Origin of the sequence: Thermocoleostomius sinensis A174 (assembly GCF_026802175.1) — a bacterium.
Taxonomy (GTDB): Bacteria; Cyanobacteriota; Cyanobacteriia; order Elainellales; family Elainellaceae; genus Thermocoleostomius; species Thermocoleostomius sinensis.
In genome coordinates, this window is record NZ_CP113797.1 from 1,671,376 (window position 1) to 1,726,874 (window position 55,499).

General features: G+C 47.9%; 62 protein-coding genes, 2 tRNA genes and 3 rRNA genes (2 of these 67 only partly in view). 45 read left to right on the forward strand and 22 right to left on the reverse strand.

Translation table 11 applies throughout. The features are described 5' to 3' along the window. From OXH18_RS07205 to OXH18_RS07235, 7 genes are all read left to right on the forward strand, one after another. Positions 1-464, forward strand: a 16S ribosomal RNA gene (locus tag OXH18_RS07205) (it extends 1,030 nt beyond the left edge of the window). Positions 465-582: 118 nt separating this feature from the next. Beyond that, positions 583-656 (forward strand) — tRNA-Ile (locus tag OXH18_RS07210). Positions 657-744: 88 nt separating this feature from the next. Beyond that, positions 745-817 (forward strand) — tRNA-Ala (locus OXH18_RS07215). Between the two features lie 178 nt (positions 818-995). Beyond that, a 23S ribosomal RNA gene (locus OXH18_RS07220) occupies positions 996-3,876 on the forward strand. Between the two features lie 79 nt (positions 3,877-3,955). Then, a 5S ribosomal RNA gene (gene rrf, locus OXH18_RS07225) occupies positions 3,956-4,072 on the forward strand. Together the 16S, 23S and 5S rRNA genes with 2 tRNA genes alongside form the textbook arrangement of a ribosomal RNA operon. Before the next feature lie 191 nt (positions 4,073-4,263). Beyond that, a complete protein-coding gene (locus OXH18_RS07230; protein ID WP_268611807.1) occupies positions 4,264-4,662 on the forward strand; it encodes a single-stranded DNA-binding protein in 399 nt (132 codons plus the stop codon). Positions 4,663-4,876: 214 nt separating this feature from the next. Then, entirely contained in the window at positions 4,877-5,395 is a 519-nt protein-coding gene (locus OXH18_RS07235; protein ID WP_268611808.1) for a L,D-transpeptidase, read from the forward strand. On the opposite strand, the gene OXH18_RS07240 is transcribed toward OXH18_RS07235, so the two are convergent. Together OXH18_RS07240 and OXH18_RS07245 are read right to left on the reverse strand one after the other, a co-directional pair. Next, positions 5,382-5,936, reverse strand: coding sequence for a late competence development ComFB family protein (locus OXH18_RS07240; RefSeq protein WP_268611809.1), 555 nt, complete (start codon positions 5,934-5,936; stop codon positions 5,382-5,384). The genes OXH18_RS07235 and OXH18_RS07240 overlap by 14 nt on opposite strands. A gap of 150 nt (positions 5,937-6,086) precedes the next feature. Then, on the reverse strand, positions 6,087-7,010 hold the full coding sequence (locus OXH18_RS07245) for a M23 family metallopeptidase (RefSeq protein WP_268611810.1): 924 nt from the start codon (positions 7,008-7,010) through the stop codon (positions 6,087-6,089). 221 nt (positions 7,011-7,231) lie between these two features. Here OXH18_RS07245 and OXH18_RS07250 point away from each other — a divergent pair, with 221 nt between their 5' ends. Next, positions 7,232-9,574, forward strand: a complete 2,343-nt coding sequence (locus OXH18_RS07250; protein ID WP_268611811.1) for a cation:proton antiporter — start codon at positions 7,232-7,234, stop codon at positions 9,572-9,574. A gap of 13 nt (positions 9,575-9,587) precedes the next feature. On the opposite strand, the gene OXH18_RS07255 is transcribed toward OXH18_RS07250, so the two are convergent. After that, on the reverse strand, positions 9,588-9,803 hold the full coding sequence (locus OXH18_RS07255) for an Hfq-related RNA-binding protein (RefSeq protein ID WP_268611813.1): 216 nt from the start codon (positions 9,801-9,803) through the stop codon (positions 9,588-9,590). Between the two features lie 164 nt (positions 9,804-9,967). Between OXH18_RS07255 and dapF the strand changes: the two genes are divergently transcribed. Next, a complete protein-coding gene (gene dapF / locus OXH18_RS07260) occupies positions 9,968-10,807 on the forward strand; it encodes a diaminopimelate epimerase (protein WP_268611815.1) in 840 nt (279 codons plus the stop codon). 76 nt (positions 10,808-10,883) lie between these two features. Here the strand turns inward: dapF and gap are convergent, their stop codons facing one another. The 5 genes from gap to OXH18_RS25465 all read right to left on the reverse strand — a co-directional run bounded on the left by gap (position 10,884) and on the right by OXH18_RS25465 (position 14,648). Continuing rightward, on the reverse strand, positions 10,884-11,909 hold the full coding sequence (gene gap / locus OXH18_RS07265; protein WP_268613140.1) for a type I glyceraldehyde-3-phosphate dehydrogenase: 1,026 nt from the start codon (positions 11,907-11,909) through the stop codon (positions 10,884-10,886). A gap of 149 nt (positions 11,910-12,058) precedes the next feature. After that, positions 12,059-13,483: a phospholipase D-like domain-containing protein gene (locus tag OXH18_RS07270; protein WP_268611816.1), complete on the reverse strand. Its 1,425-nt coding sequence runs from the start codon at positions 13,481-13,483 to the stop codon at positions 12,059-12,061. Between the two features lie 88 nt (positions 13,484-13,571). Next, complete coding sequence (locus OXH18_RS07275; RefSeq protein ID WP_268609225.1) at positions 13,572-13,772, reverse strand: hypothetical protein; 201 nt, start codon at positions 13,770-13,772, stop codon at positions 13,572-13,574. Between the two features lie 340 nt (positions 13,773-14,112). Next, the gene (locus OXH18_RS07280) at positions 14,113-14,436 is read right to left on the reverse strand and encodes a tyrosine-type recombinase/integrase (protein ID WP_268611817.1); all 324 of its coding nucleotides are present in this window, start codon (positions 14,434-14,436) and stop codon (positions 14,113-14,115) included. Continuing rightward, positions 14,319-14,648 (reverse strand): phage integrase N-terminal SAM-like domain-containing protein, encoded by a 330-nt coding sequence (locus OXH18_RS25465; RefSeq protein ID WP_390904353.1) that lies wholly within the window; start codon positions 14,646-14,648, stop codon positions 14,319-14,321. Before OXH18_RS25465 ends, OXH18_RS07280 begins: the two co-directional genes overlap by 118 nt. 439 nt (positions 14,649-15,087) lie before the next feature. On the opposite strand from OXH18_RS25465, the gene OXH18_RS07285 reads away from it, so the two are divergent. Both OXH18_RS07285 and OXH18_RS07290 read left to right on the forward strand, forming a co-directional pair. Further along, entirely contained in the window at positions 15,088-16,182 is a 1,095-nt protein-coding gene (locus OXH18_RS07285) for a Rossmann-fold NAD(P)-binding domain-containing protein (RefSeq protein ID WP_268611819.1), read from the forward strand. A 318-nt stretch (positions 16,183-16,500) separates the two neighbouring features. Next, entirely contained in the window at positions 16,501-16,887 is a 387-nt protein-coding gene (locus tag OXH18_RS07290; protein WP_268611820.1) for a ribonuclease III domain-containing protein, read from the forward strand. Positions 16,888-16,928: 41 nt separating this feature from the next. Here the strand turns inward: OXH18_RS07290 and OXH18_RS07295 are convergent, their stop codons facing one another. Then, positions 16,929-17,720: an IS5 family transposase gene (locus tag OXH18_RS07295; protein WP_268607476.1), complete on the reverse strand. Its 792-nt coding sequence runs from the start codon at positions 17,718-17,720 to the stop codon at positions 16,929-16,931. Positions 17,721-17,768: 48 nt separating this feature from the next. On the opposite strand from OXH18_RS07295, the gene OXH18_RS07300 reads away from it, so the two are divergent. From OXH18_RS07300 to OXH18_RS07350, 12 genes are all read left to right on the forward strand, one after another. Continuing rightward, positions 17,769-18,023, forward strand: coding sequence for a hypothetical protein (locus OXH18_RS07300; protein ID WP_268611822.1), 255 nt, complete (start codon positions 17,769-17,771; stop codon positions 18,021-18,023). Positions 18,024-18,094: 71 nt separating this feature from the next. Beyond that, complete coding sequence (locus OXH18_RS07305; RefSeq protein WP_268611823.1) at positions 18,095-18,265, forward strand: type II toxin-antitoxin system HicA family toxin; 171 nt, start codon at positions 18,095-18,097, stop codon at positions 18,263-18,265. A 53-nt stretch (positions 18,266-18,318) separates the two neighbouring features. Beyond that, positions 18,319-18,537: a type II toxin-antitoxin system HicB family antitoxin gene (locus tag OXH18_RS07310; protein WP_315874634.1), complete on the forward strand. Its 219-nt coding sequence runs from the start codon at positions 18,319-18,321 to the stop codon at positions 18,535-18,537. A gap of 63 nt (positions 18,538-18,600) precedes the next feature. Next, positions 18,601-18,759 (forward strand): hypothetical protein, encoded by a 159-nt coding sequence (locus OXH18_RS07315; protein WP_268611825.1) that lies wholly within the window; start codon positions 18,601-18,603, stop codon positions 18,757-18,759. 7 nt (positions 18,760-18,766) lie between these two features. Beyond that, positions 18,767-19,450: a helix-turn-helix domain-containing protein gene (locus tag OXH18_RS07320; RefSeq protein ID WP_268611826.1), complete on the forward strand. Its 684-nt coding sequence runs from the start codon at positions 18,767-18,769 to the stop codon at positions 19,448-19,450. A 16-nt stretch (positions 19,451-19,466) separates the two neighbouring features. Continuing rightward, a complete protein-coding gene (locus OXH18_RS25300; protein ID WP_315874635.1) occupies positions 19,467-19,598 on the forward strand; it encodes a helix-turn-helix domain-containing protein in 132 nt (43 codons plus the stop codon). 109 nt (positions 19,599-19,707) lie between these two features. Then, positions 19,708-20,739, forward strand: coding sequence for an alpha/beta hydrolase (locus OXH18_RS07325; RefSeq protein ID WP_268611828.1), 1,032 nt, complete (start codon positions 19,708-19,710; stop codon positions 20,737-20,739). 38 nt (positions 20,740-20,777) lie between these two features. Further along, positions 20,778-21,314, forward strand: a complete 537-nt coding sequence (locus OXH18_RS07330; protein ID WP_268611829.1) for a nuclear transport factor 2 family protein — start codon at positions 20,778-20,780, stop codon at positions 21,312-21,314. A gap of 247 nt (positions 21,315-21,561) precedes the next feature. After that, positions 21,562-21,762 carry a hypothetical protein gene (locus OXH18_RS07335; RefSeq protein ID WP_268611830.1) on the forward strand — a complete coding sequence of 67 codons (201 nt, stop codon included), beginning with the start codon at positions 21,562-21,564 and terminating at the stop codon, positions 21,760-21,762. Next, complete coding sequence (locus tag OXH18_RS07340) at positions 21,762-22,022, forward strand: ParE family toxin-like protein (protein ID WP_268611831.1); 261 nt, start codon at positions 21,762-21,764, stop codon at positions 22,020-22,022. The genes OXH18_RS07335 and OXH18_RS07340 overlap by 1 nt, the downstream gene beginning before the upstream one ends. Before the next feature lie 113 nt (positions 22,023-22,135). Next, positions 22,136-23,269 (forward strand): DUF3800 domain-containing protein, encoded by a 1,134-nt coding sequence (locus OXH18_RS07345; RefSeq protein WP_268611832.1) that lies wholly within the window; start codon positions 22,136-22,138, stop codon positions 23,267-23,269. Between the two features lie 297 nt (positions 23,270-23,566). After that, the gene (locus OXH18_RS07350; RefSeq protein ID WP_268611833.1) at positions 23,567-24,412 is read left to right on the forward strand and encodes a helix-turn-helix domain-containing protein; all 846 of its coding nucleotides are present in this window, start codon (positions 23,567-23,569) and stop codon (positions 24,410-24,412) included. Positions 24,413-24,418: 6 nt separating this feature from the next. Here OXH18_RS07350 and OXH18_RS07355 read toward each other — a convergent pair whose 3' ends face one another. Next, positions 24,419-25,405 carry a DNA-methyltransferase gene (locus tag OXH18_RS07355; RefSeq protein WP_268611834.1) on the reverse strand — a complete coding sequence of 329 codons (987 nt, stop codon included), beginning with the start codon at positions 25,403-25,405 and terminating at the stop codon, positions 24,419-24,421. Positions 25,406-25,449: 44 nt separating this feature from the next. Between OXH18_RS07355 and OXH18_RS07360 the strand changes: the two genes are divergently transcribed. Continuing rightward, positions 25,450-25,611 (forward strand): hypothetical protein, encoded by a 162-nt coding sequence (locus OXH18_RS07360; RefSeq protein ID WP_268611835.1) that lies wholly within the window; start codon positions 25,450-25,452, stop codon positions 25,609-25,611. Positions 25,612-25,661: 50 nt separating this feature from the next. Here OXH18_RS07360 and OXH18_RS07365 read toward each other — a convergent pair whose 3' ends face one another. After that, a complete protein-coding gene (locus tag OXH18_RS07365) occupies positions 25,662-26,297 on the reverse strand; it encodes a TetR/AcrR family transcriptional regulator (protein WP_268611837.1) in 636 nt (211 codons plus the stop codon). Positions 26,298-26,369: 72 nt separating this feature from the next. Here OXH18_RS07365 and OXH18_RS07370 point away from each other — a divergent pair, with 72 nt between their 5' ends. The 3 genes from OXH18_RS07370 to OXH18_RS07380 all read left to right on the forward strand — a co-directional run bounded on the left by OXH18_RS07370 (position 26,370) and on the right by OXH18_RS07380 (position 29,040). Further along, positions 26,370-27,848, forward strand: a complete 1,479-nt coding sequence (locus OXH18_RS07370; RefSeq protein ID WP_268611838.1) for an amidase — start codon at positions 26,370-26,372, stop codon at positions 27,846-27,848. 542 nt (positions 27,849-28,390) lie between these two features. Then, positions 28,391-28,846: a PIN domain-containing protein gene (locus OXH18_RS07375; protein ID WP_268611839.1), complete on the forward strand. Its 456-nt coding sequence runs from the start codon at positions 28,391-28,393 to the stop codon at positions 28,844-28,846. Next, on the forward strand, positions 28,843-29,040 hold the full coding sequence (locus OXH18_RS07380) for a hypothetical protein (protein WP_002750230.1): 198 nt from the start codon (positions 28,843-28,845) through the stop codon (positions 29,038-29,040). The genes OXH18_RS07375 and OXH18_RS07380 overlap by 4 nt, the downstream gene beginning before the upstream one ends. A gap of 212 nt (positions 29,041-29,252) precedes the next feature. Here the strand turns inward: OXH18_RS07380 and OXH18_RS07385 are convergent, their stop codons facing one another. Together OXH18_RS07385 and OXH18_RS07390 are read right to left on the reverse strand one after the other, a co-directional pair. After that, positions 29,253-30,509 carry an IS110 family RNA-guided transposase gene (locus tag OXH18_RS07385; protein ID WP_268608000.1) on the reverse strand — a complete coding sequence of 419 codons (1,257 nt, stop codon included), beginning with the start codon at positions 30,507-30,509 and terminating at the stop codon, positions 29,253-29,255. 280 nt (positions 30,510-30,789) lie between these two features. Continuing rightward, positions 30,790-30,957: a hypothetical protein gene (locus tag OXH18_RS07390; protein WP_268611842.1), complete on the reverse strand. Its 168-nt coding sequence runs from the start codon at positions 30,955-30,957 to the stop codon at positions 30,790-30,792. A gap of 190 nt (positions 30,958-31,147) precedes the next feature. Here OXH18_RS07390 and OXH18_RS07395 point away from each other — a divergent pair, with 190 nt between their 5' ends. Together OXH18_RS07395 and OXH18_RS07400 are read left to right on the forward strand one after the other, a co-directional pair. Continuing rightward, on the forward strand, positions 31,148-31,450 hold the full coding sequence (locus OXH18_RS07395; protein ID WP_268611843.1) for a hypothetical protein: 303 nt from the start codon (positions 31,148-31,150) through the stop codon (positions 31,448-31,450). Next, positions 31,438-31,674 (forward strand): hypothetical protein, encoded by a 237-nt coding sequence (locus OXH18_RS07400; RefSeq protein ID WP_268611845.1) that lies wholly within the window; start codon positions 31,438-31,440, stop codon positions 31,672-31,674. The genes OXH18_RS07395 and OXH18_RS07400 overlap by 13 nt, the downstream gene beginning before the upstream one ends. Before the next feature lie 132 nt (positions 31,675-31,806). Here OXH18_RS07400 and OXH18_RS07405 read toward each other — a convergent pair whose 3' ends face one another. Next, on the reverse strand, positions 31,807-32,304 hold the full coding sequence (locus OXH18_RS07405) for a DUF3368 domain-containing protein (RefSeq protein ID WP_268611846.1): 498 nt from the start codon (positions 32,302-32,304) through the stop codon (positions 31,807-31,809). Continuing rightward, a complete protein-coding gene (locus OXH18_RS07410) occupies positions 32,301-32,546 on the reverse strand; it encodes a UPF0175 family protein (protein ID WP_268611848.1) in 246 nt (81 codons plus the stop codon). Before OXH18_RS07410 ends, OXH18_RS07405 begins: the two co-directional genes overlap by 4 nt. A gap of 273 nt (positions 32,547-32,819) precedes the next feature. Here OXH18_RS07410 and OXH18_RS07415 point away from each other — a divergent pair, with 273 nt between their 5' ends. The 5 genes from OXH18_RS07415 to OXH18_RS07435 all read left to right on the forward strand — a co-directional run bounded on the left by OXH18_RS07415 (position 32,820) and on the right by OXH18_RS07435 (position 36,182). Further along, complete coding sequence (locus OXH18_RS07415) at positions 32,820-33,467, forward strand: HNH endonuclease (protein WP_268611850.1); 648 nt, start codon at positions 32,820-32,822, stop codon at positions 33,465-33,467. A 165-nt stretch (positions 33,468-33,632) separates the two neighbouring features. After that, positions 33,633-34,442, forward strand: coding sequence for an SDR family oxidoreductase (locus OXH18_RS07420; RefSeq protein WP_268611851.1), 810 nt, complete (start codon positions 33,633-33,635; stop codon positions 34,440-34,442). A gap of 154 nt (positions 34,443-34,596) precedes the next feature. Continuing rightward, complete coding sequence (locus OXH18_RS07425; protein WP_268611852.1) at positions 34,597-35,349, forward strand: nitroreductase family protein; 753 nt, start codon at positions 34,597-34,599, stop codon at positions 35,347-35,349. 258 nt (positions 35,350-35,607) lie between these two features. Continuing rightward, positions 35,608-35,844 carry a hypothetical protein gene (locus OXH18_RS07430; protein ID WP_268611853.1) on the forward strand — a complete coding sequence of 79 codons (237 nt, stop codon included), beginning with the start codon at positions 35,608-35,610 and terminating at the stop codon, positions 35,842-35,844. Beyond that, on the forward strand, positions 35,844-36,182 hold the full coding sequence (locus OXH18_RS07435) for a type II toxin-antitoxin system PemK/MazF family toxin (RefSeq protein ID WP_268611854.1): 339 nt from the start codon (positions 35,844-35,846) through the stop codon (positions 36,180-36,182). Before OXH18_RS07430 ends, OXH18_RS07435 begins: the two co-directional genes overlap by 1 nt. A 192-nt stretch (positions 36,183-36,374) precedes the next feature. Here OXH18_RS07435 and OXH18_RS07440 read toward each other — a convergent pair whose 3' ends face one another. Then, entirely contained in the window at positions 36,375-36,566 is a 192-nt protein-coding gene (locus OXH18_RS07440; RefSeq protein ID WP_268611855.1) for a hypothetical protein, read from the reverse strand. Positions 36,567-36,735: 169 nt separating this feature from the next. Between OXH18_RS07440 and petJ the strand changes: the two genes are divergently transcribed. Beyond that, positions 36,736-37,041 (forward strand): cytochrome c6 PetJ, encoded by a 306-nt coding sequence (gene petJ / locus OXH18_RS07445; protein ID WP_268613141.1) that lies wholly within the window; start codon positions 36,736-36,738, stop codon positions 37,039-37,041. Positions 37,042-37,179: 138 nt separating this feature from the next. Here the strand turns inward: petJ and OXH18_RS07450 are convergent, their stop codons facing one another. Both OXH18_RS07450 and OXH18_RS07455 read right to left on the reverse strand, forming a co-directional pair. Next, entirely contained in the window at positions 37,180-37,527 is a 348-nt protein-coding gene (locus tag OXH18_RS07450; RefSeq protein WP_268611857.1) for a hypothetical protein, read from the reverse strand. A gap of 163 nt (positions 37,528-37,690) precedes the next feature. Further along, a complete protein-coding gene (locus OXH18_RS07455) occupies positions 37,691-39,352 on the reverse strand; it encodes a glycosyltransferase family 39 protein (RefSeq protein WP_268611858.1) in 1,662 nt (553 codons plus the stop codon). A 394-nt stretch (positions 39,353-39,746) separates the two neighbouring features. Between OXH18_RS07455 and OXH18_RS07460 the strand changes: the two genes are divergently transcribed. Continuing rightward, positions 39,747-41,402, forward strand: coding sequence for a DUF6798 domain-containing protein (locus OXH18_RS07460; RefSeq protein WP_268611859.1), 1,656 nt, complete (start codon positions 39,747-39,749; stop codon positions 41,400-41,402). Positions 41,403-41,730: 328 nt separating this feature from the next. Next, positions 41,731-42,030, forward strand: a complete 300-nt coding sequence (locus tag OXH18_RS07465; RefSeq protein WP_268611860.1) for an Hsp20/alpha crystallin family protein — start codon at positions 41,731-41,733, stop codon at positions 42,028-42,030. Between the two features lie 42 nt (positions 42,031-42,072). Here OXH18_RS07465 and uvrB read toward each other — a convergent pair whose 3' ends face one another. Next, complete coding sequence (gene uvrB, locus OXH18_RS07470; protein ID WP_268611861.1) at positions 42,073-44,133, reverse strand: excinuclease ABC subunit UvrB; 2,061 nt, start codon at positions 44,131-44,133, stop codon at positions 42,073-42,075. Between the two features lie 168 nt (positions 44,134-44,301). On the opposite strand from uvrB, the gene OXH18_RS07475 reads away from it, so the two are divergent. The 5 genes from OXH18_RS07475 (at position 44,302) to OXH18_RS07495 (ending at position 51,595) form a co-directional block, all read left to right on the forward strand. Further along, positions 44,302-44,454 carry a hypothetical protein gene (locus OXH18_RS07475; protein ID WP_268611862.1) on the forward strand — a complete coding sequence of 51 codons (153 nt, stop codon included), beginning with the start codon at positions 44,302-44,304 and terminating at the stop codon, positions 44,452-44,454. 102 nt (positions 44,455-44,556) lie between these two features. Beyond that, positions 44,557-46,380 carry an ABC transporter substrate-binding protein gene (locus OXH18_RS07480; protein WP_268611863.1) on the forward strand — a complete coding sequence of 608 codons (1,824 nt, stop codon included), beginning with the start codon at positions 44,557-44,559 and terminating at the stop codon, positions 46,378-46,380. Between the two features lie 235 nt (positions 46,381-46,615). Further along, complete coding sequence (locus tag OXH18_RS07485; RefSeq protein WP_268611865.1) at positions 46,616-47,797, forward strand: transaldolase; 1,182 nt, start codon at positions 46,616-46,618, stop codon at positions 47,795-47,797. Between the two features lie 106 nt (positions 47,798-47,903). Further along, positions 47,904-48,284, forward strand: coding sequence for a hypothetical protein (locus tag OXH18_RS07490; RefSeq protein ID WP_268611866.1), 381 nt, complete (start codon positions 47,904-47,906; stop codon positions 48,282-48,284). A gap of 521 nt (positions 48,285-48,805) precedes the next feature. Further along, positions 48,806-51,595 carry a DUF3536 domain-containing protein gene (locus OXH18_RS07495; RefSeq protein WP_268611867.1) on the forward strand — a complete coding sequence of 930 codons (2,790 nt, stop codon included), beginning with the start codon at positions 48,806-48,808 and terminating at the stop codon, positions 51,593-51,595. A 52-nt stretch (positions 51,596-51,647) separates the two neighbouring features. Here the strand turns inward: OXH18_RS07495 and argF are convergent, their stop codons facing one another. Then, on the reverse strand, positions 51,648-52,580 hold the full coding sequence (gene argF / locus OXH18_RS07500; RefSeq protein ID WP_268611868.1) for an ornithine carbamoyltransferase: 933 nt from the start codon (positions 52,578-52,580) through the stop codon (positions 51,648-51,650). A gap of 449 nt (positions 52,581-53,029) precedes the next feature. Here argF and OXH18_RS07505 point away from each other — a divergent pair, with 449 nt between their 5' ends. After that, a complete protein-coding gene (locus OXH18_RS07505) occupies positions 53,030-53,230 on the forward strand; it encodes a hypothetical protein (protein ID WP_268611869.1) in 201 nt (66 codons plus the stop codon). Between the two features lie 181 nt (positions 53,231-53,411). On the opposite strand, the gene pdxA is transcribed toward OXH18_RS07505, so the two are convergent. Then, entirely contained in the window at positions 53,412-54,464 is a 1,053-nt protein-coding gene (gene pdxA, locus OXH18_RS07510) for a 4-hydroxythreonine-4-phosphate dehydrogenase PdxA (protein WP_268613142.1), read from the reverse strand. 114 nt (positions 54,465-54,578) lie between these two features. Between pdxA and petM the strand changes: the two genes are divergently transcribed. Continuing rightward, a complete protein-coding gene (petM, locus tag OXH18_RS07515; protein WP_315874636.1) occupies positions 54,579-54,683 on the forward strand; it encodes a cytochrome b6-f complex subunit PetM in 105 nt (34 codons plus the stop codon). Between the two features lie 66 nt (positions 54,684-54,749). Here the strand turns inward: petM and OXH18_RS07520 are convergent, their stop codons facing one another. Beyond that, the gene (locus OXH18_RS07520) at positions 54,750-55,178 is read right to left on the reverse strand and encodes an ArsR/SmtB family transcription factor (protein ID WP_268611870.1); all 429 of its coding nucleotides are present in this window, start codon (positions 55,176-55,178) and stop codon (positions 54,750-54,752) included. 210 nt (positions 55,179-55,388) lie between these two features. Here OXH18_RS07520 and OXH18_RS07525 point away from each other — a divergent pair, with 210 nt between their 5' ends. Then, positions 55,389-55,499 carry the 5' portion of an SDR family oxidoreductase gene (locus tag OXH18_RS07525; RefSeq protein WP_268611871.1) on the forward strand. The gene runs 864 nt beyond the window's last position, so 111 of the gene's 975 nt are visible here — the first part of the coding sequence; it begins with the start codon at positions 55,389-55,391; the stop codon falls past the right edge of the window.

Below are 55,499 nucleotides of genomic sequence, written 5' to 3' on the forward strand. Positions count from 1 at the left end.
TGTTGGGTTAAGTCCCGCAACGAGCGCAACCCTCGTTCTTAGTTGCCAGCATTCAGTTGGGCACTCTGAGGAGACTGCCGGTGACAAACCGGAGGAAGGTGGGGATGACGTCAAGTCAGCATGCCCCTTACGCCCTGGGCTACACACGTACTACAATGCTTCGGACAAAGGGTTGCCAACTGGCGACAGTGAGCTAATCCCGTAAACCGAGGCTCAGTTCAGATTGCAGGCTGCAACTCGCCTGCATGAAGGCGGAATCGCTAGTAATCGCCGGTCAGCATACGGCGGTGAATACGTTCCCGGGCCTTGTACACACCGCCCGTCACACCATGGGAGTTGGCCACGCCCGAAGTCGTTACTCCAACCGATTCTGTCGGAGGAGGACGCCGAAGGCAGGGCTGATGACTGGGGTGAAGTCGTAACAAGGTAGCCGTACCGGAAGGTGTGGCTGGATCACCTCCTTTATAGGGAGACCTCCCGACTCTACGCCTGAAAGCGACGTGCGATTAAGGTAAGAGTTGGTCATCCCAAGGTCGGTCAGGCAGTGGTGCAGAGGCTTTCAAACTAGCTGGTTCGGTTCATGGGCTATTAGCTCAGGTGGTTAGAGCGCACCCCTGATAAGGGTGAGGTCCCTGGTTCGAGTCCAGGATGGCCCACCTTGGCAAGAGGGAAGAGGGAAGAAGGGAAACAGAAGAGAGCCTGATTTTCTTTGGTTTTGAATCTTCCGGATTCAATCTTCGACATGGGGGTTTAGCTCAGTTGGTAGAGCGCCTGCTTTGCAAGCAGGATGTCAGCGGTTCGAGTCCGCTAACCTCCACTGGGATTACCGCCCAAGGTGAGTAGTTATTGAGTAGTTATTAGGAGACATTCAGCACCTGGTCTTGAGGCTTGAGGGAAGCGCGCAAGAGAGACTGCTGGATGCTATCCAGCCAGGACCTAGAAAACTGCATAGCAAGAAATAGTCAGGTAGCAACAACAGATACCAATGTTGACATGGTCAAGCTAGAAAGGGCTGATGGTGGATACCTAGGCACACAGAGGCGAAGAAGGACGTGGTTACCGACGATATGCGCCGGGGAGTTGGAAGCAAGCAGTGATCCGGCGGTTTCCGAATGGGGCAACCCTAGTAAACGGTCATCTGAATACATAGGATGACACGAGCGAACCGGGCGAATTGAAACATCTTAGTAGCCCGAGGAAGAGAAAGCAAACGCGATTCCCTTAGTAGCGGCGAGCGAAGCGGGAACAGCCTAAACCGATGGTTTTAACTGTCGGGGTTGTGGGACAGCAACAAGAGCGCGAGCGGTTAGACGAAGCACTTGAAAGGTGCACCAGAGGAGGTAAAAGTCCTGTAGTCGAAAACTTAACGCATCTAGCTGCATCCCGAGTAGCCCGGAGCACGTGGAATTCCGGGTGAATCTGCGAGGACCACCTCGTAAGGCTAAATACTCCTGTGTGACCGATAGTGAACCAGTACCGCGAGGGAACGGTGAAAAGAACCCCGGGAGGGGAGTGAAATAGAACATGAAACCATCAGCTTACAAGCAATCGAAGCCCGATTAAACGGGTGACGGTGTGCCTGTTGAAGAATGAGCCGGCGACTTATAGGCAGTGGCAGATTAAGACGAATATGTCGAAGTCAAAGCGAAAGCGAGTCTGAAGAGGGCGAGCGTCACTGTTTATAGACCCGAACCCGGGTGATCTAACCATGGGCAGGATGAAGCTTGGGTAAAGCCAAGTGGAGGTCCGAACCGACCGATGTTGAAAAATCGGCGGATGACCTGTGGTTAGGGGTGAAATGCCAATCGAACCCGGAGCTAGCTGGTTCTCCCCGAAATGTGTTGAGGCGCAGCGGTTGTGACTATAGCTGGGGGGTAAAGCACTGATTCGGTGCGGGCTGCGAGAGCGGTACCAAATCGAGTCAAACTCTGAATACCCAGTGGACACACAACCAGTGAGACGGTGGGGGATAAGCTTCATCGTCAAGAGGGAAACAGCCCAGACCACCAGCTAAGGTCCCCAAATCGTCATTCAGTGGCAAAGGAGGTGGGAGTGCCCAGACAACCAGGAGGTTTGCCTAGAAGCAGCCACCCTTAAAAGAGTGCGTAATAGCTCACTGGTCAAGCGCTCCTGCGCCGAAAATGAATGGGACTAAATGACGTACCGAAGCTGTGGGATTAGCGTAAGTTAATCGGTAGGGGAGCGTTCTGTAGTAGTGCGAAGCATCAGCGGAAGCAGGTGTGGACGAAGCAGAAGTGAGAATGTCGGCTTGAGTAGCGAAAACATTGGTGAGAATCCAATGCCCCGAAATCCTAAGGGTTCCTCCGGAAGGCTCGTCCGCGGAGGGTTAGTCGGGACCTAAGGCGAGGGCGAAAGCCGTAGTCGATGGACAATCGGTCAACATTCCGATACCGATTTGACGTTGTGCCGAGGGACGGAGAAGGCTAGCACAGCCAGAAGATGGTTACTGGTGCAAGCGTGCGAGGCGATGAGGAGCGGCGAAAACGCTCCGAGCTGAGGCGTGAGACCGAGGGGATACGTCCCCGAAGTGTGTGATGTCAGGCTTCCAAGAAAAGCTCGAACCACGTTAACGTCAAATTGCCCGTACCCGAAACCGACACAGGTAGGATGGTTGAGAATACTCAGGGGCGCGAGATAACTCTCTCTAAGGAACTCGGCAAAATGGCCCCGTAACTTCGGGAGAAGGGGTGCCACCGCGAGGTGGTCGCAGTGAAGAGGCCCAGGCGACTGTTTACCAAAAACACAGGTCTCCGCGAAGTCGCAAGACGAAGTATGGGGGCTGACGCCTGCCCAGTGCCGGAAGGTTAAGGAAGTCGGTCAGGCGCAAGCTGAAGCTGGCGACTGAAGCCCCGGTGAACGGCGGCCGTAACTATAACGGTCCTAAGGTAGCGAAATTCCTTGTCGGGTAAGTTCCGACCCGCACGAAAGGCGTAACGATCTGGGCGCTGTCTCGGAGAGAGGCTCGGCGAAATAGGAGTGTCTGTGAAGATACGGACTACCTGCACCTGGACAGAAAGACCCTATGAAGCTTTACTGTAGCCTGGTATTGGGTTCGGGCTTTGCTTGCGCAGGATAGGTGGGAGGCGCAGAAGCATCTCTTGTGGGAGGTGTGGAGCCAACGGTGAGATACCACTCTGGCAGAGCTAGAATTCTAACCCTTACCCGTGATCCGGGAAGGGAACAGTATCAGGTGGGCAGTTTGACTGGGGCGGTCGCCTCCTAAATGGTAACGGAGGCGCGCAAAGGTTCCCTCCGGCTGGTTGGAAATCAGCCTGAGAGTGCAAAGGCATAAGGGAGCTTGACTGTGAGAGTGACAACTCGAACAGGGACGAAAGTCGGCCTTAGTGATCCGACGGCACTGAGTGGAAGGGCCGTCGCTCAACGGATAAAAGTTACTCTAGGGATAACAGGCTGATCTCCGCCAAGAGTTCACATCGACGCGGAGGTTTGGCACCTCGATGTCGGCTCATCGCAACCTGGGGCGGTAGTACGTCCCAAGGGTTGGGCTGTTCGCCCATTAAAGCGGTACGTGAGCTGGGTTCAGAACGTCGTGAGACAGTTCGGTCCATATCCGGTGCAGGCGCAAGAGCATTGAGAGGAGTCCTCCTTAGTACGAGAGGACCGGGAGGAACGCACCGCTGGTGTACCTGTTATCGTGCCAACGGTAGACGCAGGGTAGCCAAGTGCGGAGTGGATAACCGCTGAAAGCATCTAAGTGGGAAGCCCACCTCAAGATGAGTGCTCTCATGGCACAAGCCAGTAAGGTCACGGGGAGAACACCCGTTGATAGGTTCTAGATGGAAGTGCAGTAATGTATGAAGTCGAGGAATACTAACAGACCGAGGGCTTGACCTTAACGTCGATAGGTTACTGTGGTCATGCTATCTGCCTTGCTATGCAGCCTTCTGGGTTGTGATTGAGCACAACGCCCATTCCTGGTGTCTATGGCGGTGTGGACCCACCCTCATCCATCCCGAACTGAGGAGTGAAACGCACCTGCGGCGAAGATAGTTGGACGGCTGCGTCCTGCCAAAATAGCTCGATGCCAGGTTCTTATTCACAGCCGAGGTCTGCTACACAGCAAACCTTGGCTGTTATCCATTGTTGGCTATGCTTGAATTTAGTAAATTCAGCAAAAACTTTTTGGCTGTTTTCTTTGTTTCTAATCACATACTTTTTGTTTTGGAGATCCTTGGCTTGAATTGGGAACTCTAGTATAGGAGAAGTTGAATTGGAGTTTTCATGTCAAGCGTAGGATTAAATAAGTGGATTGTCAGTGGGCATCTGGGCGCTGATGCTCAAGTTAAAACGATCGAGCTTCGTAATGGTGAACAAACGCAATTGGCAGAGGCGACCTTGTACGTTCGTAGAAGTCGAAATCGAAAAGAGTCGTTTACTGTTCGATTGAGTATTTGGGAGAAATCTATAGCTTGGCGCAAGCTTCCCTACTTAAAAAAGGGATCGCTGATTATTTGCACTGGAGGTATTGAGCCTAATCCATACATTTCAAACAACGGTCACATCCCAAAAGCTGGGTTAGATATGACCGTCCTTGACATCGATCTTGATATGGTTAAAGCTGAGACTGGGGAAGAAGAAGTGTTGAAAAGTAGCGGTGATAGTGCCAATTTAGAGACTTAAATTGATTAGAACGGGCACTACAACATAGTTTTCCTACGCTTTATTGATGGATTTTTTGAGGCTTGTTGTTAAAGCCTTGGGAGTTTGCTAGATTTGAGGTCTCTTGGTTAAATCCTAACAGACCTTTATTGCGATGAATAGAGGGGCAGGAACAGAAGAAGCTCTTTCTCGCAGCTTTGCATGTCTGGGTTTTGTTGCCGCTGCTCTGATTGTTATGGTTCAGTGGTTAGAAGCACCTGGTAATTCAGGGGTGGCGATGTCAAGTTCGTCAACGCTCGGTAATGAATTTAAAAACCGTTGGTCTCGTGATCAGGACAACTCGATTGAATCAGCACTAGCAACTCCTGAAGCTAAGTTGATAGTTGATTTGAGCGATCGCCGGGTGTACTTTTACGAGCGGGATGCCTTGATTGTTAGTTATGAAATTGCTGTGGGGCGCTCTGGTTGGGAAACGCCTACTGGGGAATTTAAAGTAGTTAACATGAAGACAGACCCTGTGTGGCAGCATCCGTTTACGAAGGAGATTGTTCCGGTGGGTTCTGGAAACCCTCTAGGCTCTCGCTGGATTGGTTTCTGGTCTGATGGAGAACAACAAATTGGCTTTCATGGAACTAATGAGGAAGATTTAATTGGACAAGCTGTTTCACATGGCTGCATTCGGTTACGGGAAGCAGACATTCAAGCGTTATTTGAGTTAGTTAGCCTTGATATGCCAGTGCTCATCCGTCCTTAAGCGGTACGGTAGTTTCAAATTTGGGTGCATACGTTTGTAGCAGGGCACTCACTTGTCCTAACAGTTCATCTCCCGTATTCTTGCTAATTAATTGGCGCTCAGGAAAGAATTCAGGACGATCTAAATACCGAGCAATGGCTTCATCAACCTTTTGGGTAATGATGCCTTGCAGCATGTCCTTCGCCTTGACACGTTGATAATCAGCGCCTTCCTCAGTAGTGGCATAAAGCGGAGGAAGGCGATTCAAGGCGTAAGCAGCAATGTCACCTAGATCTAGGGTACAGTCGCTTTTGGCTTCAATCTCAGCCACACGAGCGATCGCTTCTGTTAAGACTAGTTCTTCCATGACATTAATAAATTGTTTACGAGGCACTGCAACAACCTCGCCAGTGAGGAGTGCACTCATTAACCGATCCAACGCCATATATTCTTCGATCGACAATTCCGACGCTGTATCACAAATACGCCCAACTTCTGCCTCCATTGCTGGGGTCAAATAACCATCTTGAAGAGCTTGCTCAACAATCTTTTCAATACTCATAAGGCATAGGAAATTGATACGCTTCACCAGCCAATTCGTTGCTAGTAAAGGTGGATAGACCTAGCTTTAGTGTGCCCAACAAACATTGAAAAAACACAGAGCATCGTTAATAACAAACATCGTTCATATATATCAATTTGGTGAAACAACCTATTCGAACCCGCTATTGCGCCAAGGCACCGGATCGACACACTGACCGTGAACATATAGTCCCCAGTGTAAATGAGCACCCGTTACTGCCCCTGTTGCACCGACGGCTCCAATGCGCTGACCGGGTTGAACGAAATCTCCCTCCTTTACATCAATACGGCTTAGGTGGAGCATAATGCTGAGTACGCCTTGCCCGTGGTCAATGCCAATCGTATTTCCGTGTAGTTCAAAACCATCTTCGACACGTCCAATCAGCGCAATTCGACCCGCTGCTGGCGCAACGATCGGATCACCTGTTGGGCCAGCATAGTCCACGCCGCGATGAAAATAGTCTTGGGCAAACTCGCCATTGTAATAGCGACGAACGCCATAGATTGTTGTGATTTCGCCTTGATTGGGTCGCTGAAATGCACCATTCCAATATTTTTCCGGAGTAACTAAGCGTTTAAAAGCATCAACTCGATCGAATTCATAGTCTGTTCCCAAGGAGGCAGAGTCGCCACTGAGCCAGATACTTTGAGTAGGAAAATCTCGGTTGCGTAAGGATAGGGTAAATGTTTGGGGCGGTTCTCCACTAACTTGAATGTTCAAGTTTCCGGGTGGATCTAAGGGGGTTGTAGGGACAAATGCTCGGTAACGGTTGGGAGCAATAGCAAAGGTTGGATAGGTTCTTTGACCTGATGTTACGGTTGGAGCAACATCCTGAGTTGAGCTGGTTTGAACGACAACCGAAATCGTATCTCCCAACTGCGGACTGATGGGTTGAATTTGAACCTGAGCGGCTCGTGCGGGTGTGTAGAGCACAAATAGGAGTGCTGCTGTACCTAAAATTAGACTGAACAACAAGCGCTGGATGTGGAACTGAGCAAATCTTGCGAGTGAAAGCCCTCGGGACACAGCAGTGCTGAATTGATGAATAACCATGGCAAGAAGAATTGAGCAACGATTATAAAACTAACTTGTCGTGATCTTGTCGCACCACTGGGGGGATTGGTGAGATAGATTATCACCTATTTCTGAAATCTTCTAGAGGGCTGCTTTTCGGCTGTCAGGTGAGTGATTGCGCTCTACCTGGAAACTGTAAAACTCGGTATGCTTAAGATTACAAGAGTTTAAATTTCTTCTCATTCTTATTAAGAGATTCTGTGCAAGAAGACTTTCGATTAATTGTCGATATTGTGGTAGTGCTGGCGGCGGCGGCTGGTGGTGGGTTTCTAGCGGCTTTACTGCGGCAACCTGTGCTGCTTGGCTATCTGTTGGGTGGGGCGATCGTCGGCCCGGCCGGACTGGGTTTGGTAAAAGAACTGATTCAAGTTGAGACCCTTGCTCAGTTTGGTGCTGCGTTCCTGTTATTTGCGTTAGGGGTCGAATTCTCCTTCACTGAGCTAAAGAAAGTTCAAGGCATTAGCTTAGGCGGTGGAGCACTACAGATCTTTTCAACGATCGCCGTGACAACGCTTGTCTCTATAGGGGTGGGATGGGTGACTTCTCCGACCCAAGGCGTATTTTTAGGGGCTATTCTGTCGCTATCTTCCACAGCGGTGGTTTTAAAGTGCCTGATGGAACGCAACGAGACTGAAACCTCGCACGGGCGGGTAATGCTGGGCCTTTTAATTGTTCAGGATTTAGCTTTGGGACTGATGCTGGCGGTGTTGCCTGCACTCGATCGTCCTTCTGAAGAAATTGGCATTGCAGTAGGGATAGCCTTACTTAAAACTGCCCTGTTAGCGGGTGGGTCTGTTGTAGCGGGCATTTGGCTGATTCCCCCTTTGCTGCGATTTTTGGCTAGAACCGAAAGTCGGGAACTCTTTCTATTGGGCGTGGTAGCACTGTGCTTGGGAATTGCCCTACTGACAGAGTACTTGGGGCTGTCGATCGAAATGGGAGCCTTTATTGCCGGGTTGATGATCTCGGAAGTAGAATATGCGGACCAAACTCTAACCTACGTCGAGCCAATCCGCGATATCTTTGCCAGCTTATTTTTTGCTGCTGTAGGCATGTTGATTGATCCATTGTTCATTTGGAACAACTTGGAATTAATCTTGGGGCTAGTGGCGCTAGTTTTTGTTGGAAAGTTCTTGATCATTGCCCCTCTAGTCAGGGCATTCCGCTATTCGCTGCGCACCTCACTGATTGTGGGCTTGGGGCTAGCGCAAATTGGGGAATTCTCGTTTGTGTTGGCCAGTAAAGGACAAGCCTTAGGAGTCGTTTCGCGTCGAGTTTACTTACTGCTTCTAGGCACAACAGCAGTGACACTGATTACGACTCCCTTTATTTTGCGCTTAGTACCACGATTTTTTACTTGGGCTGAAACAGTTCCGTGGCTGAAGCATTTGTTGGACGGGGTTGATGTGCCGCTGGAGGTGCCAGAGAATGTACCGACTCGTAATCATTTTGTGGTTTGTGGGTATGGACGAGTTGGACGCAATATTGTGCAATTGTTGCAAAGCCACAATCAGTCAGTTGTGGTGATTGATCAGTCTGAGCAAACGATTCAGCAACTTCGGGACGCTAATATTCCCTACGTGTATGGTAATGCTGTGAGTTTGCATGTGATGGAGGCCGCAGGTGTGGGTGAGGCGAAAGGGATGGCGATCGCCCTGCCTGACCCCATGAGTACGCGCTTATGTCTGAAGCGGGCCCTGGAGCTAGCACCCGATCTAGATGTGGTAGTGCGTGCTACCCAAGACAAAGATATTGAGTTGCTGTATCAGTTAGGTGCCCGAGAGGTAGTGCAGCCAGAGTTTGAAGCAAGTCTAGAGCTTTCGGCGCATCTGTTAAATGAACTAGGGGTTCCATTGCCCATCATTCAACGAGAAGTGCAACAAATTCGCAATGCTCGCTACAATACATTGCGTCCTGAGCGTCGTCCAGCCCAGGTTTCCCGGGATTTAGCTGTAGCAGCCCAAGATATGAACAGCAAATGGGTGGCATTGCCAGAAGGTTCTCCGCTGGTGGGCATGACGTTAGAAGAAACCGACCTGCGGCGCTTAACAGGCGTGAGCTTGATGGCAATTCGCCGCAACCAAGGCGAGGAAATTGATTACCCAGAACCTGAGATTTCATTGGAGGAGGGCGATCGGCTACTGGTGGTGGGAGAGACGGATGAGTTAGCCGCTTTTAGTGAGTTAGCCAAGGGAGAGGCGGCTGTTCCAACGGAGAATGCTTCGTGCCAGTGGTTGTTGGTTCCAGAGGATAGCCCTGCCAGCGGTAAAACCCTAGCCGAACTTCATATTCGCCGCCAGTTTGGGGTGTTGGTTCAGGCGATTCGCCGCGAAGGCAAGTTTATTCGCTTTCCCAATGGCAGCAGCGATTTACAGGCGGGAGATCGGCTACTACTATGCGGCAATTTTCATGCCCTGGCTCAAGCAAGTCGCTGGTTAGCGCCTAATTTTGAACCGCAGGCAGCGTTCAATCACCAAGTAGAACCGAACGAAACAGAACTTTCTCTTGCTCAATCGGTCAGCGGTGAGGTAGGAGAATCGTAAGGTCGATCGGGCCTTACAGTTTTGGCTTAATATACACGATTGCTTGCCGCCATACGATGGTAGGTTGATCGTAGTGATCATATAAACAGAGACAGTCTGGATCTTGCCAGCGGATTTGTCCTGTCAGTAAGTCGTTAGTAGATAGTTTCAGTTCAACTTCTTTGTTGTCTCGAATCAGCGTTTGAATTTGTCGGACGCTGGGCAAATTGGTTTCTAGTTCAGCCGTCATGATCATTCCCTTAAGTACTACATGAATACTGGATATGCAAAATCGCAATACTTAGAACAAGTGCAATTGAGAAATCAGATTGAATGTCTGGCACACAGTCGCATAATATCTAGGAAACCCAAGAAGCCTTGGAAAATTAATTCTAATTTTCTTCTGGAGCCACAATGACGATTCCGTTCGCAAAATATCACGGTTTGGGCAATGACTTTATTTTGATTGATAATCGTCAGTCGTTGCAGCCCTGCCTCACCCCCGAACAAGCCGTGCAGTGGTGCGATCGTCACGTTGGCATTGGAGCCGATGGTGTGATTTTTGCACTGCCGGGTCAGGCGGCAACCGATTACACCATGCGGATCTTTAATTCCGATGGCTCGGAGCCAGAGATGTGTGGCAATGGCATTCGCTGTCTGGCTCGGTTTATTGCGGAATTGGAAGGCAAGGCAGATGCTTCAGTTACTTACCAAATCCACACCTTGGCAGGGACGATCGCGCCCAAGCTGAATGCAGATGGCACGGTCACGGTAGATATGGGATTACCACGCCTCTTGGCTGCTGAAATTCCCACCACCTTGGCAGATCCTGACGAGAAGGTGATCGACCGACCGCTAGAAGTGGCTGGGCAATCCTGGTCAGTCACTTGTGTCAGCATGGGCAACCCCCACTGCATCACCTTTGTGGATGACGTAGCCGCGATCGCGCTAGAGGCGATCGGACCTCAGTTTGAGCATCATGTCGCCTTCCCTCAGCGCACCAATACTGAATTTATCCAGGTGGTTCGCCCTGATTATTTAAAGATGCGTGTTTGGGAACGCGGAGCCGGAATTACGCTGGCCTGTGGTACTGGGGCCTGTGCTTCTCTGGTGGCAGCGGTACTGACCGGGCGAGCGAATCGCAAGGCAACCGTTGAGCTACCAGGTGGGTGTTTGACGATTGAATGGGCAGACAGTCAGCGCTTGTACATGACGGGCCCGGCTGAGAGAGTGTTTACAGGAGTGAAGGAATAGGGAGTGAGGGAGTGGGTGAAATAGACTGAACATTACTTGACTTGTATGCTCATCCACCCATTCACCCAACTACTCACTACAACAGCCCTTCTTTTCCAGCCATTGCCAAGATCAGGTCAATGACGCGGCACGAATAGCCCCACTCGTTGTCGTACCAGGACACCACCTTAAAGAAATTGGAGTTTAGCTCAATGCCAGCCTTAGCGTCAAAGATGCTAGAGCGGGGATCGGTACGAAAATCCATCGATACCACTTCTTCATCGGTATAGCCAAGAATGCCAGCTAGTTCTCCTTCTGCGGCCACTTTCATGGCTTCGCAAATCTCCTGATAGCTAGTGGATTTTGCTGTTTTGAAGGTTAAATCCACCACAGATACATCAGGTGTGCCAACGCGGAACGCCATTCCTGTCAGTTTGCCTTTCAGTTGCGGCAACACCAGCGCTACGGCTTTAGCGGCTCCAGTGGAAGACGGAATAATATTTTGTGCTGCTCCACGTCCACCACGCCAGTCTTTTTTACTGGGGCCGTCTACGGTGGGCTGTGTGGCAGTCATAGAGTGAACCGTGGTCATCAACCCTTCTGCTAAACCAAAGGTTTCATCCAGCACTTTGGCCACCGGGGCTAAGCAATTGGTCGTACAACTGGCGTTGGAGACGATCGTATCTTTGGCTGGATCAAACAACTGATGATTGACGCCAATTACAAAGGTAGGGACTTGATCTGGGTCTTTCGTAGGAGCCGAGATCACCACCCGCTTCGCGCCTGCTTGCAAATGTTTCGACGCGCCTTCATGGGTGGTGAACAGTCCAGTCGATTCAACAACATAATCGGCTCCGAGCTTGCCCCAGGGCAATTCTTCCGGATTACGAATGGCGGTGCAGGGTACGAGCTTTCCATCGACTACAATCCCTTCATCCTTAGCTTCGATCGTGCCTTGATACGTACCATGCGTTGAATCGTATTTGAGTAGATAAGCCAAATTATCAGATGGAACCAGGTCGTTAATGCCAACAAACTCGATGTTCGGATTTTTGGCTCCGATGCGGAACACGAGTCGTCCGATGCGACCAAAGCCGTTGATACCCACTTTAACGGGCATAATCAAAGCTCCTTACAGCGAATGTTTGGAATGATTGTAAATAGGTCAGTGAAGGAGAAATTCCTTCCTAGGGTGTCGTAGCGATGCCAGTTTATCATCTGCAATTTGGCAGACCTTGTTTCCTACGTGATTTCTTTGCTTTTGCTTGTGACTCAGCAGCGGCTTTGTTGTTGTCGGATCTTTGCTTGAACTGATGATGGCACACCGAGACTTGCATTTTGATAGAGTCGATCGAACTCTCGTTCAAAGTGGGCTGCTACCGTTTTGTTTTCAATCACTAATAAATTCTCATCATTGCCGCGATTGGCCGCATCGCTCCAGTTTTGCGATCCGGTGATGACAGTTTTTCCATCTACAATGCCAACTTTGTGATGCAATAAATCGCCATCGGGTAAATTGGGTGTTCCTACGGTGGCGATTGGGCGGTTCCAAGGACGATTATTCTCCTCATAGCGGCAGCGGTTATTCATCAGGGCTATCCCTGTCAAATCTAGTAATTCGCTGTAATCGCGAAAGGCAAACCCGCGATCCACCAAGGCGCGGATTCGCACACCCCGCTGATGATTGGTTTGCAGCACATCGCTAAGTTGTTGCTCAGAAAACACAAATAGCATCAAATCAATGGTGCGATCGGCACGAGCTAAGGTTTTGGCAATCAGTCCATTGACGCTTTGCTGCCAAGGCTGTCGCATCGAAGTTGGCGAAAACTGTATTGTGATCGTTGAGTTGGGGGACAGGGTGATGGTTTGTGGTGAACGATAGGACTTTTGTAATCCAAACTTGCTATCAGTTCGGCCACCGACGCCATCGCCCCACATTTCATTGAATTCTTCAGTAAAGATTGAAGCCAAGTCCGGGCTAGTAATCTTCAGCAAATGATTAGCATTGCCCCGGCTGTCGATGGCTGCAAAGTCACCGTGAATGTCGCTTAGGGTGAAGTTGGCTGATCCTACAATCACTACTGTGTTGTCAATTACCACAAATTTGTGATGCATCAAATCGCTGCCTTTAGAACCATCCGCCGTATCGTCAATCAACGGCACACCCGCTGATTGCAGCACCACGAGCGTGTCATTCTCTGCAATTTCGCGAGCAGACAATTGTCCGTTGCCATCACGATCGACTAATTGCACAAATTCGTTGTACTTTTTACGGGCACGTTCATCTAACTGGTTAACATCGGCGACACTGAACTTGCTAAGCGGACGACTGTAGGTATTCTCTATAATTACCCGCACTCTAACACCTGCTTGATGCTTAGTTTTGAGGGCGTGAGCAATGCCAGGTACATTCAATTCGTGAGCAGCTACATCAATCGATGCTTGTGCTGAATTGATTGCTTCAATGATCAGTTGCTCTAGATTATCGCCCGATCGCTGGCGCCGCCGATAGGGATCAATATAAGTAGCTGTTTGCGCCTGATTAAAATACGCTTCAATCAGTGGATCTTGCGGCAGCCGCGGCAGAGATGAGTGAATGGCGGGTGCTTTGTGCAGGAAGGTTAAGCCCAAAAACAGCAATACTCCCAGCAAAAACAGAGCCGCCAAACAGAACCAAGTGGATGATCGTAAACGCACTGGCAATATCAGGTAGGTTCCAAATCGAGCACCAGGCTCGGTAACTATCGTTAGAATGCCCAAATCAACTAAAAATTAACAATCAAAATTACCGCACCAACACCGTCATGTACTTGCCTGTGGCAAACGGAGCCGGAACGATCGGCGTAAACTGCACTCGGTCGGTGGCAATCTTGCGCACATAGAACTCATTGATCTGATGTATCACTTGGTCGCGTGTTCCGATAATCCAAATCTGTACCCGATCGCTTTCCTGAACGGGCAATTCGCGATTCCATTCTCCAGTCATGGTTGTATTCCTTGCTGATGATTTGTATTGGGTTAGGAACGGCCCAAGGCATGGGGGTCACCCAACCATGCATCAGCAAGGTGTGCCGATCGCAGACACCTGGTCTACAATCAACACAGCCTAGCCTCCTGCTTGCGACAGGAAGTTAGGTTAGCTGGTTAGGGTTGCGGCCAAACTTCCCTAATCAGCGCCAGTACCTTGAGCCGTTCAGCCGTTCCTCTCGTCCTGCGAAAGAACCAGCATCGCCATAGCATAAACCAACTCGATCGGTCTGCACAAGCGTATCGAGCCATTTTTTGTCAGAAAGTTTTGATGAGGGCAAGGAGGGGGCGATCGAGTTTCACGCATCCAGGGGACTGCAAACACCCCTGCCACCTCGATTCAACACGTGGGTATAAATCATCGTGGTCTTCACATCTTTGTGCCCCAGCAACTCTTGTACCGTGCGGATGTCGTAGCCATCTTCCAGCAAGTGGGTGGCAAAACTATGGCGAAAGGTATGGCACCCAACTCGCTTCGCAATGCCCGCTACACGAACCGCTTGCTTTAGCGTTTTCTGTACCCCACTTTCATGCAGATATGGAAGAGACTGTACCGGCGAATCCAGGCAACATAACTTTGCTCGGTTCGATAGGAATAATGTTTCAGACGAATCGTATCGCAAACTTGGTCAAGCAGCTTTCTGGGTCGGGATGCCATCGCGAGGCGGGTAGATGACAGTAGCACTTGTGTGCTAAATGCTACATCTCTTGCCTGCCTACTGACCATGAAGATTTGCTGAAGCGATCGGCATATCCCCTTCAATGGGCGTATTATGCAGAACAAGATCCAGATAAACACCTCTATCAGGGTAATTATCGCGACTTGATTCGGCATAACCCCAGAATTTGAGTAAATAGCCTGATAAAGTTCTGTATAACATTCCGATTTGGGCAGTTATGCGGATGAGATTCGGTATAACTACCCCCAGAGGAGGTGATATGCAACTCTGATTCTGGCTAACTACCTTGCTACAGGGTGTTAGACGGAATTTAGGCAGGGGAGTCAGCATAAACAGTAGTTAGCTGGCTCTGCAAAAGAGCTTTCACTCGTCCTTGCAATTCACACATAAGCAGGAGCAGTCCCAGGAGGTTGTGGTGGAGACAGTAGTGGAAGGAGATCGCTTTCCCAATTCAGTCCCAGCAGGTTTGGGTTAAGGCGGTGATTAGGAGGGTAATCGGTGTCTCGCCCAATCCTGAGAAATGATTGAAGGCTCAATAAACTGGACTTAACCTAACTAATACAAGGTCTGTATAAAAGTATACCATTTAATAATATGTCAGAAGCAATTTTGTGTGGAGAGTCTAATTCAAAGAAGTATTCTTTAGGATTTATCAGTCATTCTCTGTCAAATAGAGAAAGGCGAGTACCAATTTGGTGGGAACATTTAACCTTCGATAAACTAAATCATCCTTTAATTAAAGATTACATTTTTGAGGAGAATTTTGGATTTTCTGCTTTTCGAGAGCCTGCAGATATTCACTTAACTCGCTTAGGTTGTAAAGTAGCTGATCGGTTAAGTGTGCTGAATTTAAGTGATATTGTTATTTCGCTTAAGCCAAAAGATGAGTGGAGGTATATGAAGCCAGAGAGTACACTCATCGGCTGGTTTAATCATCTTGAATCTTCTCCTCAGCGTTCCTCAGCAATTCGATTATTGAGTTTTGAAGATATTAACATTATTGTCGAAGGACGACTGCAAAAATTACTCTACAACAATGCTTATGTTGCAGGTGAATGCGGGGTTGCTCAGACTTTAGAAATATTAAGGGAAATTGCCCCTCTTTCGCCTGCCGTCCTTTCTAGAAAAAGACTAGCTGTAGTTTTAGGCTATGGAAATCTTGGGCAAGGTGCAGTAGCAGAGCTAATAAGACAAGGTATTGAGCAAATCATTGTTTTTACACAACGTCAACCTATTACAATTGAGAACAAGTTTGCAGGCGTTGATTATAGGCAAATGATATGTGGCTCAGGTAATACTTATGCCTATGACTCTAAGGGTTCAACCTCTTCTTTAATTACAGAGATCCTTTGTGATGCAGATATCATTGTTAATGCTGCTCTTCCATCATCTAACCAATCAAGTTGTACCTTCATACCTTGGAATGATTTCAACCAACTAAAGCGTGACATGGTATATATCGATCCTGTTCACACAGTTGGGCACGGTGCCAGTTTTGCCCAAGCTACTCAACTCGCAGAACCTGTGAAGCAGATTTGTCAGCTTAATCACTCTATTTGGTATAACGGTTGTAATGCCATGCCAAGTTATCGACCTGCCCATGCGTCATTCGTTATTTCGCAAGCCATCACAACTTATCTAGATGAATTATTAAGTGCAGTTGAAAATGTCAATAAGGTGTTGCTGTGATGCCATCTGAAGCACACTTGATGAGCAGCGATCGGGATATGACTGCTGGGATCTAGTACGATCACCAATTGCATAGGGTAGCTTAATGAAAGCAACCCAGTAACACTTATTTTTTAAGCCCTTCCACCGTTTCAGCAATCGCCAGCTAACCCTTGCATGCACCGGACTGAATGGCAATCTCTGGCTTCGCTTCAAGGCTATCTGTCGCCGGTGATGCTGGTCGTTATGTCGCTGAGTTGTCGGTGCGGGGCATTACCGAAAGGTTGTCTGTTGGGATGGCTGTTTCAGTTACTTTTAGGTAGTTGATAAAGCGGAAATATGAAGTTTGATATCAAGCTCGAAGAAGCAAAAAAGGCAATCGCCATTCCAAACTTTAAGCACAATGATTTGCTTATAACTGCTTTGACAGATCCTTCGGATCTTAATCATCCTGAAATTTATAAAACTGAGCGAGAGCATTTAGAAAGCGTTTATCGACGATTAGCATTTTTGGGTGATGCTCTGTTCGATTCTGTGTTAGCGGACTATCCTTTCAGCATCAATGAAGATTTAACCAAGCAGGATCTTGATAATTGGAGACAAGAAATTGCATCCAAAGAGTCTTTAACTGAGTTTGCGATTGATTTGGGACTACCGAAATTCAGTTCTTCTTGGAATAATAAAGAATCAAAAGCCCCCTACGGAAGAACCGCGTCGCTGGGCTGAAATGTTTGAGAGGGTGTTTGAAAAGATTTGAGGTGTCAAATTTATGCCAACCGCCTCACCATAATCCGAATCATGGCAAGGTAGATCAAGGTTTCTGATGTCTCTGGTAATAATTCATAGTCTCTGACCAACCGTCTGCATCCCATTAGCCAACCAAAAGTTCGTTCTACCACCCACCTCTTTTTGAGCAAGCTAAAGCCTTTGGTTTGCTCAGGTCGCAGTACAACTTGCACAATCCAACGACAAACATCCATCACCCACATCAGAAAAGGGGCGCCATCGAACCCGCCGTCTACCCAAATGGTGATTAAGCGTGAAACCTTTTTCTTCATCCGTTTGACTCGTTTGAGGACACGTTTGCCCCCTTCGCGTTCCCCCAGGTTTGCCGCACTCACAAACACCCGCAAAACCAGTCCTAACGTATCCACCGTTAAAAATCGTTTGCGTCCTGTAATCAGCTTGCCTCCATCAAAGCCAACTTGTTGATGAACTCCTGCTGCACTCTTGATGCTTTGGCTATCGATGATCGCTTCTGATGGACTAGGATAGCGTTGCGCATCGATGCGAACCCACTGGTGCAACTGGTCATGAATGGAAATCCAGGTGCCGTCCAATCGCCAGTTGCGGAAGTACGTGTACACCGTCTGCCAGGCTGGGAAATCACCAGGTAAAGAACGCCAACGACAGCCTTCAACCAGAACATAGAGCATGGCATTGAGCACCTCCCACAGGTCAACGCTGCGAGGACGACCACCTGGCTTTGCTGCTGGAATTAATTCACTCAAAACCTCATATTGGGCGCGGGTTAGGTTACTGGGATATGCTTTACTCATCTGACTCACTCAGGGCTGTAGATATTTGCTATTCGCAGCCTACACTGAGTGAGCTTTTTTACGACCTTCCTGGCTTCTCAAACACCCTCTGAGGCAGTTGTTGGGGTGATTTTCATTGATCGCAATCGTGATTTCCCAAAACTATATACATGGTTAGGCGATCGTTTCATTCGTAACGCCGTTGGAGCCTATGTTGGTGATCCAGATTACGACACTACTGTCACTACGGCAGACTATCTGGATATGATTGGTTTAGAAGGTTCATTGGGTTCTGTTTGGGCACCTGGAGACGATGATGACTAGCGATCGCTGCATAACTGTCGCGAGTAGTAAGAGAAAATGCGAAAATATAGGGGAGAGCCAAGACAAAATCCATGCCCAGGAAGATTCGAGAATTGAAAGCCCAGATTTCACGTGAAGGATTTGTTTATTTACTCAAACGCGGCAAGGGCAGCCACGAGCGTTGGCGGCATTCGTTGCTTAAGAAAACACTGACAATTTCGGGCAAGGATGGAGATGATGTGCCACGCTACTTAGAAAAATAACTAGAAGAGTTACTGGCTGAATTAGAAAAGTTAAGGGAGGAGGACAAGGATTCATGAGTCGATACAGCATGGTTATTCAATGGTCTGATGAAGATCAACTTTTCCTGATCACCATCCCAGAGTTTTCCGATTTAGTTGTAATGCCCTGCACTCACGGTGAAACTCGTGAGGAAGCACTTCATAATGGTGAAGAAGTAATTAAAATGTACTTGGAAGCCTGGAAAGCAGAGGGTGAACCTATCCCTGAACCCAGAACACTTCAAGTTGCTTGAAGATCGTGGCGATCACAGCGCAGCATAACAATGCCCATGCACCCGACCGTTGAGAGGTTATCTGTGAGTGTTCGAGGTTATCTACGGCAGGTGATGGGCACCTTTATCCCTCAAGTCCTTGGTAGAAAAATATTTGCCAAGCTATTGGTAGATGGCGTGGTCGCACATCAAAAGCTCCATCCCTATTCACATACCCGTTATCCTGATGGTGTAGAAACATAGTCTGACAATGCAGTTTCATTTGTTGCGATCAGAGTGGGACAGTATTACCGTTGAATACGGGCAAATGGTTGAAATAGGGGAATTTGACGCTGTAATGCCTCGACATGGCATTGCAGTCGCGTTTGCACCGCATGATCGCGTTACTTGGTCTGTCGATGGGGGCGATCGTAAAACAACAGCCTTACCTCCTGGGAGCATATTTTTGTATGCTTCACGGCAATTTGTCTGGCATCATCGGGAAAAGCCTAGTGATTGGTTACATATCACGCTTGCCCCTGAATTCCTGAGCCAGATTGCTATAGAAAACAGATTATCTGCCGATCTCCAATTAGAACACCGAATTATTTTTCTCGATCCAACGATTCTTCACATCGCGCAATTGCTGAAAACGGAAGTTGTTAGTGGCGGCATTGCTGGAAAACTATTTGTTGAGTCACTGCGGAACGTTTTGGCGATTCACCTTTTACGCCACTATGGACAAGCCTTAAAGTCTGCGCCCTCAAATGACAAGCGGTTAAGCCCACTACAAATCCAACAGGTGAAAGACCATATTGAAAAACATTTGGCAGAAGACTTATCACTGGCAGAATTAGCCGCAATTATCCCCATGAGCGAATTTCATTTCGCCCGATTATTCAAAGCCACAACAGGGGAAGCCCCCTATCGCTACATTACTTCAGTGTCGGATTGAACGAGCCAAGGTACTTTTGTCAGTGACGCAACTTTCTGTTGCTGAAGTTGCTTACCGGGTTGGTTTTGCCAATCAAAGCCACTTTACATCGCAGTTCCGCAAATGGGTAGGGGCAACCCCAAAACAGTACCGGGAGAGTGCGTCTTAAAGATCGCGCAAGATTTCGACAAAACCACGCAAGAATCGGGCGTGATCTCTGTTGTCGATTTCCCTACAGTAAGAGCATCAACTTGATGCAACCTGCAGGGAGAACGGCAATGAAATTCATTCAGGCTCTTGTGTCACTGACTGCGTTATCGCTGGTGCTGGTTAACAATGTATCTCCTCAAGCCTCTGCATCAACACCTAATCCCTCAAATGTTCAAGGAGAAGCGATCGTGGTAGAAACTGCTTTACAACCTGGTGAGAACCGGATTACGTTCCGAAGCGAAGGAGAGGAGATGGCTGGGATTCTTTACCTTCCTGCTACATACAGAAATGGAGATAAACTACCTGCCGTCGTTGTTACAGGTTCCTGGACAACGGTAAAAGAACAGATGGCAGGACTCTACGCCCGTAAACTTGCAGAACAAGGTTATGCCGCCCTTGCCTTCGACTTTCGCTATTTTGGTGAGAGTGGCGGGAATCCCCGCAACTACGAGTCTCCTGTTGCCAAAATTAGAGATATTCAAAATGCTGTCACTTACCTGCAAACGGTAGATGCAGTAGATGCTCAACGCATTGGAGGTTTGGGCATTTGTGCTAGTGCAGGATACATGGCTGTTGCAGTGTCCCAAGACTCACGCATTCAATCATTTGTGGCGATCGCTCCTTGGCTTCATGACAGTAGTCTCGTTGAAGTCATTTATGGAGGAGCGTCTGGAGTTGCAGCGAGGGTAGAAGCTGGACGTGCTGCCAGACGCAACTTTGAGCAAACGGGAACGGTTGAGTATGTTCCTGCCATCAGCACCACCGATGAAAATGCAGCTATGTTTGGCGAATTTGACTACTATCTCAATCCAGAACGAGGGGCGATCGCCCAGTGGGGGAATCAATTTGCAGTGATGTCATGGGTAGAATGGCTAACGTTTAGCGCGATGCCTCAAGCCAGCCAGATTAACGTGCCTACTCTATTCGTTCACAGCAGAGAGGCTGCTATTCCTGCGGGTGCTGAACAATTTTTTGCCAATGTTTCCGCTCCTAAGAACTTTGTATGGCTGCCAGGAACCCAGTTTGATTTCTACGATCAAGAGCCTACCGTTAACCAGGCTGTACAGGCAGCAGTTAGCCACTTGAATCATTCTCTTTAAACTTGAATGGATTAATTATTTATCGGAGATTAAAGCGTATGGCATTGAATCGTCGTCGCCTTCTAATTGTAAGTACTGCTGGTATTGCCGGATTGCTTGCCGCAGCAACTTCTTCACTTGCTCAAAATCAGATATCTTCAGGAGAAAAGCCAATGGACGGCATAGAAATCACAAACGTAGTGAACCGCATTGCTATCATGTCAGACCTACGGGACTGGGAAGCAGTACGGGATTGTTTCACTGAACAGGTAAACGTTGACTACACCTCATTAGCAGGCGGACAACCCGAAGCGATCGCGGCTGATGCCCTTGTAGAGCGTTGGAAATCGGTTTTTGAAACTACGTTCAAAACGACGCAACATCTGCTTGGTAGCCACTCCATCACAATCAATGGAGACACAGGAACTTGTGTCTCCCAATTTCAGGCACATCACATTCCCCTTGATTCCACCAAAGACCCTTGGACACTGGGCGGTTACTATAGTCATGAACTTGTGCGTCAGAATAGTCAGTGGTTGGTGAGCAGAATGAAAATGGTTTGGACCTGGGAGGATGGTCAACGACCATTCGCGTGAAGTGCAAGAGGGCTAACAACCGCGCTGCACCGGAACGTACAAATATAGTCGGTTGAGTTGCAAAAGTTGTCTGCGTCCGGTGAGCGCGACCGTTATGCGTTTAGTCCTCGGTTGGGGTGCAGCCGTAAGCTTATCTGTTTGTGCTCAAAGGGTATTCAGAGAAAGGCTGGATAGCAAAAACGTAGAAGCACCCTTCCCTTTCCGGTGAAGTTATAATTTTCCTAAGGGCAGAGAGGTACAACTAGCTATGTCAGACCTTGAGCAAATTGAAGCAGCGATTCTTTCATTGTCATCCACTGAGTTTGAGCAGTTAAGGCTGTGGTTTCTTGATTTAGACTACGAACGCTGGGATAAACAGATAGAGCAAGATATTGAGGACGGTAAATTAGAGGCATTTGCTCAGGAAGCGATCGCTGAGTTTGAAGCGGGTCATTGCCGAGAAATTTGATGCACTATACAACCCGGAAGTTTTGGCAATACTACAACGAATTACCTGAAAGTGTTCAACGAACGGCGGATGAGTGTTACGAGTTGCTCAAAGTTGACCCATCTCATCCATCCTTACATTTCAAGAAGTTGGGCAAGAAGTATTGGTCAGTTCGAGCGGGATTAAGTTATCGAGCTTTGGGTGTTGAAGTCGAGAATGGTATTTCCTGGTTTTGGATTGGAACACATGCGGAATATGACAAGTTGATTGGCAAGTTATAGCATGGCATACCCATTCAAATGCAACGGTCAGCCCGAAGTATTTTTTGCTTCGTTTAAAGTTTCCTGCTCCCATTCACGTTTATCTGTATGCGTAATATGAAAGGAGACGGAAAATGATAAACTTTGAAATTAGCGATATTAGAAAAATGACAAAGATGCTTGCACCGACAGCAGACTTTGATAGTTCTTTTACTTTTTATTACGACGAAACAAATAATATTAGGAAATTCTATGTAAGAGAAGTAGACTTTAATTCCTCTTTTAATTCAAACTTTGTTTTAGGTGGTTTGGTTTATGAAGGAACACAACCCAAGATCAAATCCTTATTTGATGGGTTTAACTTACAAAATAATATTAAAGAAGTAAAACTTAAGCATATTGCTAAGGGTAACTTTCTTGACTGTTTGAAATCTGAAGAACTGAATTGCTTCTTAACATACCTCCTAGACAGTGATTTGTACATCCATTATTCAAGTCTAAACATCCTTTACTGGTCTATTGTCGATATTGTTGATTCTGCAATTGCGAACTCAGAAGTAGCAATGCAATTGGGACTAGATTTCTCAAATTATCTCAAGAATGACCTGTACAAACTTGCGAAGCTCGAAATTGAATCGGTAATCGAATTATTTTATAACTCCGAGTATCCGAACCTTAAAAAAGAAGCAGTTTTAGAATTCATTGAAAAATTAACTTCAATATTTGACGAATATATCGATACAGCAGAATTCCATTTTGGATTGGAATCCCTTAGGCAAATACTCAAACAGGCAGGGAAAAAAGATTCACTTCCGCTCGTGATGGATGAAGAGAACTATATTCTGATAGAGGACTTTTCGCAATTTTATTTAAGACCTATATATTTGTTTGAAAATTCAAATCACATTTTCGACAATGAAGTAGCTATTTCGGAAATCCTTGCCAATCACAGGATCATTAATGACAACAAAGAGATCAAAAATTATTCTTTTGTTGATTCACAAAGTAACTTGTTTGTTCAAGTTTCAGATATTTTTGTTGGTTTAATAGGTAAACTCGCTAATTACATCAATACTAATTCAGCAGAGAAAATAATAGATGACTTAAATTCATTATCTGATAAGCAACTGAATAACATTAATTCACTTATAGACCTGCTCAACAAATCTCATAGCAGAAATATCGCTTTTTTGCATTCGATTGACAGTTATGAAGAGTTAACAAAAATGAATTTAATACGTGAAATCAGAGATAAAAACCACGCATAACGTTCCGGTTGGAGCGGACTGGCAAAGTCTGTTGGTGTTGTTGCAAAAGTTACTTGCAGCCGCTCAACCGGAACGTTGGGCTGCTTCATACCCCGGCTGGGACGGTACAGCAAGGTATTGGCTGAAATTGGCAATAAGCACAAACTAAGGTTATTTGTGGTGCGCTGCATTTAACTGGATTACTACACTCACAGCAAGCAACTACCCAAGCCAAACAAAAACGTACTTTCAGTTCGTTCCTCTAGCCTCACACTCTTCATACGATTTGAGACGTACTTTTAGTTCGTTTTGAGTCGCATGAGTTTTGGAAAATATGAGGAAGCCAAGCAGCTTTTTGGCGATAGAGTGCAAACCCTCCGAAAAGAAAGAGGAATTACACAAGAGCAACTTGCAGAGTCTATCAATAAATCCGTTGAGCATATTAGCTATATAGAGCGTGGTGAGCGTGCTCCATCTTTCGAGACGATTCTAGATATCGCTGAAGCTCTTAAAGTATCAGTGCCATATTTGATGAACGTCACTCCTCAAGTTGAAATCAGCACTAACTTTATTACTGATTTACAAACTCCAGTCGTTCCTCCTTCTCTTGTTCAACCTGTTGAAGAACCAGTTAATACGACGAAGGAACGGCGTTCTGATTTAGAGCGATTGCAGACTGCACTTGAGGCTATACAAGAACTACAGAATCTTGCAAATGAATATGGCATCAATGATGTTTTCCAAGATAACGGAGGAAAAGTCCTTCAAGTATTAATTTTACTTGGCTTGCGTATATCTCCTGGACGAGAAGGAAATGATGCGGTTGATGCAGAAGGCAATGAATATGAACTAAAAACGATTAATAAACTCTTAAGTAGAAGTGTTACGACACATCACCATCTTAATCTTGATATCTTAGCTAAATACCGAGCTGTAAAAGCTTGGTATATTGCTGTGTATGAAGGGATATTATTAAAAGCCGTATATAAAATTGATCCTAGTTCGCTTGAAACTAAGTTTGGCTACTGGGAATCCAGAATACTAGGAGGTATGGAGTCTATCAATAATCCTAAAATTCCTCTAGGACTGATAGAAAAGGAAGGTGAGCAGGTTTACCCAAAACAAGACAACCAACCAACTCAAGGAAAATTACCAATTGAGTAACCTAATTCAAAAAGTTATGGCTAATTGCTTTGTAGTCCTTAAATAAATAGAGTCTTCCTGACGAAGAAGCCTCTCATAAAGAGCAAGAGTGTCATTTGGAGTTTGGGACTTATCTAAGAAACGAAAGGCAGAGGAGGCTAAGTAGGATAGATCCTTTTCAAAAGCTATCCAATTTCTCTCTAATTGTTCTGCTACAAAACCCGTAGTATTTGAGCCTGAAAATATATCTAGGACTTTATCTCCTGGTTCGGTTAAAAAATTTATAAAGAACATCGGTAGTTTTTGAGGAAATCTTGCCGGATGCGGAGAAACGGAAATAGACTTACATAGCTGAATATAAATTGAATTACTTTCAGTATTTGGAATTTCTAATAAGTTGGATGGAATAGCACCTCCATTATCAGTAGAAAAACTCTTACCAATATCGTGACCTGAAGGTCTTTCTTTAGGTTTGTAATACTTCTCAGGATCTGCTTGTAGCTTCTTCATCCGATCAGAATAAGGTACTAAAACATTTCTAACGTTTGCTTTAGGATTGTCAGTTTTTGAAAGCCACCATACCGTATTTACGGAATCTTTTGCCCGAATCTTTCGTTTATTAACCCACTCAATAGGAGAAGGTAGTTTTGCAGGGTTAAACCAGAAAAATTCTTCTGCAAGTCTAAACTCTAATTCATCGCAAAGTCTAATTAAAACCCTGTAGTTGTAGAGAGAACGTACTGGGCGCTTACTTTGATAAGCACCGCCCAAGTCAAGAACAAAGCTACCTGTAGGCTTAAGGATTCGGTAAATTTTCTTACAAAATTCAAACAACCAATCAACGTACTCCTCTTGGTCTACATTCCCATAAGTCTTTTTACGTTGCAGAGCAAAAGGTGGTGAAGTCAGCACCAAGTCAACTGAGTCTGATTCAAGCTGATCTAGGAGTTCCAATGAATCACCGACATAAGCCTTACCATAATCTGTGATATATAGGGGATTTGGAAGAGTCATTATAAAAACGCACTGAAAGTTCGTTCTATAAATATAAGGCTAAAATGAAGATGCAGCATATTTTTTCCACCCAACCCTACAAGCAACTGCATATTCACGCTTTCCGCCAGCAGCCCAACACTGCGCTGCAACGGACGGAACAGAGGTTATCGGTGAGAGTTCAAGTTTGTCTGCCGCCGTTAAGCTTCACCGTTGGGCTGCATTGAATGGCTGGTTAGGACAACACCTTGAAGCTGTCTGCTAGCAAGTAGTGATTTCAGCGGTCATTTTGCCGGATGTATTCAATTGCAACAATTAGCGCATCTAGCATGACTTCGTAGCTCTGATCCGTCGAACGGTTTAGGGTCATCAGGTCTTGCTGTTCTCTGGTAATAAAACCGTTTAGGGTCATCAGGTCTTGCTGTTCTCTGGTAATAAAACCGTAGATGGCTGCATTGACCATCCGCATCACATCGATCAAAGCATCTTCACTCAATTTGTATAATTGCAGCGATTGTTGAAAGAAGTGTAAAGAGTTTTGAATGATTTCCGCTTCCTCTGGATCAGTAGGTCGCATTTGGTATTGCGTCATCACGGCATAACGAGCAGGATACCGTTGGGCAAAGTCGCGGGTTGCTTGTGCCCCGATACGGAGTAAGGTACGGGGTTCCGTGATGTCGATCATTTGGCTTTGACAGTCCGTCAAATAGTTGCTCCAGATTTCTAAGGCTACGGCACGGCGTAACCCTGTGTTGCCGTCCAAGTGTTTGTAGATGGCAGGTGGCTTAACCCCTAGCTCCCGTGCAACTCGATTGACACCCAATGCCGATTCCCCTTCTCGATCGAGGCAAGCGATCGCAGCCTGAACCAAATCTTGCGGTGTTAAAGAATTTTCTTTGAGCGGGCGACCCATAGATCATTAGTTAACTAAATTAACTAAAAGTGAATATAATTAACTTTATCAGAAATACCCTGGTTGACTCTCATGGCTAACCTGACCTTTACCCCTGCCCATCAGCTTGCTCAGATGATTCGCGATCGCCAAGTCTCGGCAGTGGAAGTACTCGACGCTTACCTGGCTCAAATCGCTCAGCATAACTCGAAGCTGAATGCCATCTGTACCCTTGACGAAGAAAATGCTCGTAACAGAGCCAAGCAAGCAGATGAGGCTTTAGGGAACGGAGAAATCTGGGGCGCTTTACATGGAGTACCAGTCACCATCAAGGATATCTTTGAAACAGCAGGACTCCGCACCACAGCAGGATATATTCCCCTCAAAGATTACATTCCCCAGCATGATGCAACCGTCGTTTCAAGGTTGCGCTTAGCAGGAGCAATTATTATGGGCAAAACCAACATGGCAGAATTGGCAGGAGATTACCAAAGCACCAATTCACTCTTTCCAAGAGTGAATAATCCCTGGAATCTTGACTATACTCCAGGGGGAAGTTCTGGAGGCAGTGCTGCTGCTGTTGCTGCTGGACTATCGCCTTTGGATTTAGGCAATGATATTGCAGGTTCGGTTCGTCAACCTGCTCATTTCTGCGGTGTCTATGGGTTAAAACCAACGGATCGCCGAATTTCTACAGCAGGACAAATTCCAGAAGTCCCTGGGATGCCAGTTTGTATTCGACAAATGATTACCGTGGGCTGTTTTGCCCGATCGCTCGAAGACCTTCGACTCTGCTTTTCGTTGATTGCTGGAGCCGATGACCGTCGCCCCGATGTTCCACCTGTGCCGCTGGATATTCCTACGGGTAAGTCTTTGCAAAATCTCAAAATCGCTTGGATTGATCAATGGATTGAGGTTCCAGTTGCCGCTGAAATTCGAGCCGCGATGCAAGCTGTGAGGCAAAAACTGGTTCAATCCAATATCCAAATTGACCCTTGGCTGCCCCAAGACTTTGACCTTTCCCACATCCTGAATCTGTACGGACGATTGGCAGCCTACATTAACATCTACGCTCAACCTGTAGACCGCTACAACGTTCGCCGTAGTTTAACTCAAATCTTTCGTACCGCTACTCAAGGCGATCAGTCGCTACGTAAGTTAGGTGATTTTAGTCGTCTTCTCCCAGAACTGTTAAATCCTAGTTTAAAGGGATATTTCGAGACATTGACTGAACGTGATCACTTGACGGCTCAACTTGATAGAGCACTGGAGCCGTGGGATGTCTGGCTGACCCCAGTTGCTGCGACTGTGGCGTTCACCCATTGTCCTGCGTGGAGTGCGATTGATATTGATGGTAAAGCCTATCCTCACGCCGTTGCCAATGGAGCTTACACAATGCCGTTTAATTTGAGCGGACATCCTGCTGTGATCATCCCGATTGGACAAACTCAAACTGGATTACCGATTGGAATGCAAATTGTGGGTAAACGGTGGCGTGAAATGGAATTGTTGGCGATCGCTCAAGAACTCGATAAAGTGGTTGGCGATTTCCGCAATCCATTGGACTATTGAAATCAGCGTGAGTTGCCATACAGCCCAACACTGCGCTGCAACGGACGGTATAAATATCCTGGCCAGGAGTGCGAAGGTTGTCTGCCGCCGTTGAGCTTCACCGTTAGGTGTCAACCAGGAGTAAAGCATGAGCTACAGTCAGGAACCTCAGCCCACAAGAGAAGTACAGTACACGGTTACTGTCGATGCAGAAACGGGAGCAGTCACGCTATCGTCCCAATTCTCAAGGGAAGAGATTAATAATCGTATTCAAGAATTTTCTCAAGAGACTGGAGAAGAAGAAGAAACGCAAGAGGGACTATTCCCAATCAGGAAAATTTGGTGGTGTGTCAGTTGTCAATCAGGTGTGAGAAGGAGTGTAAAAGCATATACCGAGGTAGATGCGGGCTTTGGAGTGTGCGGAGTTCAGTCTTTTGGTGTGAGCAGAGGCAAATGCCCAGGAGATTGATTTAGGAAGTACTTCGACTGCCAAGCTATTCCTATAATTTGGTAGCCTATACATAGGGCAATTCGTAGGGCAAAACTTTCGGTGTAAAGGGGTGTTGCAAGTTTGTATTATGAGGATTTATTTTGATATGTGCAGTTTGCAACGCCCGCTTGATACCAAGACGCAAATTCGAGTCGCTGTTGAAGCTGAGGCTATTCTCAATGTCATTGGACTATGGGAAGCTGGACAGTTTGAATTAGTGTCTTCACAAGCCTTGATGTTTGAAGCTGAACAAATTACGCCCTCTCCAAGAAAAGCGTATGTTTTAGAGGTGTTATCGAAGGCAAACTTATTTCTTCAACCAAATAAGCAAATCGAAGAACGAGCGCAAGTGTTTGTCAACTCAGGTATCAAACCACTTGATGCATTGCATTTGGCCTTTTCAGTTGAGGCAGAAGTAGATTATTTCTGTACATGCGACGACAGATTTTTGAGACGGGCTAAAGAAGTTGATACTTTGCAGACCAAAGTTGTTTCTCCTCTTGAACTGATTACGGAGCTATCGCAATGAGCAGTCAAACGAAGTCCTTGAGCGAAATTACGCAGCAAGCAATTCAAGTGCTATCTAAAGAAATTGGCATTGCAAGTACAGTACGTTTTCTAAATCAGTTTTCAACCGGGTATGGCAACTATACAGAAGAACGCGAAAGTCTATTCAAAGACTTAACATTAGATGAGATTTTGAAGCGTATGCAAGACACCTAACATAGCCTCTGAGGAGGATGGGGTCAAGTAAGTTTTTGAGTCTTTTTCAGTTGGCTTCTCGGCTTTTGAAACTTAGACAAACGATTGTAGGTTGGTTCTGAAAATGTGCATAATAGTATGCTTCAGAATCAACCATTCGTTCCTATTTTTGTTGCATTTTCTACCTCTTTAATCTTTCCTACTTTATCTCCAATAAAAACTGAATTTCCTTCTCAAATTGCCCCCAGCAACTTTACAATTGGCGAACCCTTACGCTGTAATGCTGCAACATACTTCGCCTCATCATATGGCTCTCGATTCTTCCAACAACCAAACAGAATCCGTATCCACTTGAACGCTAACGACCGCATCGCTGCTGGATGAGAATTGCCCTTGGCTCGCTGCATTCGATAATAGGCTTGTGCCCAAGCACAATGATGTCGGCTTTGATTGACCCACTCTACAAACGTCTGTCGCAAGAAGATCGGACAACTCCATCGCCAATGCACCCAATTCTTCTTGCCACTACTCTCTCTAACAGGGGCAATGCCAAAGTAACACATCATCTGCTGGGCACTGTCAAAACGCGATCGCTCTTCCCCAAAGGCTGCAAGTAATCGGGGAGCCAGATGTTCTCCAGCACCAGGAAGGGCTGCAAACCAACCTGCATCGGGAAGTGCCGTGAAACAACGATCGATCTTGAGCGTCAGTTCCGTTAAGCGTAGGAGTAACGGCTTTAACTGACCGATCAAGGTTTGCACGAGCCATTGCATCGGTTCGACAATGCCTGGGTCTTCGGTTAAGGAAATGCCAGAGGCGGCAATTTGTGCAATCCGACGAGTGATGGCACTACGACGAATCACTTGATGAGAGCGGAAAAACTGAGTTAATTCCTCTGGGGGCGCCGCTTGAGCGTCCTTGAGCGTGGGGTAACGTTCAACAAAAGCGCAAAATACCTGAGTATCCTTGTCCTCAAACCAATCCAACACTTGAGGATAGTAATTCTTCAGCGCAGCAATCCTGCGATTGCTCAGACGGACCTTCTCACCGACCAACATCCGTCTGGATTCAACCCACTGCCTTAATGCTCGCATCTGAGCACTTTCCGGCTGCCAGGCTGGAAGTTTGTCCTGGTGCTTTTGCAGCAGTTCGACCAGGATGCGGGCATCAATTGGGTCTGACTTGGCACGAGACGGCTGAAAGGCTTTGCGGTAGTTGGAAACGGTGCGTGGGTTGATCGGATAAAGCACCAAGTTTTCGTACTGGCAGAGCGCATAAATCAGTGGACCGCGCTTCTGCTCTAAGCACACTGCCAACAAAGCATTGCCGTATCGCTTTCGTAATCCCTTGACCCAAGCAGCAATGGCATCCGGTTGTGCGCCAATGACAGACTCTTCTATTTCACCTGTGGTGCAATCGTAAAGATAAATGTCGTGTTTGCGGTCAGACCAATCAATCCCGATGTAGGCAGCGTACACGTTCTGATTCATGATGTTATTCTCGAACTACAGTTGGTGATGCAACTGGGACTGCTTCTGCTCAGGCGAAAAGATTATGGCAGGTGTAGTCGCACCGTCCTCTGAGGATTCGTTATCGAGAGAAGCACAGGGTGGGGCGAGTCGATATGTTAGTAGACATCAAGTGTCACGCGATGCATGGTCGTCTCCCACCCTGTCTCCCAGTCCTGAGGCTGAGCTTACACCCTCTGCTTCAGTCCTGTCCCCCCATAAAGGCGCAAACGCCCAGAAGGGGGTCTGTTGAGACAGTAGTTTAAGGCAAACTATGGTGTGTGAAAGCACCCAGAAAGTGATCGGTAGGGGCGATTGTGGAAGGCGATCGGTGGGTGGTGAGAGGATGAGTGGATGAGGGCGATCGGTGGCGGCATCCAGCTAACACGTCATGGCAGCGGACTGCTAGTTCAAGCTGGTGGTGTGGCATAGTCCCTGACAGCCGCTGCACTTCACCGTTAGCTGGCTTCGCTTCTGGGTTGGGACGTACCCAAAGCCTACTAATTGAATCTTGGTATCGTATATCACTGGCTCAGGTTTGGATTTCCCGATTCAGCAGCAATACTTGTATCCTTGCCAACCTTTGGATAAGCTGTTGACCAAGCATCTATGGCAGTTTCATGAAATTTGAAATTCCTACACCGCTTGGATTTACGGTTAGAACATCTGAGGAGTATTGGCAACGGCTGATCATCAAGCATCCTGATATTGAGGAGTTGGAGGATTTTGTTCGATTAGCTCTTTCTACACCAGACGAGGTTCGACGCAGTAGCCGAGATGCAGGAGTATTATTGTTTTATCGGGTACGGCGAGAAGAACGTTGGGTTGTTGCGGTAGCACGACGCTTAAATGGAGATGGGTTCTTAATCACTGCTTACCAAACTGATGCCATTAAAGAGGGGGAAACAGTGTGGCTCAAATAAAGGTATTTTATGAACCAGAAACAGAGCTGTTAAGCGTATTTTGGCAAGTTCCACGAAGAAGCCAAGTTGCGACAGAACTTGGAGATGGGGTGGTTTTGTTCAAGGATGGGGTGAGTGGAGAGCCAATTGGTTTAGAAATACTGTCATATCGTCCTGGAGACGCTCGCTTTGATGCTGTCAGTGTTGAGATAGGACGGGTCGGTTCGATGCAACCAGCCAGCTAACACTGCGTGGCAGCGGACGGATAAAAGTTACTGGTGCTGAGTTTAAGGTAATCTGCCGCCGCTGCACTTCACCGTTAGCTGGCTCTATCACGTCTGTGGGACATGCACAAAGCTTCCCTGTTCTCCGAAAGCTCAAGCTAAATTAATCTCGTTAACAAGTTGTAAAACGCTGTTATACAAAGGTTCTGCAACCCAAAATCCAGCTTCATTAATCAACGCATCCAATAGCGGTCTCACCTCAGCAATCAAGCCTTTACTTTTCGCTTCGACTAAGATTCCCAAGATACCTGTGTAGCGAAGATTCAGCCTGCTAGCAACTAACCGACCTCGGCGTTCATCAATTAAAACTTGATCAGCTTGAATCTCGACTGCTAGAGCGATCGCTTCTGCTTCTCCAATATCAAGTTCACTACTCAGTGCTTCGACAAGGGTGCAATCGCTAACAGCACAAGTTTGAATCCAGTCAAAGGTTTGTACTTCAGTCGCACCTGCAACAGAAAAATTGGGGTCAGTTAATTCTCGATAAACAGCTTCGGGAATAAAAACCGTTCCATACAGTTGATTAAGAAGATGAAGATGATTGATTGCAGCAAGGTTGTTGATGGGTGATGTGTCACTGACGACAATCACAATCTGCCCATCTCCCGCAGGTTTTGAATATCCTGCTCAAAATCCTCTACTCCATAATGTACTGGGATATGGCGGCTGGCGAGTAGGTGCTGAAAGGCAACACGGTGCATTCCCGCAAAACGACTGGCTTGAGCAAGGGTAAGCTTTTCCTGTTGAAAGAGCATAATAGCAATTTCCTGACGCATTTCAGCCTCAGTCATGCGAGTTGCAGTTAAAATTTCGTCAGGGACAATAACGCTCATGGCTAAATTCCTCGCTGCTACTCCTACTATTTTATGCTTCTAAGGCAGCAAATGTCTGTGTTCCGCCCGAGCCAGCTAACACTGCGTTGGTGCGGACGGTAAAGGGGCGATCGGTTGGTATAGTAGAGTTCTGCCGCCGTTAAACTGTGCCGTTAGACCTCCAAGTAGTGAAATTGTTTTTCAAACCGTAGTTTTATGGCTTTTAGTGAAAAGACAAAGTTGCTCGCGAAACATAAGTCGGCATTCAGATGCTGTCTCTGCCATAAGCCCTTTGTGGAGATTCACCACATCACTCCTCAAGCAGAGGGTGGAGCAGATAAACTAGATAATGCTGCTCCTTTGTGTTCTTCCTGTCATGATCTTTACGGAGGTAATCCAGAGAAGAGAAAGACGATTCGGCAGATGAGGGATTATTGGTGGGATTTGATTGAGAGGAGACGCAAAAACCTTACAGAAACACTCGACATAGACAAATTCTGCGAAGTTTCAACAGATAAAAACTGGGAAGGAGTACTTCGGTCAAAAGGAATTGCGCTCTATCATGCAGTGTTTGAAAAGGAAGGTTTTGACGATAGTGTTGGGCATATCCACAGGTTGCTCAAAAGCGCTCAGGATAATACTCCCAACCAGAAAAGATTTCTCTTTCTTGATATAGATGGTCATAGGAATGAAAATGGAGGGTTTGATCATGATATGTACGAACTTCAACGACATTTTTTGTTGGGTTTTCTAGCTCCGTACTTCACTGAGATCCATATGCCTTTAGGGGTTATTAAAAATGAGAAGGCACAGAAGAATGATATTCCAGAAAGAATTGAGATTTTTGAAGACCTAAATCAGGAATCCATCAATGAAGCAATTGATAAAGGTGTATCTAGTATTTGGGTTGCAGATAAAGATAAATTGATGACATTTGAATAATGTTGATTGCAAAGAGGTCTAACAATCCCGTTGCACGCCGACCGTATCGAGACCCTTCGTTGAGTCCGAGAGGTTACTTGCTGCCGCTGAAGGGAAACGTTAGCTGGCTTCGTTTGGTGGGGTGGGGCGTAGTTGTCAATTTGTCTGTGAGATTTTGTCTGTGAGATGCCATGGTTCTTCGAGAACGATCGCAGCAAGCAAATCATCGTGGCGTTATCTAAATTTTCATTAGATGGAAAAGTAGCTTTAGTGACGGGAGCAGGGCGAGGACTTGGGCTAGAAATCGCTAAGTTACTTGTCGAGATGGGTGCGTGCGTCATCGTGAATGGACGAGATCCAGAACGGCTTCATCAAGCAGTCAAGGTAATCAAATTAATAGGCGGTGCAGTTTCTCCACTCCCCTTTGATGTCACAGACGAGATTGCTGTTCAAAACGCATTTATTGAAATCCGAGAAAAGTACGGTGGGTTAGATACTCTCATCAACAATGTAGGAATGCGCGATCGTCGTGGATTCTTCGAGTTTGAGATGGATGCAGTCCGTCAACTAATCAATGCTGATTTAATTGCACCCTTCAATCTTTCACGAGAAGCCGCTCGGCTCATGAGGGGAAAAGGCGAGGGGAGGATTATCAACATTACGTCGATCGCGGGGCAAATTGCAGATGCAGGAGATGCTGTTTACACAACTGCAAAAGGAGGACTCGAAGCGTTAACTCGCACACTTGCCGCTGAACTTGGAGCTTTCGGAATTACGGTTAATGCAGTTGCTCCAGGGTTCTTTGCAACAGAGAGTAATGCTGAAGTAGTTGCTGATCCAGACATTGCAGAATGGTTGAAAAAACGAACTTCGCTCGGTCGTTGGGGAGATCCACAAGAAGTTGCAGGTGCAGTTGTGTTCTTTGCTTCACCAGCCGCATCTTACATCACAGGTCAAGTTTTAGCAGTGGATGGTGGCTACCTTGCTCATTTCTGATGTTCCAGCCTAAAATTGCAGTGTAGCCAGCCAGCTAACATAAATCACGTTGCAGCGGACAGTTGAGAGTCTTTTCGTCTAGCGTTCAAAGTCTTTGCGCTGCCGCTGAACGCAATCGTTCGGCGGGAGAGGTTCGTCCCGCGGGAGGCGCGACATGGAGACAGATGCGAGCGACAACCACGGTGCTGCAACCAGCGAGAGGGGTGCCCGCCTCAGGTCGTTCCTGGACCTCGTTCGCGGCCGCCGCTCGACACGCCACTTCCGCCCCGATCCGGTGCCGCCGGACCTCCTGAACGAACTGCTGGAGGCCGCGCGGTGGGCCCCGAGCGGCTTTAACCTCCAGCCGACTCATTTCGTGGTCGTGACCAGCCCGGAGTCCAAAGCGAAACTGTACCCTGCGTGCGGGGAGCAACGCCAGGTGTTGGAGGCCGGCGCGACCGTCGTGTTCACCGGTGACCGGCGCGTCGCCGAGAACCACCTCGACCGGGTCTTGAAACAGGATCGTGAGGCCGGCGCCATCAACGAGGCCTACGAGCAGATGCTGCGGAAGAACGTCCCATTGCTCTTTCACGAGGGGCCGCTCGGGATCAGCCGATTCTGGAAGGCGGCGTTCGAGGCGGTGGCTGGGCAATTCGTTTTCGTCCCTGGGGTACAGGCGGCTCACAAGAGTTTCTGGCTGGGGAAGCAGGTGTGCCTGTCGGCGATGGCGTTCATGCTCGCGGCTCAGGCCGCGGGCCTGGCTAGCTGCCCGATGGAGGGCTTCCGCGAATGCTGGGTCCGGCGGGCGTTGGGCATCCCCTCCGACCAGCTCGTGGTGCTCGTCGTTGCAGTTGGTTATCCCAACGACTCCACCCCGAGGCGAACTCGCCTGCCGCTGGACGGGCGGGTGCATCACAATGGGTGGTGACGAGGGAAGGGCCCAACTTCAGCTGGTCAGCGACATCCGCCGAACCAGGCGCTGCAGCAGACCGGGGTCGCAGGGAGGCGTTTCGTGGATAGTAGGTAACTCGGTGTTCCCGGCTGCTGAGCTGTGTCGTTAGCTGACTTCGTTGTTTGTTGGGTGATGTTCAGAAAGGCTACCTGCTGGTATCTGAGTAGACTGGTTCTTGCGCTTCCGGTATAACTGAGGTATAACCAAAGTGTAGAACTTACAGCTAAGGTCACTATGAAAACTGCGATTTCGCTTCCAGATTCAGTGTTTGAACAGGCGGAAGCACTCGCTCAGCAGTTAGGGTTGTCGCGTAGCGAGCTTTATACAAAAGCGTTACAGGCGTATTTGAAAAGGTACAACCGCGATCAAATCTTGCTCAAGTTGAACCAAGTTTATTCTAGAGAGTCCTCTGAACTTGATCCAGTAATGGCAAGAATGCAGTTTATGTCCTTGCCCCGCGAGGATTGGTAATGTATCGGGGAGAAATTTGGTGGGCGAATTTACCCAATCCAGTAGGTTCAGAACCCGGATATCGCCGTCCCGTCTTAGTGATTCAAGATGATACTTTCACTCAAAGTCGTATTAGAACAATTATTGTTGTCATCATTACCTCAAATGTCCAGTTGGCAGAAGCGCCGGGCAATGTGCTATTACCTCGTGAGGTATCCGGTTTACCGAGAGATTCCGTTGTAAATATCTCTCAGATTTTCACAGTTAATAAAACATTCTTGGTTGAGCGTGTTGGTGCGTTACCCGATTATTTACAGGAGGAGGTAGATGAAGGTTTACGAACAATTTTGTATCTCTAGCGACACCATCTGACAAGTCGCTGCACCGGAACGCTGCAAGCTGGTTGGTTGAGTCACAAAAGTTATCTGCGTCCGGTGAGCTTGGTCGTTTAACACGATGTGTAATTTTCAAACAAGGAACTTTATGATAATAGTTCAATCTCCTAATACGATTCCAAACACTCCCCACGTTTCTGTGCGCGACTGGTCAGTTCAGTGGCGATCGATCGCCCAAGATTGGCGCTGGTTCTTTACATTCATTGCCATCGGCAGCTTCAGCAGTGCCATTGCGGTCATAGCCTGACGATAGGAATTGTCTGGCGACTGCTGAGTAAGGTGGCAACTTGGACGATCGCCCTCACGCTGGTGCATCTCTGGTTTGTCCGCTGCTTGTCGGATCACCATAAGGCTCCATGAATGTAAACCGTCTTGTAATGTATGACTATCTGTCGTTTGACGCCGTGGATCATCTTAGACAGGATGGGAAATGAATTTGTGTGCTGAATGAGAGGAGATTACTTTGAAACGGTTATTGTCACGGTTATTGTCAATTGTTTTACCGACGATCGTTTTGATGACAGTTCTGCTGGCTGGGGTATTTGTCCCTCCAGCCTTAGCGGATGCCGACATTGCCAGCGGAGCAAAAGTCTTCAGTGCGAATTGTGCGGCTTGTCATATCGGCGGTGGAAATCTAGTAAATGCGACTAAAACGCTGAAGAAAAGTGACTTAGAAAAATATGAAATGGCATCGCTGGATGCGATCAAAACCCAGGTCACGAATGGTAAAGCTGCTATGCCTGCCTTCAAAGGACGGCTAACCGATCAACAGATCGAAGACGTAGCGATGTATGTTCTAGACCAAGCAGAGAAAGGCTGGTAACAGCCACTCTGTTGAAAGCGCATAGGAGAATCGATCGGGCATAGTTCACAATTCTCAATTTTGAGTCCGTGACATCCCAAATTTGATTCTCCGTGCGTTCGTATTGTTGGTTTAACGTTTCTTGAGAAAAACAGATTCTTACTCGTCGCTGCCGGTTACTTTATTCACCAAATCCTTAGCGCCTTGTACAATTCCGCCTTCTTCAGGATGTTCTTCAAAATATTCATTGACTTCTCTCTCGTATTCTTTCTCAACACCCATTTTGGGATCTTCGGTAATTTCAGTCGCTTCTTTGTACGCTTCCTGCCGGTCCTTCATCGATTGATCTTTTCTAATTTCATTTAAATACTCTTCAGGGGAGGAAACGGCGTAGCTGGGTTGCATAGCCAAGCTAAACCAACCCAACACATTCAGTAAGCTGACGCACATAATCACAAGAAAAGCTTTGCGAACCACTTGCCATAGAGAAGACATAACGTGTTGCATACAGAAAACTCCTAATAATTCTTGAAATCGCGTAATTTGGCAGCTTGTTTAAGCAATAAACAGCAATCCACTGTGCATAAACGGTATGAACCGATACAGCGCTAGACAGGATTTTATGGAGCTACCTAGTCTAAAACGTCTACCTCAAGACACATCTTTTTTCTTAAGGTTTTTTAACTAGCCACAACCGTTGTTCAATGTCTTCAGGATCGGTTCGATCTTCGTAAATCAGCGTTAGTTCGTACCCCCGTCGCCGCAATATTTTCTTGGTCAGTTCTTCGGGATTGAGTAGGAAAATGGGATCATAGGCTTCGGCTTGCTTGAACTTAAACTTCTTTGGCTCTAGCGATAGCATTAGTTTGACATCGGGATCAAGCCAGTTGCTGAACGCTAGCGTGTCGGTCGGAGAACCATCACTCAAAACGATCGGGTTGTCCGTTCGGTTGATCATCTCGCTGACGATTGGATAGTAGCTGCTGCGAGGAACACTTTTGTTCCACCATACTACCGATTGCGAACTGACAATGGCAGCGGCAATGCCGTTAAAAACGATGAACACCATCACCATCCACCAAGCCTTCTGCTTCCAGTTTTTTGTCCAAACGGCTTGGGTAGCAAACAGGTAGGCTAGCGCAATTTGAATGCCCGTAAAGTAGGGAAACAAGTACCGAATCCGCAGCGATCGTCGTCCGCCCCAAATCAGATCTGGCAGCGCCAGCCCCCAGAATGAAACAGCCACTAGAATCAAAATGAAGAGGCTCGATCTTCTGGGAGCATGCCGATAGAGATAGACCAGGGCAAACACAGCCAGCAGCACCATGATGAAATTGGCTCCGCCCAGTTCCCGATTCAGCAACACTTGGCTAAAGCTGAGAAACCAGCGGTTTAGCATATAGTCGAGAGAATACCCTCCAGTGAGTGAAGCGGTTGATTGCTTTACCTTCTCAATATTGATGAAAAATAACGTCACCCATGGGATAAAGCTGAGAAAGGCCAGACTGGCTGTTAGCAAATACGCAAGCGTTGTACGGGTGAAGCGCCACTTTTCCATCACGAAAACGTATAGACCGTGGGCGATCGCCACTAATCCAAACAGCAGTTGCGTATACAGACCCAGCGCTACTGATACGCCGTAGACAGCCCAGCGTTTGCGGGTTGGTTGACGCAAGGCACGCAGCAACAGCGCACTCGACAGCAAAATCATCACCGTCCACAGACTGTAGGGTCGGGCTTCTTGAGCATAGGGAAGATGTAACGGCGAAATGGACACCAAGGCGATCGCCAACCATCCAACTCGGGCCGACTGAAATAACTCCCAACACAACCAGTAAAGACAAGGAAACACGAAAACACTGAAAATAGCGGCTAAACAACGCATCGTCGCCACAGAATGCCCCACCCAGCCTATCCACAAGCGCGACAACATGAAGTAGAGCGGCGCATGTTCTGCCGTGCCCATCAAGGCATTCATTGTGTCGCCCCAGGTTTTTTCCGGGCTAAGCTGTTGATATTGGCGCAGAGTTTCTACGGTAATCACGCTGCCAGTGAAGGTTTCCTCCACCATTTCGGTTCGAGTGTAGCCGAGCGATCGCAACGATGAGTTGACTTCATCGATCCAATACACTTTCTTATCGAGGTTATAGAAGCGAAAAAAAATTCCCAAAATTAACACCCCAATCACGGCAATCCGAAACCAGTTGGGCGATGATTGCATTGTCCAACATTCGCGCCAAACGTTCGGCTTGTGTTCCGGTGGTTGATATTTGGGTTGATTATTTTGTTGATTATTTGGTGGATCACCCAATCGATCGCCCATCACTGCCATACACTACCATCACTACAACACACCAAGACGGCTATCTATCGGTGCCAGGTTGCCTGTTTACTGAGATCCACAAAAGTTTACCGGATTCTGACTAAACAGCCAAATTTAGGCAATAGCATTCCATGGAACGGCATTGGCAATAGCCCATTAGGTAAACACAGAGGTGATCTCACTCTCAACTACAAGAGTCTGGACACTTGCGTCCCGAACCGTCCTCATTCCCCAACCCCTGCGCTTAAACAGGGCGACAGGGTGCTAGATCAACGTTCCGCGCTCACCGTGGCAGAGGAATTGAGGGTGAGGGCTAAAGGGGGTCAGCGGTTTCACAAACACTGTCCGAAGAATTGAATAAAAACACAGTACACTCTAGGTTACACAGTGTTCAACAGGGGCTATGGGTGCCAGTTTAGCTCGATTCAAGCTACCTCATTGGCAGATTTGGTTACAAACGCTAGCGGTTCTGGTATTGCTTTGCCTAGAACTGTTGCTAGACGGCAATATGGGCGAAGTGGGGTGGAATGAAATTGATGTGTTGCCTCTCGCCAGACAGTTTGTGCAGCCGCATTGGGTCGCAAACGATTGGTACTTGAATCAACCAGCGGGGTATCGGCTGTTGTTTCAAGCAACATTTGGTTGGCTGGCGGCCGCGTGGGGATTTTTGGCTGCATCTATTCTAGGGCGGTTGGTTTGTTACAGTTTGTTCGCCTTCGGTTTAGTGTGGCTAGGGCGGTGGTTAGGTCTAACGTTACCCTTACTGTTGCTAGCCTTGATTCTCTATCTGCACAGCGGCTGCGATCGGTTTTTGCTCGATCGCTGTGCCTATGACCAAGGAGCCATTGCCGGAGAGTGGATGGTTGGGTCTTTAGAAGCCAAAGCGGTTGCCTATAGTTTACTGCCGCTGGCGATTGGGTGGCTTTTGGCGGGGCGCTATCGGGCTGCTGCCCTGTTGTTGGGGCTAATGACCTCGTTTCATGTCTTGGTGGGCGGTTGGGCGTTTTTGGTGAGCTTGGGCTGGATTTTGCTACATCGCCGTACCTATCCAAAGTCCAGTGATTATCTTGGTTCCAGTCTTTTGCTCTACATTGCAGCCAGTGGATTTGCCATTCCAGCCGTTAGTCAACAGTTAACCGCAACGCCTCCAACAACTCCGCTAGCTCCCTCTTACATCTATGTGTTTTTGCGGCTAGCGCACCACCTCAATCCCCTATCGTGGTCGTCAGAGGAATGGATTCGTCCGATCGTCTTGCTCATACTATTCGGTGGTTGTGTGGTCGTGTTACACCAGCAGCGGCGATCGGCTCAACCTATGGCTCAAGACCAGATCACCTCAGCGTTCCGGTTGGCATGGTTTGTCGGGATGGCGCTGATTCCATTTGGAGTGGGATTAGTAATTGCGCCGTTCGATGCGGAAGGTCGTTGGCTGCAATACTACCCATTTCGATTGGGCGATGTACTATTGCCCTTGGGAACCTGTTTACTATTGGCCTGTGTGCTGCAACACTCAATTGGGGTTTGGTGGCCGCGATCGTTCCGACTTGCTAGTATTCTGTTGCTTGGACTCAGCCTTGGCTTGGCAGTCCCGAATTTCTATCAGCAAGTTTTGGACGTGGAAGCATTTCCGGCTGAAGTGCAAGGGGTCGATCCTGCTTGGCGAAATTTCACTCGTTGGATTCGTCGCGAAACGCCCAGACAAGCGGTTATTATTACACCGCCAGTTGAGTTCGCCAATTTTACCTGGTTGACCAGACGCCCAACAATCGCCAAGTTCAAGTTTCTGCCACAAAATCCGGCTGGTATTGTGGAATGGCACGAGCGGTTAACAAATTTGGGGGGGGGAGACGCTGTTTGGACAGTGACAACATCAACTACTGATCCTCGCGATGCGATCGAAGACCGGCTGACGGCTGGCTACTATCAACTGACAACAGCGCAAGTGCAAGCATTAATGCAGCAATACCAAGCTAGTTTTTTTGCGACCCAGCGCCAACATCAACTGGATCTACCGATCGCTTATCGTAATCGCGAGTATGTCCTTTATGCCAAAAGATAAGAATTGCAAATTCCGGCGCTAGCATTTACTAAGTTTTGTAACTTCAAGAATTCCTCAAATTTTATGTGTAGCTTTATAAGGAAGCTTGTTCCAGAAGAGTTTCCCAACTCCTGACGGTTGCCTCTGGTATTGGACTATAAACCTGATTAACTGACAAACCTTGCGCCGCCCTCTTGAAGTCCCTTCGCTCTGTGTGAGAGAGGATGGAGGGGTGGAGGGAAAAGAGTGATCAGTTAACCAAATGATGAACTTGTACGCTGTTGACCGCAACGCTGTTTGAAATTTGTCAATCTCCTCTTACAATCTCCTCTTAATTGAAGGATTATTCATGGCTAACGTAGATGCAATGGGTTCCTCGATCGTTGAAATTCAGGAAACAGAAACGACGTTGGTTGTTACCGCCCAAATTCCTGCAATTGCGGCTGAGAATTTAGGCATTCGGGTTGCTCCAAATGCGTTATTGCTTTGGGGCGAACAGATGGAACGAGTCACTATCGAAGGCTACTGCGATTTTTCCTATCCAGCCATAGAATTTCGGAAACTTATTTCGTTACCCCATGCAGTTCAACCGGAAACCGCCAGCATCAGGTTGCAAGCAAATGCACTTGTTCTGACATTTCTTAAATAATTTCCCATCAGGTTTTCGAGCACTTTGTCTAATGTTTGCTGTCTAATGTTTGCCCAGCAACTTGTCGCGCAAATGCTTAATCCGATCGCGCAATTTGGCCGCTTCTTCAAATTCTAAATCTTTGGCGGCTTGTTTCATCTCTGCTTCTAGTTTGACAATTAAATCAGGAATGTTTTCTAAGGGCAGATCATCGGCCTGTTCATAGGCTTGCTCGAGTTCCTGAGCGGTGAGGCGACGAGACACCTCCAGGAATTGAAGAATTGAGTTGTTGGAGCGCTTAACAATCGGTTGTGGAGTAATGCCGTGCTTTTCGTTGTACTCGAGTTGAATTTTGCGGCGACGTTCAGTCTCGCTGATAGCCCGAGCCATGCTGTCTGTGAGATTATCGGCATAGAGAATGGCTTGACCGCGCACATGCCGTGCTGCTCGTCCAATTGTCTGAATCAGCGATCGTTCAGCCCGCAAGAAGCCCTCTTTATCGGCATCCAGAATCGCCACTAGAGAAACTTCCGGTAAATCCAAGCCTTCCCTCAATAAGTTCACTCCAATCAGCACATCAAATTCACCTTGACGTAAATCTTGTAGAATTTCAATGCGTTCGATCGAATTAATTTCGGAGTGTAAATAGCGGACTCGAATAGCTCGCTCTTGCAGATATTCAGTTAAGTCTTCTGCCATTCGTTTTGTTAGCGTTGTGACAAGTGTGCGTTCATTCTTCTGTACTCGCTCTTGCACTTCATGCAACAAATCGTCAATTTGTCCGTCTGTATTGCGTACAAAGATTTCCGGATCAACCACACCTGTTGGGCGAATCACCTGCTCTACCACGCGCCCCGTCCCAGGTACATAGGTTTTAATTTCGTTCTTGCCTTCTCCTACTACATCAAACTTGCCATCCGAGACTTCTAACTCCCAGGTACCCGGTGTCGCTGACACAAAGATACACTGATTGACCTTTTCCCAAAATTCTTCTGATTTTAGCGGACGATTGTCAGCGGCACTGGGCAAACGAAATCCGTGTTCAATCAGCGTCAGTTTACGCGATCGATCGCCATTGTACATGCCTCGAATCTGTGGAATTGTCACATGCGATTCATCAATTACCAGCAGCCAATCTTTGGGAAAATAATCGATCAAGCATTCGGGTGGTGAGCCGGGTAAGCGTCCTGCTAAGTGTCGGGCATAGTTCTCTACGCCGTTGCAGTAACCCACCTCTCGCAGCATCTCTAGATCGTAACGAGTGCGTTGCTCCAATCGTTGTGCTTCTAGTAATTTATTATCTTTTTCAAGTTCTTCTAAGCGGTCTTTTAACTCTTGTTCGATCGCGTTGCAGGCTTCCTCTAGGCGATCGTCTGGCGTAACAAAGTGACGAGCCGGATATACATTCAAGGCATCCATACTTTGCAGCGTTTCTCCAGTGATTGGATCGATGTAGCGAATGGCATCAATTTCGTCACCAAAGAACTCAATCCGAATAATTCGATCTTCATAAGCTGGGCCAATTTCCAGCACATCTCCTTTGACGCGAAACTTACCGCGCCCCAAATCTAAATCATTGCGCTCGTATTGCACCGAAGCTAGGTCGCGTAAAATCTGCCGCTGATCGACTTCCATGCCCACTTTGAACGGAATCGACGCATTCAAATATTCTGACGGAATCCCCAAACCGTAGATGCAGCTAATCGACGCCACTACAATTACATCTTTGCGTTCAAACAGCGATCGAGTAGCCGAGTGCCGCAACATGTCGATCTCGTCGTTGATCGATGCGGTTTTTGCAATATAGGTATCGGTGACGGGAATGTAGGCTTCCGGCTGGTAGTAATCGTAATAGCTAATGAAATATTCAACAGCATTGTCAGGAAAGAACTCGCGCAACTCGTTGCACAACTGGGCTGCTAGGGTTTTGTTGTGGGCCAACACAAGGGTGGGTTTGCCAACGTTCTGAATTACCCGTGCTACAGTGTGGGTTTTTCCAGTTCCCGTTGCACCTAGTAAGGTTTGATATTGCTGTCCATCCTGAATATATTTCGTCAGTTTTCTAATCGCTTTGGGCTGATCGCCAGTCGGTTCAAAGGGCGCTTTAATGTTGAACTCTGACATAGTGGGTGTGGGGCGTTGGAAGGAAAGCGTTCGCAGTGAGCTATTGTCGATCGTAGCGATTTTTCCCTGACTTTGCTGTGCAGGCGATACCAACTTGCAAGACAACTTGCAAGATATGATGGCTACAGTGCTCCGTTCATAAATTTTATTGCTTAGTTCCTAGCACCGATGTTGATTTCCTCTACCGTTTCCCCCCCTTCTCTCGAAGAGTTTATGAACTGTCCAATCGATCGGCTGAAATGGATTGATGGGCATCTTATCGAAGAAGTGCCACTGACTAGCAAAACTAAACGCATTCAGGCAAGACTTGCTCGCCATTAATGATTTAATCTCCTAAAAACGTGCTGTTCTACTTTTATTGCCGAATCTATTAAAGGTATGCGTTGTTTTACGGCTTGGTTTCTTAAAGTCTGGTCAACTATCATGACCTTCGGTGTTGGGTTAATCAGAAGGTTGAGGACTACAGCGCTGACTGCTTGGGTACGGCGAGGATTGGCGATCGGGCTGGCAATGGGGCTGGCAATGGGACTAGGAAGTTGTAGCATTGGGCAAATGCGATCGGCGGAGGCACGAGTGCCGCAGATTGTATCAGCCACATCCAGTGATCCCTCTACATTTAACTACGCGCTGAATGATTCGCTTTACTCTAACGCGGTCTTCAGCTTGATTTTCACCGGACTGCTCGAAACTAATGGTGTCACGGGGGATCTCGAACCCGGATTAGCCGAAGCCTGGGAGGTGGCTCCGGACAACAAACGCATTGTGTTTACCCTGCGCGAGGGGTTGCGATGGTCGGACGGAGAACCACTGACAACGGATAATGTGGTGTTCACGTTCCAAGATATCTACCTGAACGAAGCCATTGCCAGTGGTGTGCGCGATATTCTGCGCATTGGAGACACTGGGGCGTTTCCGTCGGTGCGCAAGCTGGACGATCGCCGCGTTGAATTTGTCACCCCCGAGCCGTTTGCTCCCTTTTTGCGCTACAGCAGTGGTCTACCCATTCTGCCGGCTCATGTGCTGCGCGAGTCAGTCCAGACAAAAGACGCTAACGGCAATCTCAAATTTCAATCTATCTGGACTGCCGACACTGATCCCCAAAAAATTATTGGTAGTGGACTCTACACCATGGAGAGCTATGCCCCTGGTCAGCGCGTGGTGTTTCGCCGTAACCCCTACTACTGGCGGCAAGATGCGCAGGGCAACCCGCAGCCCTATATTGAGCGCATTATTTTGCAGGTGATTAGTTCAGAGGATAGTCAACTGCTGAGTTTTCGATCGGGTGAACTTGACAGTCTCAGCGTCAAGCCTGAACAGTTTCAATTGCTGAAGCTAGAGGAAGAGCGAGGCGGCTATAGCATCTATAACGGTGGGCCAGAGACCGGCAGCCGATTCGTTGGCTTTAACCTTAACAAAGCCAGCGATCAAAATGGCAAGCCGTTTGTTGATCCGATCAAATCGCGCTGGTTTAATACGCTAGAGTTTCGGCAGGCCGTGGCTCATGCTATCGATCGCCAACGCATGCGAGACACCATCTATCAAGGGCTGGGCGAACTACAAAACTCTCCCCTAGATAGCCAAAATCCCTTTTACCTGTCGCCAGAGCAAGGACTAAAAGTCTATGACTATGACCCAGAGCAAGCCAAGCAGTTACTTCAGCAAGCGGGATTCAAATACAACGTGCTAGGACAACTGGAAGATTGGGACGGCAATCCGGTGCGGTTTGTGCTGCTGGTGCGATCGGAAGAAGTATCTCGCGTGCGAGTAGCCTCACAAATTAAGCAAGACCTAGAGGCGATCGGCATTCGCGTAGATTTACAATCCCTCAGCTTTAATTCGGTGATTCAAAAGCTGCAACGCCGCGACTGGGAGGCCTATGTTGGCGGGTTTGGCGGGGGTGGCATTGATCCCCACAGTGGCTACAATATTTGGTCGAGCCAGGGATCGCTGCACCAATTTAATCAAGGGCCCCTCCCGGGAGAACCGAAAATAACTGGATGGGAAGTCTCAGAGTGGGAGCAGGAAATCGATCGGCTGTTTACTCAGGGGGTGCAAGAACTCGATGAAAGCAAACGACGCGAGATCTACAATCGCTTTCAGCAAATCGCCCAAGAACAATTGCCCTTCATTCACCTGGTAAATCCCCTGACGCTCTCAGCCGTGCGCGATCGGATTCAAGGCGTGGAGTTTACCGCACTGGGCGGAGCCTTCTGGAATTTGTATGAACTGAAAGTAGAGGCAGAGTGAGAAGGTATCTTCCCTACCTCGTCCCCAACCTCCCCAACCCCAATCCGAAAATGTATTGGAAAAAATACCCCACCTAGCGAGTACCAGCGATATGATCGCATCGGAATCGCTTGGTTTCCGGGGCACATCGGTACATCACCGAATCCATCCTGCCTGTAGGAGCCGACACAAGCAAATAGGAAGCGATCGGGCTACTTTCCTGAGTTTATTAACGCAAGCACTGAAGGAAAAAGAGATGGCTGAAAATCTATTGGAACAATTACGCAGAATGACGGTTGTAGTTGCCGATACGGGCGACATCAAAGCGATCGAAAAGTTTAAGCCACGTGATGCAACCACGAACCCATCGTTGATTACGGCAGCGGCGCAAATGCCGGAATATCAAAGCATTGTGGATGAAACATTAAAGCAAGCCAAGCAAGATGCAGGGGCAGATGCAAGCGCTCAAGACGTGGCGTCTTTGGCATTCAAGCGGCTGGCAGTAGCCTTTGGCTTAAAGATTTTGGAAATTATTCCAGGACGAGTTTCCACCGAAGTTGATGCTCGCTTGTCCTACGATACGGAAGCCACGATCGCCACAGCACGGGAACTGATTGGACAGTATGAAGCGGCGGGTATCTCTCGCGATCGCGTGTTGATCAAAATTGCATCCACCTGGGAAGGCATCAAAGCTGCCGAAATTTTGGAGAAAGAGGGCATCCACTGCAATTTGACGCTGCTGTTTGGCTTGCATCAAGCGATTGCCTGTGCCGAAGCAGGAGTGACGTTAATTTCGCCGTTTGTAGGACGAATTCTAGATTGGTATAAAAAAGATACCGGACGCGATAGCTACCCGCCTGCTGAAGATCCGGGCGTGTTGTCTGTGACACAAATCTACAACTACTACAAAAAGTTTGGCTATAAGACCGAAGTAATGGGTGCTAGCTTCCGCAATATTGGTGAGATCATAGAATTGGCCGGGTGTGATTTGCTCACCATTTCTCCGGGGCTATTAGCAGAGTTGCTGTCTACCACAGGTGAGCTATCCCGTAAGCTTGATCCCGACAAAGCCGCCGCCTCGGATGTCGAAAAAATCTCGGTCGATCAAGCTACATTCGAGCAAATGCACGCCGCCGATCGCATGGCTTCTGAAAAATTGGATGAGGGGATCAAAGGCTTTGCCAAAGCGCTGGAAACCTTGGAACAGTTGCTAATTACTCGTCTAGAGCGGCTAGAAGGCAACGAAGTGCTTAACCATGCCGCAGAAGATATGTTCCACGTGTATGACCTCGATGGCGATGGCTTTATCACCCGGGAAGAGTGGCTGGGTACAGATGCCGTGTTCGATGCACTTGATGTGAACAAAGACGGCAAAATTACCCCAGAAGAAATGGGAGCAGGGTTGGGAGCCGTGTTCCAGCTTGTGCAAGTCGCCTAAGTTCAGATTGTAGGGTGGGTGCCTGCCCACCTTACTGGACTGATCTGCTCGGCCCTTGAAAAACCATCATGACTGTTGTAAACATATAAACCACAGCTTCAACTTCATGGTTCCACCCACATCGATCGCCAAAATGCAATACAACAACCATTATCAAAACCTCAGTTTTCTGGCCGATAATCAGTCTGTGGCATCGTTAATTAGCCAGTTGCATCAATACTTCAAGGACTCTACAACCTACTGCCAAATCGATCGCTCGACTCTGATGGGGTTGCTAGAAACTGTCGGGCCTGAGCGAGAGCAGGACGTTCTAAATCAAATTCAAAAGCTGGATACGGAGTTGGCTCTGTTAGAAGTGCTACAAAATTCTCTATCGATTGCCGATCGCATCATTCACACGAAATCGGCAATTACACAATTTGGGTTGGAAAGTCCAGTGTATACGCGGTCAAACCATGCACTCAATCACTCAACCATTAAGGTCTAGCTGAAGACGCTTGAGCATCAGAACGGCTTGTCAGAACTTGTCATCATTTCCTCACTTTTAAAGTATTTGTTGCAAAGTTTTAAGTTTTCAAATCGTTTCCTTGTTTCGATTAAGATAAGCTAGAAGCTGAGTTGTTTAAGGTGAACTCAGCAATGTTCACTTGTGTTTTGTTATATCTATCCTGCCCTCGGTGTCCGTCACCAATATCTGTATCTACTGTATCTACAGCGTTCTACTCTGAAGATTGCTGAGTCGTGCGATCGGTTGTTCATCACGATTCATTGACCACAGTCCGCCTCCAAAATCATGGTTTTTGTCCTCTCTTGTTGCCACTGCCTGTACGGCGATCGTGCAGACAAGCGTGTGCCCATCGGGGCAGCTAATCCTTTCTATTAGAGACGGATAACCCGTCTATTAGAGACGGATAACCTCGACGCAACGGTATTAAAAGCTAACTCAACAATTCATTTTTAACTAACTGGCGTTTTTTGATTTTCCATCTTCAAGTTGGTACAGGTTTCATGACTACACCCAATAACTTGGATTCGGCTGGTTCGCTGTCATCCTTGACCAAGCAAACCTTCCAAACCCTCTCGCGTGATCCCGAAGCAAACGGCAACGGGATCGTACCGCACAGACCTGATGAGGATGCCCTTGATCCCCTTAAAACAGCCACAGGTATTTATATCACTGTGCACGGGCATTTTTACCAGCCACCTCGCGAAAATCCTTACCTGAATGCGATCGAGCGTCAGTCCAGTGCTGCTCCATTTCACGACTGGAATGAGCGCATTCACTACGAATGTTACCGCCCAAATGCCTTTGCTAGAGTCCTGAACGATCGCGAGGAGGTGATTGGGATCGTCAACAATTTTGAATACCTTAGCTTCAACATTGGCCCAACCCTGATGAGTTGGTTGGAACGGCACGATGTTGAAGTGTATCAACGGATTTTGGAAGCCGATCGCAAAAGCTGCGATCGCTTGAATGGACACGGCAATGCCATAGCGCAAGTGTATAACCACATCATTATGCCACTGGCAAATCAGCGCGATAAGCAAACGCAAATTCGCTGGGGCAAAGCCGATTTCCAAGCGCGGTTTGGGCGTGATCCCGAAGGCATGTGGTTAGCCGAAACAGCAGTCGATTATGCCACGCTGGAAGCGTTAGTAGCCGAAGGCATTAAGTTTATTATATTAGCTCCATCCCAAGCACAACGTTGTCGCCCCCTACCCACCGCCGATCGGCCGAATCCCGATTGGATTGAAGTTGGAGGAAGCCAAATTGATCCCGTGCGGCCCTATCGCTGTTATTTAAAAGCCCAGAGAGATCCAACAGTCGAAAATGAAGGAATAACGGATCAGTTAGCCCCTAATTCCCAACTCCCAACTTCCTATATCGACATCTTCTTCTATGACGGTCCGATTTCTCGCGACATGGGCTTCAACGATGTTCTCAGCAGCGCCGACCATTTTACTGGACGCATGACCCAAGCCGTGCGTGGAGATCACCGAACCGCCCAACTAATTGCAGTCGCCACTGACGGCGAAACCTTCGGACACCACAAAGGCGGCACGGAAAAAGCCCTAGCCTACGTATTTACAAATGAATTTCCCCGGCGTGGCTGGACGGTGACAAACTTTGCCCACTATCTCAGCTTAAATCCCCCCACGTGGGAGGTGGAACTGAAACCTGTTACTGCGTGGAGTTGCTCGCATGGGGTCGATCGCTGGCAGGACAATTGTGGTTGTGGTGGCGGTGGCAGTTGGCATCAACGGTGGCGCCGACCGTTACGCGATAGTTTGAACTGGCTGCGGGATCAGTTGGCCAAAGTATTTGAGGAAACAGGGCATAAGTTCTTCCGCGATCCTTGGCAGGCCCGTGATGCTTATATTGCGGTGGTGCTCGATCGCAGCCCTGTTACCATCAATCGCTTTTTTGCCAAACAGCAGGTGCGCAAACTTACAGGAGTCGAAAAAGTGGATGCTCTACGACTGCTGGAAATGCAGCGTCATGCCCTGTTGATGTACACCAGTTGCGGCTGGTTTTTTGATGAACTGTCTCGTCCAGAAGGAACCCAAATTTTGCGCTATGCTGCCCGAGCCATTGAACTGGCGGGGGATGTCGCAGGTGTGCAACTCGAGAAAGGTTTTGTGAAACGGTTGGCAGCGGCTCCCAGTAACGTGGTCGAGTTTTTCCAAACTGGAGCCGACATTTATCGACAGTTGGTGATCCCTGCTCAAGTCAGCCTAGAGCAAGTGGCCGCGCACTATGCCATCACCTCGCTGTTTGCTACCTACCCCCGCGATCAACGAGTATATTGCTATGCTGTGCATCAACTGGATTATCAACTACAACGGCTGGGGACGTTAACGCTGGCGATCGGGCAAATTCAACTCACTTCAGAAATTACCTGGGAGAGCAATCATTTAATTTTTGCTGTGTTGCATTTGGGGGGGTGGGATTTCCACTGCTGCATTCTTTCTTTCCAAGGACGCCGACACTATAGCCAAATGAAAGAGCAGTTGTTTGAAGCCATGCGCCAAGCCAGTGCTGCCCAAACCATTCTGGCCATGAACCGCTTTTTTGGCGATCAGTCCTACAATCTCCAGAGCTTATTTGCAGAAGAGCGCCATCGCATCATGCGCCTATTAAGTCAGGAAACCTTGACACGCTTGGATCAACTCTACACCCAGGTCTATCGCGATAACTACGGTATTTTAATGGCCTTTCATCGCGATGAATTAAACGTACCGCAAGAGCTACAAGTGGCCGCCGAAATTGCCATCAGCCACCGAGCCATTACTTGCCTGCAAGCACTGGAGCGAGAAGTCAGCGATTTGCCGTTAAGCAATCCCTCTCTGGGTCAAACCTATCTGATTGAACTGGAAGCGATCGCCACCGAAGCCGAGCACCTACATTGCCAACTGAAAACTCTAGAAATCAAACAAATTCTAGAGCGGTTAGTGTGGCGCTTGCTATGGGCTGTGTTGACCCACCTTAGCCCTGACACCACCGAAGCAGATCTTCAACTGCTTGATCGCTTGCTGAACTTGGCAGAAAAATTCCATCTGCACCTATCTCTTGATCGAGCACAAGAGCTATTCTTCAAAACTCTGCATAACGTCATTGCCCCACAGCTTGCTATTATCCAACAACCGGCCCTCGCGGGAAGTTCCAATGTCCATTCGTTCAGTGCCGCCCCCATTGAACTCAGTCATTGGACGCCAGCCCAACTACGACAACTGCTTCTGCTGGGGCAACGACTGACGATCGACATAGACTATTGGCTGCGACAGTTAGAGGCGTAGGAAGGTTAGAGGTTGGGAATTAGAGATTAAAGTTGATCCTGATATTTATTCTCTACTCTGCGCCCAGGACACTTGCTAGCAGGGCTTTCTGCGCGTGCATTCGATTCTCGGCCTCGTCCCAAACGCGGGATTGGGGCCCTTCTAGGACAGCTTCTGTGATTTCTTCACCTCGATGCGCAGGCAAGCAGTGCAACACGATCGCCCTAGAATCAGCTAGCTGCAACAGTTGGTCATTAATCTGATAGGGTTGAAACACCTTCATCCGATCGGCAGCTTCATCTTCTTGTCCCATACTGGCCCACACATCGGTATAGAGGACATGGGCCCCCTTCGCCGCAACCTCTGGATCGGAGGTAACAAGCACTTCCGATCGATCGCCTGCTATGTCGTTGGCTTTGGCAACGATCGCCGCATCCGGTTCATAGCCAGATGGGGCAGCAATGCGAACATTCATGCCAACCAAAGCGCAGCCCAGCAGCAGCGAGTTGGCCATGTTGTTGCCGTCGCCAATATAGGTCAACGTTAGATCTGTGAATTGACCAAACTCTTCACGCACGGTTTGCAAATCTGCCAGCACTTGACAAGGATGTTCTAAATCCGTCAAGGCGTTGATGACGGGAATCTGAGCGTGGCTAGCAAAGACTTCTAGTTCCTGCTGCTCGAAGGTACGAATGGCCAATACATCCAAATAGCGATCGAGCACTCGCGCTGTATCGATCGTCGGTTCCCCTCGCCCAACTTGCGTAACGCTGGCATTAAGATCGAGGACTTGTCCACCCAATTGGTACATAGCAACCGAGAAGCTGACGCGGGTACGAGTCGAAGCTTTAGAGAACAAAAGTCCTAACACATTTACCTGATTCAAGCGAGGGGCAATCTTGCCCGATTTCATTGCCGCCGCCAGTTCTAATAATTCCTGAAGTTCATCAGCACTCAGATCCGCCATGCTGAGCAGATCTCGCCCTTTTAATGACGTTACACTCATCCCAGTCTACTCGATGTATGGTGCCCTAAAACCCTAGCAGATCTCGGAGCCTTGGAGCAGTTCTTGGGGTACTTTTCGTCCAAATGACTCCAAAGGCAATGAGCAAGGGAAAGTCTCAAAGGGCGATCTGCCTCATCACCAAATCCTGACAAAAAAATGGCCCGATACGCTTGTGCAACCCGATCGAGTTGGTTTATGCTATGGCGATGCTGGTTCTTTCGCAGGACGAGAGGAACGGCTGAACGGCTCAAGGTACTGGCGCTGATTAGGGAAGTTTGGCCGCAACCCTAACCAGCTAACCTAACTTCCTGATTCCAGCAGGAGGCTAGGCTGTGTTGATTGTAGACCAGGTGTCTGCGATCGGCACACCTTGCTGATGCATGGTTGGGTGACACCCATGCCTTGGGCCGTTCTTAACCCAATAGAAAACATCAGCAAGGAACAAAACAATGACTGGAGAATGGAATACTGAGTTGCCCGTTCAGGAAAGCGATCGGGTACAGATTTGGATTATTGGGACACGCGACCAAGTGATACATCAGATCAATGAGTTCTACGTCAAACGCATTGCCACTGACCGAGTGCAGTTTACGCCGATCGTTCCGGCTCCGTTTGCCACAGGCAAGTACATGACGGTGTTGGTGCGGTAGTTCCCTATCTAAGAAGGCAGACTCAATCCTTACTGTTTGCCTTCTGTTGCGCCCCTCTAATTGACTCGTAAATCTTTGCTTCCTCATTCACCAACCCCTTTCCCTTAGGAGAAGGGGAGCCGAATTTCAAAGTCCCTCTTCCTCAAAGAGAGGGATTTAGGGTGAGGGAAATCGGGGTTTTTCAGTCAATCAGGTTCACCAAACTGCGCTGCTGCACTAATTCGATCGCTAACTGAATAGCAGCCTGAAAGCTAGTGGCGTCCGCAATCCCCTTACCGGCAATATCAAATGCTGTTCCGTGATCCGGTGAAGTACGGACAAATGGTAAGCCGATCGTGGTATTGACGGCCCGATCGAACGCCATCAGTTTGACGGGAATCAAACCTTGATCATGATATAGCGCCAAGTAAGCATCGTGTGCTTGTACTGTCTGCCCACCAAACCAGGCTTGCGCCGGTTTTACCCACAGCGTATCGGGAGGAATAGGGCCCTCTAGCGTGATCTGCGGAAATCGATCGCGCATGTCGTTGAGCCAAGCTATCAGCCAATCTTGTTCTTCGTGCCCCAGTTGTCCCTGTTCGCCACTGTGCGGATTGAGGCCAGCCACCGCAATTCGAGGATGGGTAATGCCAAAATCCTGGTGCAAACACTCAATCAACAGATCCAGTTTCAGCGTCAGTAGCGCTGGAGAGAGAACATCGGGAACCGATCGCAGCGGAATATGCGTAGTTGCTAATAGAGTTCTTAGTGTCCAAGCGGTATGGGGCGATCGAGCCACAAACAACATACCGAATCGCTGCGAGCCAGATTTTTCAGCCAGTAGCTCAGTTTGTCCCGGATAGACATGTCCAGCCGCTTTCCAAGCAGACTTAGCAATCGGAGCCGTGACAATGCCTTGAAACTCTCCTGCCAGCGTGCGATCGATCGCTGTTTGCAAATAGCGAAAACTGGCATCTCCACTCGCGGCATTCCCTACTCCTAGCTGAATCGCTTGTTCAAGATTAGGGTGTGGTACATCCAAAACGGTCAAGTCTTTAGGATTAGCCAGCACAATATCTGGCATCCGAGCTACCAGATCCTCATAGGTTTGCTGAAGCAGCGATCGACTGCCCACTACCGTCATCGGCATTTGACCCACTGTTTGACCCACTGTTGGATCAGCCAGCGCCTTCAGCACCACCTCTGGCCCAATTCCCGCCGGATCTCCCAACGCGATCGCCACCCGTTGTCCCATTGCCCCTTCTCCGACACCCGATTTTCTCTTCAACCCAACATCGATCCCAAACTGCCCTAAGATTTTATACAGACTCACTCAGTTTATTTAGTGTTTGCTAGTAGAGGAAATGTCATGGGCGGAGAAATTTTTAGCACAGCCGTTTTAATGTTCACCATAGTACTGATTGGTTTGGGAATTGGCTTTCTGATGCTCAGAGTTCAGGGCGGCGAAGAATAACATTCTTTTTCTGGCTCCTGGCGCTTTCTAGCGCTTTCCAGCTTAATTTTCCGGTTAGTCTTCCGGTTAGTCTTCCGGTTCATCTAAATGCTCAGCCACTTCTCGGTATAGATTGAGAACGTGGCTGTCTTTTAGGTAATAAAACACATTGCGCCCCTGTTTGCGATAGCTGACCAACCGCAGCGCCCGCAGCGCCCGTAGTTGATGAGAAACCGCCGATTCGCTCATCCGGACAATCGCCGCCAAATCACACACGCACAGTTCCTGCTTGGCTAAGGCTGACAAAATTCGCAGGCGATTGGCATCACCCAGCAAGCTAAAAAACTCAGCCATGCGCTGCGCTTTCTCTACACTCAGAATATCTTGGTGAAGCTGACGCACATGATTGAGATCAACCGGATGCTGAACTTCACAATTTAAACTTTTGTTTAAATTTTTGTCGTCCTGGGTGGGGGTGCGTGGGTTTTTGCGGTCTTGGAAAGAAGCAGGATTCATGACTGATGTGACAATGAGGGCACAAGAGGGCTGAGCTAAGCTGACCGGGGTGCATCTAGAAATCTGGATGCAGAAAGCCTGCCCATCAAGATTTGATCGCGGGCTATCTCCAGAGTAACAATTTTTTATGTAACTCCCGCTTAAACTCGAAGCAGGCCCCCTATTTCTGGTATATCTTAATAAAGTTAATATTTTGTTACGGAATCCCTCATGACTTTATTGATCACTGGTGCCACTGGGACGTTGGGAAGGCAGATTGCCCGTCGCGCTTTGGACGAGGGATACGAGGTGAGATGTTTAGTCCGAAGTTTTAGAAAAGCG

Bases quoted from the DNA above. Each gene is read 5' to 3' on its own strand.
- OXH18_RS07485 (WP_268611865.1), top strand. From the start codon at position 46,616: ATGGCTGAAAATCTATTGGAACAATTACGCAGAATGACGGTTGTAGTT.
- OXH18_RS07505 (WP_268611869.1), top strand. From the start codon at position 53,030: ATGACTGGAGAATGGAATACTGAGTTGCCCGTTCAGGAAAGCGATCGG.
- OXH18_RS07320 (WP_268611826.1), top strand. From the start codon at position 18,767: ATGCAGTTTCATTTGTTGCGATCAGAGTGGGACAGTATTACCGTTGAA.
- OXH18_RS07360 (WP_268611835.1), top strand. From the start codon at position 25,450: ATGAAGATGCAGCATATTTTTTCCACCCAACCCTACAAGCAACTGCAT.
- OXH18_RS07430 (WP_268611853.1), top strand. From the start codon at position 35,608: ATGAAAACTGCGATTTCGCTTCCAGATTCAGTGTTTGAACAGGCGGAA.
- OXH18_RS07355 (WP_268611834.1), bottom strand. From the start codon at position 25,405: ATGACTCTTCCAAATCCCCTATATATCACAGATTATGGTAAGGCTTAT.
- OXH18_RS07230 (WP_268611807.1), top strand. From the start codon at position 4,264: ATGTCAAGCGTAGGATTAAATAAGTGGATTGTCAGTGGGCATCTGGGC.
- uvrB (WP_268611861.1), bottom strand. From the start codon at position 44,133: ATGTCAGAGTTCAACATTAAAGCGCCCTTTGAACCGACTGGCGATCAG.
- OXH18_RS07365 (WP_268611837.1), bottom strand. From the start codon at position 26,297: ATGGGTCGCCCGCTCAAAGAAAATTCTTTAACACCGCAAGATTTGGTT.
- OXH18_RS07490 (WP_268611866.1), top strand. From the start codon at position 47,904: ATGGTTCCACCCACATCGATCGCCAAAATGCAATACAACAACCATTAT.
- OXH18_RS07450 (WP_268611857.1), bottom strand. From the start codon at position 37,527: ATGCAACACGTTATGTCTTCTCTATGGCAAGTGGTTCGCAAAGCTTTT.
- OXH18_RS07385 (WP_268608000.1), bottom strand. From the start codon at position 30,509: ATGAATCAGAACGTGTACGCTGCCTACATCGGGATTGATTGGTCTGAC.
- OXH18_RS07305 (WP_268611823.1), top strand. From the start codon at position 18,095: ATGCCCAGGAAGATTCGAGAATTGAAAGCCCAGATTTCACGTGAAGGA.
- OXH18_RS07290 (WP_268611820.1), top strand. From the start codon at position 16,501: ATGAAGTTTGATATCAAGCTCGAAGAAGCAAAAAAGGCAATCGCCATT.
- OXH18_RS07475 (WP_268611862.1), top strand. From the start codon at position 44,302: ATGTTGATTTCCTCTACCGTTTCCCCCCCTTCTCTCGAAGAGTTTATG.
- OXH18_RS07425 (WP_268611852.1), top strand. From the start codon at position 34,597: ATGGAGACAGATGCGAGCGACAACCACGGTGCTGCAACCAGCGAGAGG.
- OXH18_RS07275 (WP_268609225.1), bottom strand. From the start codon at position 13,772: ATGACTGGAGAATGGAATCGCGAATTGCCCGTTCAGGAAAGCGATCGG.
- OXH18_RS07240 (WP_268611809.1), bottom strand. From the start codon at position 5,936: ATGAGTATTGAAAAGATTGTTGAGCAAGCTCTTCAAGATGGTTATTTG.
- OXH18_RS07395 (WP_268611843.1), top strand. From the start codon at position 31,148: ATGAAATTTGAAATTCCTACACCGCTTGGATTTACGGTTAGAACATCT.
- petM (WP_315874636.1), top strand. From the start codon at position 54,579: ATGGGCGGAGAAATTTTTAGCACAGCCGTTTTAATGTTCACCATAGTA.
- OXH18_RS07455 (WP_268611858.1), bottom strand. From the start codon at position 39,352: ATGGCAGTGATGGGCGATCGATTGGGTGATCCACCAAATAATCAACAA.
- OXH18_RS07255 (WP_268611813.1), bottom strand. From the start codon at position 9,803: ATGACGGCTGAACTAGAAACCAATTTGCCCAGCGTCCGACAAATTCAA.
- dapF (WP_268611815.1), top strand. From the start codon at position 9,968: ATGACGATTCCGTTCGCAAAATATCACGGTTTGGGCAATGACTTTATT.
- OXH18_RS07480 (WP_268611863.1), top strand. From the start codon at position 44,557: ATGACCTTCGGTGTTGGGTTAATCAGAAGGTTGAGGACTACAGCGCTG.
- OXH18_RS07345 (WP_268611832.1), top strand. From the start codon at position 22,136: ATGATAAACTTTGAAATTAGCGATATTAGAAAAATGACAAAGATGCTT.
- OXH18_RS07285 (WP_268611819.1), top strand. From the start codon at position 15,088: ATGTCAGAAGCAATTTTGTGTGGAGAGTCTAATTCAAAGAAGTATTCT.
- pdxA (WP_268613142.1), bottom strand. From the start codon at position 54,464: ATGGGACAACGGGTGGCGATCGCGTTGGGAGATCCGGCGGGAATTGGG.
- OXH18_RS07390 (WP_268611842.1), bottom strand. From the start codon at position 30,957: ATGCCACACCACCAGCTTGAACTAGCAGTCCGCTGCCATGACGTGTTA.
- OXH18_RS07325 (WP_268611828.1), top strand. From the start codon at position 19,708: ATGAAATTCATTCAGGCTCTTGTGTCACTGACTGCGTTATCGCTGGTG.
- OXH18_RS07380 (WP_002750230.1), top strand. From the start codon at position 28,843: ATGAGCAGTCAAACGAAGTCCTTGAGCGAAATTACGCAGCAAGCAATT.
- argF (WP_268611868.1), bottom strand. From the start codon at position 52,580: ATGAGTGTAACGTCATTAAAAGGGCGAGATCTGCTCAGCATGGCGGAT.
- petJ (WP_268613141.1), top strand. From the start codon at position 36,736: ATGACAGTTCTGCTGGCTGGGGTATTTGTCCCTCCAGCCTTAGCGGAT.
- OXH18_RS07245 (WP_268611810.1), bottom strand. From the start codon at position 7,010: ATGGTTATTCATCAATTCAGCACTGCTGTGTCCCGAGGGCTTTCACTC.
- OXH18_RS25465 (WP_390904353.1), bottom strand. From the start codon at position 14,648: ATGCCGAATCAAGTCGCGATAATTACCCTGATAGAGGTGTTTATCTGG.
- OXH18_RS07420 (WP_268611851.1), top strand. From the start codon at position 33,633: ATGCCATGGTTCTTCGAGAACGATCGCAGCAAGCAAATCATCGTGGCG.
- OXH18_RS07410 (WP_268611848.1), bottom strand. From the start codon at position 32,546: ATGAGCGTTATTGTCCCTGACGAAATTTTAACTGCAACTCGCATGACT.
- OXH18_RS07465 (WP_268611860.1), top strand. From the start codon at position 41,731: ATGGCTAACGTAGATGCAATGGGTTCCTCGATCGTTGAAATTCAGGAA.
- OXH18_RS07335 (WP_268611830.1), top strand. From the start codon at position 21,562: ATGTCAGACCTTGAGCAAATTGAAGCAGCGATTCTTTCATTGTCATCC.
- OXH18_RS07330 (WP_268611829.1), top strand. From the start codon at position 20,778: ATGGCATTGAATCGTCGTCGCCTTCTAATTGTAAGTACTGCTGGTATT.
- OXH18_RS07495 (WP_268611867.1), top strand. From the start codon at position 48,806: ATGACTACACCCAATAACTTGGATTCGGCTGGTTCGCTGTCATCCTTG.
- OXH18_RS07235 (WP_268611808.1), top strand. From the start codon at position 4,877: ATGGTTCAGTGGTTAGAAGCACCTGGTAATTCAGGGGTGGCGATGTCA.
- OXH18_RS07460 (WP_268611859.1), top strand. From the start codon at position 39,747: ATGGGTGCCAGTTTAGCTCGATTCAAGCTACCTCATTGGCAGATTTGG.
- OXH18_RS07370 (WP_268611838.1), top strand. From the start codon at position 26,370: ATGGCTAACCTGACCTTTACCCCTGCCCATCAGCTTGCTCAGATGATT.
- OXH18_RS07350 (WP_268611833.1), top strand. From the start codon at position 23,567: ATGAGTTTTGGAAAATATGAGGAAGCCAAGCAGCTTTTTGGCGATAGA.
- OXH18_RS07340 (WP_268611831.1), top strand. From the start codon at position 21,762: ATGCACTATACAACCCGGAAGTTTTGGCAATACTACAACGAATTACCT.
- OXH18_RS07310 (WP_315874634.1), top strand. From the start codon at position 18,319: ATGAGTCGATACAGCATGGTTATTCAATGGTCTGATGAAGATCAACTT.
- OXH18_RS07520 (WP_268611870.1), bottom strand. From the start codon at position 55,178: ATGAATCCTGCTTCTTTCCAAGACCGCAAAAACCCACGCACCCCCACC.
- OXH18_RS07295 (WP_268607476.1), bottom strand. From the start codon at position 17,720: ATGAGTAAAGCATATCCCAGTAACCTAACCCGCGCCCAATATGAGGTT.
- OXH18_RS07440 (WP_268611855.1), bottom strand. From the start codon at position 36,566: ATGGTGATCCGACAAGCAGCGGACAAACCAGAGATGCACCAGCGTGAG.
- OXH18_RS07435 (WP_268611854.1), top strand. From the start codon at position 35,844: ATGTATCGGGGAGAAATTTGGTGGGCGAATTTACCCAATCCAGTAGGT.